A 57,671-nucleotide genomic window follows, 5' to 3' on the forward strand; every position below is an offset into this window, starting at 1 on the left:
TGATCATGGGGATGATCGTGTCGATGCGGGGATCGACACTCGCGGCGGCGAATTGAATGCCGCCGCCGTAGGAGCCGCCCGTCATGCCGACCCGCGGGTCGTTCGTCGACGGTGCACCCGAGTGGTCGACGGAGTCCTGTACCACCGCGGTTAGCGCCGGATAGGGCTGCGTCAGAGCCTGATCCGTGTAGGCAATCCCCTCTTGGCCGCCGAGGAAGCTGACCAACTGGGAAGCGGCGACGCCGTCGTACGCGGGAGAGTCGAGTGTGATCTTGCAACTCGTGCCGCCGAAACCCAATCCTGAATACGTCAGTCCGACATACCCGTTCTCGGCGAAGTTCTGCAGAGCCGGAATCTGATCCTTGTACGAACCGCCGAACCCGTTCGTGGTCAGGATCGCGGGCGCGGGGTTGTGCGCATCGACGCCGTCGGGAACGAAGAGCTCACCGACCACGGTGCACGGTGTCGAAAGATCCGGCCCCACGTCGACCGAGAAATACAGCAGCTGTGAAGAATACGAGCCGTTCGGTGAATCCGCGAGCGCCGGCGGCGAAAAGCCGAGGGCACAAACCACGAGCGTGACGACACTGATCGCTGTTCTCCGGCGCACCTGAAAACCGTACACCCGGATCTGTTCTCTACCAGTTCAATCGGATGCGTGCCGCCGAAATTATTTGAGCGAAAGCCAGGCCAGGCCCGGTCGACGTCTACTTGACCGTCAAGGTGCCGCGCATGCTCGGGTGGTAGGTGCAGTGGAACGTGTACGTTCCCGGCTCGTTCGGCACCGTGATGGTTTCCGTCTCACCAGCTTCGATGTCCTCGTTGAACAGCCCTGCGGTATCGGACGTGACCGAGTGCTCGACGGTGTCGTTGTTCTGAATGGTCAGTACCTGTCCGGGCATCACCGACTCCGGCGTCGAATATTCGAAGCCGCTGATCACGATTCCCATCGACGACGCTCCCGGCGTCGACATACCCAGAGGCATGCTCGGCATCGACATACTGGTCGGCTTGCTCGGCATCGACATACTGGTCATTGCCATGCCGTCGTGATCTGCCGAATCGTTGTCCGACGAATCACTGTTGTCACTGCACGCGGTCAGTGCGAACACCGCCAGGATCAGCGCTGCGAGCACCGCGAGAATCCGCTTCATTGCTTCGCCTCCTGCTCGTTCCCCCGCAGTCTGCTGATTACCCGCCGCCTAAAGGCCCAAACAGCTCCGATGTGGTGCCTGCGGCGCAGATAGTGCACGATTTCTGCACCAGCTCCACTCGCGGACCGACACTGAAGGAAACAGCACAGATGGCCAAGATCAAAACGTCTGAGGCGGCCCAGCCGAAGGCGTCGAAGGCAGCCCAGCCGAAGGCTCCGAAGACAGCCCAGCCGAAGGTAACCGAGAAGGCTCCTGCCGTTCTCTGGAAGGACCTGCCGGACGCGCACGACTACCCGGCGGCCCGCGACTACCTGCAGTTGGGCGCGACACCGGTCCAGGTCCAAGCTCTCGTCTACGCGCTCAAGACGGCGACGCTGGTCTCGAAGAAAGCCAAGGACATTCTGCGTGCTGCCGGGCTACCCCTGCTCCCGGTCGACAACCCGCACGTTGCTGCCGATCTGAAGAAGATCCGCAAGGGGATCGCACTATCACCGATCCTGCTGGTGCAGGGAGACTTCCGCGCCGGAGTACCGGCCCAGATCGCCGACGGCTACCACCGGGTCTGTGCGAGCTACCACGTGGACGAGAACACCGGCATCCCGGCAAAGATCGCTCCCTCGACAGTGACGTCGTAGGTCGTCGATGACCTTCGGCATACTTGCCCTCGTCGCACTGGCCGGAATCCTCGGTCCGCTGCTCGGCGCTCGTGTCAGCTGGCATGTCCCTGTGGTGGTCGGCGAGCTTGCCGCGGGCGTCGTCTTCGGTGTCACCGGTTTCGGGCTACTCGACTCGTCCGACCAGACTTTCAGGTTCCTGGCCGATATCGGGTTCGCGCTCACGATGATGGTGGCCGGCTCGCACGTCCCGGTCCGCGATCCGGCAGTTCGTGCGGCAATAGGTAAGGGTGCCTCTCGCTCGGTTGTGGTCGGACTCCTGTCGGTTGTTGCCGGCTACGGTGCGGCGACTGCATTCGGTACCGGTCACGCCGCGCTGTACGCGGTCCTGATCGCGTCGTCATCCGCGGCGTTGATTCTCCCTATCGTCGATTCGCTGGCGCTCGGTGGAACCTCGGTCCTGCAGATGACTGCCCAGGTCGCGATCGCAGACACCGTCTGCATTGTCGCGCTGCCGTTGGTGATCGATCCGGACAATGCCCCTCGTGCCGGTATCGGCGCACTGGCGGTGGCGGTGTCTGCAGTTGCCCTGTTCTTCGTGCTGCGGGCCTTCCACCGTTCCGGACATTGGCGAAAGCTCCACAAATTCTCCGAGAAACGAAAGTTCGCACTCGAACTCCGGATCAATCTGGTGATCCTGTTCTCGCTGGCGGCGCTGGCCTCGAGCACTCACGTGTCGATCATGCTCGCCGGCTTCGCCTTCGGACTTGTCCTGGCCGCGATCGGTGAACCCCGTCGCCTCGCCAAACAACTCTTCGCGATCACCGACGGCTTCTTCGCGCCCCTCTTCTTCGTCTGGCTGGGAGCGGCGATCAATCTGCGCGACCTCGTGACCCATCCGTCCGCCATCTGGCTCGGATTGGTCTTGGGCGGAGCAACTCTCGTGGTTCACGCCGCGATACGCTTCCTCGGTCTCCCGCTACCCCTCGGCGTGCTGTCCGCCGCGCAACTGGGTGTACCGGTTGCCGCAGTGACGGTGGGCACTCAATTGGGGGTGATGGGCGATGGTGAGCTCGCAGCCATCCTCCTCGCCGCCATGATCACGATCGGAGCGGCAACACTGGCCGGTGCTGCCGCGTCGAAAGCCGGTCTCACGAAGCCTGTTTGACCGCCGCCCGCTCCACCGTCAGCAAGCTCTCCTCCGAATGTTCGGCGTGATACGCCGCGCCGCCGCCGCGGACACCGAATAGCCGCTTGCTCCAGATCAGCCACACGACGGCAGCGATGTTCACCAGCAGCAGCCCGGCCCTCAACCACGTGATCTTCTCGGTCAATTCGTAGATTTCGAGGGGCAGGAACAAGCTGGTCGCCACCACCGCGAAGTACTCGCCCCAGCGTTTGACCATCCACAGCCCGACGGCCTCGATCACTTGAAGGCCGGCGTAAACCAACAGACCGACCGCGATCCAGGTGAGCGTCGTCGCGGACAAGGAGAAGGCCTGCTCGATGTGATGGACCAGTTTCGAGTCGTCGATGTTCCACCCCAGCTGACGGGCCAATGGTCTGATCAACGGCAATTCGTTCTCGAAGGCGTCCTCGACGCGCCCCTTCGACGATCTGAGTTTGAACACGCCGATCGCCAGAAGAACCAACCCCAGAGCGCGGAACATTCTCTCCGTGGCAAGAAGTCGCATGACCAATCGGTCGCGAAGCAGCCGTCCCCGCGGAACCTCGGGGGCGGCGTCCGCCGGCCCGGACGCTTGCGGCGCTCCCGGGACGAAGTTGCCGCAACGTAGGCACCGCCATGCCTGGCCCACCGCAGTGTCCACCTGTAGTCGATCCCGCAGCTCAGGTTCGTCCGGAGCGTAGGTCTCGTGACCATGCCAACTGCACGAGCGCAATGCGAAGTCCACGGGTGAACTCTATGCCGCAAATGCCCGGTAGCGTGGATACCCGCTGACCGTGCACTTCGAACGACGAGGATTCCGATGACAACTACCAAGATCGAAACCCGGCATGGCGTCATGGCAGTCGACGACAGTGCCACCGACGGTTTCCCGGTTGTCTTCATCCACGGAAACTCGGCCAGCCGCTCCATCTTCCGTCATCAGGTCGACGCCGACTGGGCCGGCGACTACCGCATGATCACTCTGGACCTACTCGGTCACGGCGACTCCGAGGACGCGAGAGATCCCGAAGCCGCGTACACGCAGAACGGGTACGCCGACGCCATCGTCGATGTTCTGACCGAACTCGGCGTCGAGCGAGCGGTTGTCGTCGGATGGTCTCTCGGTGGACACATCGCACTCGAGTTGATCGCGAAGTTCCCCGGGCTCACCGGAATCGTCGTCACCGGTACACCGCCGGCAAATCCCGAGACGCTCGGCGACGCATTCAATGCCGGCGACGGTTTGTCCATCGGCGGTACCGAGGTCATCACCGCGCAGGAAGCCGAACTCTACGCACGGATGACCGCCGTTCCCTTCGAGCAGTCTGCCCTCGACGCCGCGATACGCACGGACGGGCGCGCTCGCAAGATCATGTTCGACGCATTCGGCGCGGGCCGCGAATCCGATCAGAAGGCTTTGGTTGCAACGGCGTCGGTGCCGCTCGCGGTGATCGACGGCGCCGAGGACCCGTTCGTGAACACGTCGTATGTCGCGTCGTTGACCTTCGCGAACCTGTGGGAGGGCACGTATCACCTCATCCCCGGAGTCGGACATGCAGCGTTCTGGCAAGCCCCTGAGGTGTACAACCCACTGTTGCGACGATTCCTCGGCAATTTCGCGAAGTAACCCGCTGGACGCGACGTCCAATGAGGTAGAAGTCTATCGACGGTTCGGCCATGTCCGGGTTGTTTGTCGCCGTCCTACAGTTCGGAAAACGACTGGAGGCACTGCGATGACCATTCTCGAGCACGGCACGGAAACGTGCATCGGTGGACCGACCCTTCCCCAGGTACGACGCCTCGTCACCGAAGTGCCTGGCCCCAACTCGCGCGCTTTGGCCGAGCGCCGGAGCGCCGCACTGCCGGCCGGACTGACCAGCGGATCCAGCATCTACGTTGCGGCAGCGGGCGGAGGAGTAGTCGTCGACGTCGACGGCAACTCGTTCATCGACTTCGGCAGCGGCATCGCCGTGACCACCGTCGGAAACAGCGCGCCGCGCGTGGTCGAACGGACCACCCGTCAACTCGGTCAGTTCACCCACACGTGTTTCCTCGCAAACCCCTACGAGGGATACGTCGAGGTCTGCGAAGCGCTCAACCGCCTGACCCCGGGCGACCACGACAAACGAACAGCGCTGTTCAACACCGGAAGCGAGGCGCTCGAGAACGCCGTGAAATACGCACGTGCCGCCACCGGTCGCCCGGCAGTTGTCGTCTTCGACCACGCATTCCACGGTCGCACGTTGATGACCATGACGATGACCGCCAAGAACCAGCCGTACAAGGCCACATTCGGCCCGTTCGCTCCCGAGGTCTATCGGGTTCCGATGGCCTACTCCTACCGTTGGCCGAGCGGCCCCGATAACGCGGCCGACGAGGCATTCGCACAGTTCCGTCTTGCGATCGACACTCAGATCGGTGCCGAATCGGTAGCCGCCGTGGTCGTGGAACCGATTCAGGGCGAGGGAGGTTTCATCGTTCCGGCTCCGGGATTCTTGAAGCGCGTCGCCGAATTTTGCCGTGAGCGCGGCATTCTCGTCGTCGCGGACGAGGTCCAGACCGGTATCGCTCGAACCGGCGCCTGGTTCGCCAGCGAGAGTGAGAACTTCGTCCCCGACATCATCACAACTGCAAAAGGTCTCGCCGGTGGAATGCCACTCGCCGCCGTGACCGGCCGTGCCGACGTCATGGACACCGCGCATCCCGGTGGTATCGGCGGTACGTACAGCGGCAATCCCGTTGCCTGCGAGGCCGCCTTGGCAGTTTTCGAGACGATCGAGGCGGAAGGCCTCCTCGATCGCGCCAAGGACATCGGTGAGATCCTGACCGCAGGACTGTCCGAAATCGCTTCGAACACAACCATCATCGGCGATATCCGTGGACGCGGCGCCATGATTGCGATCGAACTCGTCCACCACGATGACAAGGCTCCGAATCGCGAGGCCGTCGCCCAGATCGTCAGCTACGCCCACGCGCACGGTCTCCTTCTCCTCACCGCCGGCACCTACGGAAACGTCGTCCGATTCCTCCCGCCGCTGAGCATCTCCGACGAATTGCTGGCCGAAGGCCTCGATATCCTTCGCGACGCTGTGGACGCAGTCCGATGAGCGTCGCAGTGCGCAGCTTGATCGGCGGAGCTTGGGTCACGGGATGCGAAGGCACACTGACAGACACCAACCCGGCGCGTCCCGACGAAGTTGTCGCCACCGGAGGCCGTGCCGGTGCCTCCGAAATGGCGACCGGCGTTCGCGTCGCCCGCATTGCCACGAGCGGCTGGGCGCGCCTGCCGATGTCCGCACGCGGCGCATTCCTCACTCGCGCAGCGGAAATAATCGAATCCAACGCCGAGGGCTGGGGTGAAGAACTTACCCGTGAAGAAGGGAAAACGCTGGCCGAGGGTATCGGAGAAGTACGCCGGGCTGCGCAGATTCTGCGTTACTACGGCAATGCCGCCGACCGCGAGTCCGGAACGGTGTATTCCTCCCCTCGCAGCGGCGAGCAGATTCTCGTCACTCGCAAGCCTCTCGGAGTGGTAGGCGTCGTCACGCCGTTCAACTTCCCGATCGCGATCCCGGCATGGAAGATTGCGCCTGCCTTGGTATACGGAAACACCGTCGTCTGGAAACCGGCTGCCGCGGTGCCTCTTCTGGCCTTCCGTCTCGCACAGGCATTGACGGAAGCAGGCCTACCCGACGGCGTCCTGAACATGATCCTCGCCGACAGCGCGGCCGGTGAAGCACTGGTGGATCACCCGGACCTCGACGCCGTCACCTTCACCGGTTCCACCGGCGTCGGCCGAAAGATCGCGGGATCTGCTGCGGCGCGCGGAGTTCCGGTCCAGGCGGAGATGGGCGGAAAGAACGCAGCAATCGTCCTTGCCGACGCAGATCTCGAGCTTGCAGTCGAGCAGGTCATGCTGGGCGCATTCCGGTCGACCGGCCAGAAATGCACGGCCACTTCCCGTCTGGTGCTCCACGAATCCATCGCCGAGGAGTTTCTGGCGAGGCTGACAGTCGAGGTCAAGGAACTGAGAGTCGGAGATCCACTCGATCCCGGCGTCACCACAGGTCCCGTGGTCAGCGCATCCGCACAGAAGTCGATCGTCAACGGGATCGATCGAGCCGTCGGCGGCGGCGCCAGAGTTGTAGCGACCGCCGAAGCGCCGGAGTCAGGCCACTACGTCCAGCCGACGGTGCTGGAACTACCGGCGAGCACCGAACTGTGGTTCGAGGAGCTTTTCGGCCCGGTGCTGGCGGTGCAGCGGGCAGCAACAACTGCAGACGCCTTCCGCTTGGCAAACGAGGGCGAATTCGGTTTGTCCGCAGCGTTGTTCACTCAGGACCTGACCAACGCCCTTGCCGGTATCGACGACCTGGACGTGGGGATCCTGCACGTCAATTCGGAATCGGCAGGCGCTGATCCTCACGTACCTTTCGGCGGCGCGAAGAAGAGTGGATACGGGCCCAAGGAACAAGGCGACGCAGCACGAGAGTTCTTCACTCACACCACCACCGTCTATCTCAGGGGCGGCCGAGCGTGATCTGAATTCGATTCCGCCTGCAGCAGTTCACGAGCTTTGAGCGCGATCCACAACTCGGATCGAGTGTGGGCGGAATCGAGATCTCGGCCGATCAACTCGGCAGCCTTGTCCATGCGATTGCGCAGCGTGTGCCGGTGAACACCCAACTGCGCTGCAGCGGACTCCCATTGACCATTGTGGTGCAGGAACGCTTCGATCGAGTCCACCAGATGGGAACCGTTCTCGGCGTCGTAGTCTTCCAACACACCGAGACCGCCGGCCGCGATCGACTGCAGAACATCGTTCGACTGCACGCTCAACAGGAGGCTGAAAGTCCCGAGTTCCGAGAACGAAACGAGCCTGTGACCGTCGACCTGTCCCACTTTGGCAGCAGAGACGGCCTCGCGCAGACTGGCCGCCACACCGCTCATCGGCCGGACGCTTCCGATTCCGCCGTTGATGCTCCGGCGTGAATTCTCCCGAACTCTCGCATACACACTGCGCGTGACCTTCTCCGCAACTTCACTTTTCACGACGAACCACACGCCGGTGCCGTCATTCAGCGGAGCCAAGAGGTACGGCACCGCCTCTTCTTCGAGGGCCGCTGACGTGATGTCGGTTGCCGCCAGTAATGGTCCGACATCGGTCAAGGCAGTTGCAACCACCGGTGATTCGGATTCGAATCCGAAGTACCGCAACAGACTTTCGTCGACGTCGCCGCCGGCCTGGCGCACCATCGTCGCGACCGCCAACCTCAGCCGCCGTTCGGCATCGACAACCCGTGACGGCTTGGCAAGCTCGATGGTCAACAGCGATACCGTGTGCCCGACCAACAGTCGTTCGGACTGATCCAAGGCGGCGTCGGACGCCACGGCGAGAGTGCCACTCACGGCAAGCCGGTGAATGGCCAGGTGGCCGTCGTCGTCCACCACGACCCGGCTGCGCTCCTTGCCTGATCGCTCCCTGATGCGTTCGGGCAGAGACGAACTCGCACCTTCCGTCAGAGCCAGCACCGCTCCGTCCCGATCGAGAACACACACTGCTGCATGTACGGCACGCCCTAGAGCAGTGATCAAGGCCGGCACCCCGTCGAGCAAGGCACGCGCCAACTTCTCCTGCGCGTCGACCACCGCCTGCACCGTTCGTATCTGGTCGGCGGTCAGCTCGTCGATCACGGCCCGCGAGATGGCGATGAACGGCGTCTCCTTGGCGACGGAAAGCACGGCAAAGCCCAGTTCGTCGCCGGCCCTGATGATCGCGTCCGGAACCTTCTCGTGCACGGTGCCGGTGTCGAATGCCAGTGCCACCGCACCGGTCCGCGCAATGCGCTCGACGTACTCGAACTGCTTTGTCGCCGAACGCGAAAGGTGCAGCCCCGTCGTCATGACAAGCTCGCCACCGGCGAGCCACCGACTCGGATCCTGTAATTCGATTGCGTGCGCCCAGCTGATCGGCAGGTCCACGTTGTCGTGACCTGCAACGATCGCGAGGCCGAGCGAGGTGGTGGCCGCCAGCCGCCGAACAGTCATCGGCATAACCGGAACCTCCGAAGGCAGTGGACAGAACTGACAGTTTCCGGTTGCGTTTTGTACATCAGGTCCATGTTCTGGATCACACGATGAGCTTAGCGTCTCTCCGAAAGAACTGATCGCGTCATGCAATAGGAGCTGAGCCCAGATGCCCGACAGCAGCACCGAAACAGCCGAAGCCGCCAGCGTCCACTCGACGCTCAAGACCGGCCTGAAGAAGCGCCACTTGACCATGCTTTCCATGGGCGGTGTCATCGGCGCCGGTTTCTTCGTCGGTCTGAGCGGAATCATCAACCAGGCCGGCCCCGGCGCCGTCATCACGTGTGCGATCTGCGGCATCATCGTGTTCCTGGTGATGCGCATGCTCGGTGAAATGGCGGTGGCCAAGCCGTGTACGGGATCGTTCACCGAGTACGCGCGAATGGCGTTGGGCGACTGGGCGGGCTTCACCACTGGCTGGCTCTACTGGTACTTCTGGGTGATCGTCGTCGGCATCGAATCCGTCGTCGGAGCTACCCTGCTCTCCCGGTGGATCCATGGCGTCCCGCTCTGGCTCATGTCAGCGGTACTCCTGTTGGTGATGACCGGAGTCAACCTTCTCTCCGTCAGCAACTTCGGCGAGGCCGAATACTGGTTTGCGGGTATCAAGGTCGCCGTCATCATCGGCTTCATCGTGCTCGGCAGTCTGTTCGTGTTCGGCATCTGGCCTGGCAGTGAAGTCGATTTCAGCAACCTGACCGGCCACGGAGGATTTCTGCCGAACGGCTTCACCCCCGTACTGGTGGGCGTCGTCGCCGTGATCTTCTCCATGACCGGAGCCGAGCTAGTCACGATCGCCGCAGCGGAATCCGCCGAACCGGCCGGAGCGATCAGACGAGCCACGAACACCGTCGTCTTCCGTATTCTCGCCTTCTTCGTTGTCGCCACCTTCCTCCTCGTGACGATGCTGCCGTGGGATTCGTTCGTCGTCGGCGATTCTCCGTTCATCTCCGCCCTCGACCTGCTCGGAATTCCCGGCGCTGCTGACATTCTGAACCTCGTAGTTCTGGTCGCAGTGCTGTCCTGCCTCAACTCCGGCCTGTACACGGCGTCGCGGATGCTCTTCGCGCTCTCGGTCTACAACGACGCGCCGGCCTGGATGACGCGGACCAACAGCCGCGGCGTGCCGGTGAAGGGTGTACTCGCGTGCACCGTGGCCGGCTACTTCTGTATCGCGGCCGGCTACATCTGGCCGGACACGATCTTCTTGTTCCTCGTGAATTCTTCCGGCGCAATCTGTTTGTTCGTTTACATCCTGATCTGTGTATCCGAACTACGCCTCCGTCGCCGATGGGAACGCGAAAGCCCCGAGATTCTGAAATTCCGTGTCTGGCTGTATCCCGGCCTACCGATAGTGGTCACCGGCCTGATTCTCGTGATCCTGGTGGGAATGGGTCTCAACGAACCCACGCGCGCGGAATTCGTCCAAAGCCTGGTCGCCCTCGGCGTCATCCTCGTCGCTTACGGCGTGAGAAAGTCTCGTACGCGAAAAACCGGATCGTTCGCCACTGCCTCGGAGAACGCGCACAGCGCTGCGGACACCGTCTGAAACAAGCATCGAGTGAACTCTCTGCTCGATCGGTTGCACTTTCTCCCCGAAAAAATTCAATACGGTGAAACCGATCGAGCAAAGATTTTCTCTTTGTTCGATTTCAAGGCAAAATGGACAGCATGCCGAGCCCTGTCATCGCCTCCGAAGGGCACAGTTCTTGGCAAACACTTCACGAATGGTTCAACGAACCGCACGACTACGAGTGGATAAAGCACCAGAGATCCGGACGAGCAATCATTCCGATCTTCCGAACCTTGCTCGGATTGATGACAGTCATCTTCGGGCTGTCCGCGTTCTACAAATTGATCGGGCCGGATACACCGCCGACGACACCCGGCAAAGCACTTTCGGTTTTCATGATCTGCATGTGTGTGGCAATCGCCGCATGTTGGTTCACACAACCGTTTCCCGGACGCCGGGGCCTGCTCGCATTCGGAATATTCGCAGATCTCGGGATCGCGGCCGCAGTCCTCCTGGTGCCGGATCGCTCGTCCGGGACGTTTGGTTGCATCGTTTTCGCGGTCACCGGAACCTTTGCGACGCTGTTTGTCAGCGCGCGATGGCTTGTCGCTCATGTCGTCTGGTCGACGACTGTCACGACAGTTGTATTTGTTCTTGCCTACTTTCAAGGCGAAGTCGATATCACGACGCTTCTCGCCCGGGGCACAGTTCTTTTCGGAGCTGTCACCCTTGTTCCCATTTTTGCGCACCTGACTTGGCGCACTCTGTACCGCGATGCCCAGTATTCGGATCGTGATCCACTTACCGGGCTGTTCAACCGTCGCGGACTCGAAGGCGCGGTCGGCGATCTCTTCGAGAGCGCCCGAGACGATTCTTCTTCTCTCGCTTTCATCGTCGTCGATATCGACAAATTCAAGACGGTGAATGATCTTCACGGCCACGCCGAAGGCGATCATGTCATCAGAAGAACAGCGAACCGATTGAGCACACATCTCGGCGAACGCGGAGTCATCGCTCGCACGGGCGGAGAAGAATATCTGGCCGTCATTGCCGGCGATCCCGAATCGACGACCCTGCTGATCGAAGGGATAAACGCGGCACTGTCGGATTGTTCCGATGCCATCCCAACAACGGTGAGCGTCGGAGCGGTGATGATGACCGCCGAATCGAAGGCGTGGAGCGGCGGTACTTCCGCGATCCTGGCAGCGACGAACGTCGCGGATTCGATGATGTATCAAGCGAAAGCGGCAGGCGGTAATACGATCCGCTCGGCTCAGATCTGATTCACAGCCAGGTCAGTGGGTGGACGCTACGCCCGGTTTCCGTGTCCGTCGCGGCAAGATACACATCGACGCGCTCAGCGGTCAGAGCCTTGCTGATGTGGTAACCCTGGACAAGGTCACACCCGACCCACTGAACGCGGCGGAACTGCTCGATGGTCTCGACGCCCTCGGCCAACGACTTCATACCCAGGGCCGCAGCCAATTCGACAATGGACTTCACGACGGACATCTTCGGATCATCCGAGTCGGTGACCAGCATGCGATCGATCTTGAGGACGTCGATCGGAAGTCTCTGGAGCGTTGCGAAAGACGAATAGCCGGTGCCGAAATCGTCGAGTGCGACGGTGACACCGAGTTCACGCAACTTGTAGAGATCGCGGATCGCGCGATCGTCCACAACCCCCGTCTCGGTGATTTCGAGTTGCAGCAGATGCGGAGGCAGGCCCGATTCAGTCAGAGCCTTCGTCACCATCGCACCGAACTCGCGCGACACCAACTGCACGGGCGAAACGTTGACCGAGACACCGATTCCGCTCGGCCATCTCGCGGCGGCAGCGGTCGCCATCGCCATTGCCTGCGCACCGAGGGGGATGATCATTCCGGTTTCCTCTGCCACCGAGATGAACTGACTCGGCCCGATGAGACCGCGACTCGGATGGTTCCACCGAAGAAGCGCTTCGAAGGCAACCACTTCACCGGTCTGAGTGTCGACCTGGGGTTGATAGTGGAGGTCGAACTGCCCTTCCTCGATGCCTCTGTCGAGTTCGTGCAGCGCCGTCGCACGCGCCGATGCCCGCGCTCGCAGCAGCGGCGAGAACTTGCCGACGCGATTGCGCCCCGTCGACTTCGCTTCGTAGAGAGCCAGATCCGCCAGCATCACCAATCCGTCGGCGTCGGTGGAATCCTCCGGCGCACTGGAGTAACCGATCGTGGCCCGCACTTCGATCCGATTACCTTCGATGAAGAACGGCTCATGCAGCACTTCAAGGTACCGATCGAAAATAGCGCCGGGATCGTCGCGCGACGACGTGCAGACGATCAGCCCGAATTCGTCGCCGCCCATCCGCGAGCACATGTCTGAACCCACGACCTCGCGCAGGCGTTTCGTGACTTCGAGAAGTAGTTGGTCCCCGATCGGATGTCCAAGGGTGTCGTTCACCGATTTGAAGTTGTCGAGGTCGAGAATCCCGACGAGGACCTGCTTCTCCGGCGCCCGAGAATTGATCGCTTCCTCGAGCGCCACACCGAACGCTCGACGGTTCGGTAATCCGGTCAACGAGTCGGTCGCGGCAAGCCGAAGGATCTCCTGTTCGTGGACATACCTCTCCGTGATGTCGGAACCGACACCGCGCCAACCCAGAATCACGCCGGATTCGAGGACCCGGGGATTACCGGAAAGGGACCACCAGCGCCGCTTACCGTCGACGTGCACCGGAACGACGGTGTCCCGGAAAGGGGCACTCGATTCGAGTTTGTCGATCATCTGGGCCGCGGCAGTACGACCCTCCGGACTCGATGCGATCTGGAGTCTGGTGAGGAGTTGCCCGAAGGTGAGTTGTTGCAACTCGTCCACCGTCATACCGGCGACCTCGGCGAGACGTGCCGAGGTGTGTGAGAACCGGCCGTTGGTGTCGCACTCCCACAGCCAGTCGCGGGAACCGCCCTCGAAACCGTCGAGCAACAATGCCACAGTCTGACGCTCGGATTCCGCTTGAAACTCTGCGAGACAACGTCTCTGGAACGAAGCCGACAGATAGACCGCCCCTACAGTGAGCGCAAACATGTAGATGCACAGCTGAATTGCGAGTATTCGAAAGTGCGGTTCGGAGTGGACCACGAGAACCGTGAACACGCCGAGTCCGTGAATGTAGATCCAGGTCAAGCTCACCGATCTCAGGCTCGAGAACGTCACTGTTCCGGCCCCCATGATCCCGGCCATCGTCGCGATCAGAACCAAGTCGCGGAAGACGTCCATGTCGTGAAAGAGCAGAGCGAACAATGTGACGTCGAGGCTCGCGACCACGATCACTTCGAGAAGCAGACCCACGTAGTCGTAGCGCGGTGTGTGCTTCGACGGTCGCCAGCGCAGCGGTATCCACACTCGAATCGAATTCGCGAGGACAAGAAAGATCAGGGCACCACCCAGCCACCTGAGGGTTTGACGTCCCGGTGGGACGGTGTAAGCCAAAATCACGACCAAACTCGCCATGTATGCGAGGTTGGCGAATGGTGCAACGGCCGCAGCTTCGTCGATCTGACGACGAAACAGGCTGTTACAGTCGGCCTCCGAAGCAGGATCCTGGCGACTCAATCGACTCAGACGACTCAAACGGTTCATCGGCGAGGCATCCCGGCATCTGCGCAGGCTCCATCAGCGGGCGTCGAATCCGCTCGCCTGGCCATCCGAACCTCCCCTGGCTCCCCACCGAACCCTTATCCGGTGAAACGTCAGTGTTTCAGACTCGCTGCTTGTTTCCTTCACAACGGTAGCCATCTGACGAATCGATTGTGCGCAGATCACTATATCCAGAGGTCGATCTCTCGATCCTCCAGGTCGATCTGCGATTGCTGATTCTTAGCTCGTCGCACGTTTGTCGCCGATGGCTACCCGGGGGATGCGAGCGGTCGGGAACAACGCGGCGATTGCGAGCAGCGCTGCCACTGCAAAGGCGACACGGAGAGCGTCCAGCCTGGCATCTTCGTTCACATTCACGATCGCATCCGCCGTGGATTCGTCGACGCCGGCATCACTGAGAGCAGATCGAAGTTGCGTCGTCGACAGGAACGGCACACCCGAAGCCATGTCGGTGCTCGCTTGCTGCTGCACCGATACCGGAACTGCCGGATTGTTCTCGATTCCGACAATCGCAGACGTCGTGAGGGTGGCGATGAGAACCGATCCGATGAGCGCGGTCCCCAAGGATGCGCCCAGGTTAGTTGCGGTGTTCTGCAACCCGCCGACCTCGGTGCTGCGATCGTCCGGAACCGCCGACACCGTGACCGCGCCGAGCTGTGAGGACAGACATCCCAAGCCGAATCCCATGAACAGCATGGGAATCATCACGACCGCCGCGTTCGCGCCGGGATCCATGCCCGCCACGAGCATCAAGATGCCGAAGATCATGACCAACAAACCGACTCGAACAACCCGCCGCGGGTTCGCTGTAGGCAGCAGCTTCGGAATACCGATCGCAGCCAACACGAGCGCCGCCGACAGCGGCAGGATGCGCACTCCTGTCTCGAGGGCGCTGAGCTCGAGAACGACGGACAAGAACAACGGGACCGCGAAGAACACGCCCGCCTGCACCAGAAACTGCGCGAAGAACATGGAAAGTCCGCCACTGAGCTCGCGGTTCCGCAGCATGGCCGGATCGAGCAACGGCTCCTTCCCCGCAGCGGCCAGGCGCCCCTCCCAGCGCAGGAACCCGTAGACGACCAGGAGACCGACGATCAGAAGCCACACCACCGGGGACAATCCGACCAACTGCGGTCCATCGGGTTTGGCCTGCACCCATCCCCACTCGCTCGAACGCAATACACCGAAAACGATCATGCCCAGTCCCACCACGGACAGGATCGATCCGACGTAATCGAGACGCGACTTCGACGGTGGGACGTCGACCACCTTGCTGAGCACCAGCAGGATGAGGACAACGATCACGACTTCGCCGACGAACACGTAACGCCAGGATGCGAATGTCGTCGCGGCGCCGCCGATCAGCGGTCCGACTGCCACAGCCATCGCGCCGGCTGCAGCAACGAGACCGTACGCGGCCGGCCGCTTCTGCGCCGGAAAGTTGGTGGCGACGAGCGCGACGATCGCCGGCATGATGAGCGCCGCGCCGACGCCTTCGAGGAACGACCATCCGATCAGCAGTACCGCGAGATTGGGGGCGAGCGCCGTTGTCAGAGAACCTGCGCCGTAGATGACCAAACCCAGTGCGAAGGCTCGGCGACGGCCCATCATCGAACCGACCTTGCTTCCCGTGATCATCAGCGTCGCCATGACGAGGGTGTACAGCGTGATCGCGGTTTGAATGCCGGTGATGCTCGTGCCGACGTCCTCGGCGACGGTTGCCATCGAAACGTTCATGACCGAGCTGTCCAGGGTCATCAGGAATTGGCTGGATGCCAACACCGTGAGAACCAGTCCCGAACCCGCCTGCGTAGTCGAACCAGCAACTTGTCCGTCACCCATCGTGCGGGTGTACCCGGTGCTCCGCTCTCCGAAGCAGACCGGTCAGTGCTGTTCGAGTCAGCGCTGTTCGAGCGTGAGTTGATCCGCCCAGGCCGACACGTCGCCGCGTTCGAGAGCCACGGCCAGCAGTTCCGGAAATTTGTCCGGCGTGCACGCAAACGCGGGAATCCCGAGGGCACTCAGCGCCGCCGCATTGTCGTGATCGAACGACGGCGCCCCTTCGTCCGAGAGCGCCAGCAGAACAACGACTTGCACACCGGAGTTCTTCATGGCGGCCATGCGGCGCAGCATCTCGTTGCGGATACCACCCTCGTAGAGGTCGGAGATGAGCACGAACATCGACTCGGTAGGCCGCGAGATCAGCGACTGGCTGTATGCGATCGCACGGTTGATGTCGGTGCCCCCACCAAGTTGGGTTCCGAACAGGACGTCGACGGGGTCGGACAGTTTGTCTGTCAGATCGACGACGGCGGTGTCGAAAACGACGAGCGAAGTCTTCAGTGCCTGCATCGACGCCAACACCGCGCCGAACACGGATGCGTAAACGACGCTCGACGCCATCGAACCCGATTGATCGATCGCCAGGACCACGTCGCGCTGCACGGATTTCGACTTACGGCCGTATCCGACGAGCCGCTCGGGGACGACCGTTCGATACTCCGGCAGGTAGTGCGACAGATTTGCTCGGATGGTTCGATCCCAGTCGATGTCACGCAACTTCGGATTCGACGTTCTGGCGGCGCGATTGAGTGCTCCGGTCACCGCGGCCTTCGTTTTCTGAGCGATCCGCTCTTCGACCTCACGAACCACCTTGCCGACGACCATTCGAGCAGTTGCCTTGCTGGCCTCCGGCATGACCTGGTTCAGGCTCAGAAGCGTCCCGACCAGATGCACATCGGGCTCGACGGCATCGAGCAGTTCCGGCTCGAGAAGCAACTGCGCCAAGCCCAGTCGGTCGATAGCGTCCTTCTGCATCACCTGCACCACCGTGCTGGGAAAGTACGTGCGGATATCACCGAGCCACCTGGCGACGGACGGCGCCGACGCCCCCAAACCGGCTGAGCGCCGACGCCCCTTGGTCGGGCCGGACGAGTCGTATAACGCTGCAAGAGCTGCATCCATTCGACTGTCGCCCGGTTGACCCAGCCCACCCGTCGACTCTTCGGCGGATTCGCCGAGCATCAATCTCCAGCGTCGCAGGCGCTGATCGTCGTCACTCATGCGCGCACTCCCAGTATCTGCGCAACGACCACCATTGCCGCGCTGCCACGTCGAGCATCGGTCTCCACCGTCGTTTCGACGCGTCGGCCGCCCCTGACAGCCTGACCGATCGCCCGACGTTCCCCGGATTCGAAAGCTCCGAACGTGCGCCGAAGCAACGGAAGCGTGTCGATGAAATCCTGCTCGCGAAGGTGACGGACCCAGGTGTCGATCAGTGTGAGCAACGCTCGGTCGTGAACGAGCACAAGCCCTCCTCCGCCGAGAAACCCGTCGACCCACCCGGCCTTGGCGGTCGGCACGCTGCCCACGGAAAGGGCCCGAGACAATCGCTGGGCTGCAGCGGTTTCCGTGATCGAACCGCTGTCGCGCAGAAGCCGCACCATCCGGCCGACGAGTAAACCGTTGACGTCGTCGCGGTCGATCACGCCGGCCATCGCCTGCAACCACCGTGCGCTCGCGTCGCGGTCGTCACGGACCATGACTGCCGCGTGCACCTTGTCGAGGTGATCGCGAAACTCCTCGGCACTGGGATCGTCCAGACCGGTGACAGCGACTGCGAGGCCGGTGCAAATGCGGATCAACAAGCTGTCGGCGACGTCGATCAAGGCCGACACGTCGGTACCGCGCACGTCGCCGTACCGCAGCGTTCGGGTCAGCGCGGGCAGCGCCGCCATCAAGTGCGACACGTCATGATCCAGTGCCGCAACCGTTTTCACACTTTCCAGCACAGCAGACAAGGCTGCCGGAAGGTTTGCCAGGAGCGAGTTCTCCAGTAGTCCGATCAGTGAGGCCAGAGTGATGTCCGGCTCGTGAATCTTCGACACGACCCGCGAGGCCGCCGCTTCGGCCACCGTCGTACCCCACAGCGACGCCTCGATCACCGAGACCGAGAATTCGGGCTTCCACTGCAAAGCCCATGTCTCTCGGAAAGTTCCGGTGGAACGGACCTCACTGTCGGCCGGCGTCCCCCAGTCGATCTCGAGGATCCCCAGTCGGTGCAGGAACTGGGAACGCTCGACGTCGATGTCGCGTCGCAGGTCCAGATCGAGGTTTTTGGCTCCCGCTTGTTGTTTGAGCCGCAGGGTCTTCGATCGTGCGCGCAAATCCGCTTCGAGTGGAACCGTCGGCGTCTCCTCGGGCACCGAACCCAGGGCTTCGCCCACGACGAGTCTTCGCGTGATCAGATCCAGAAGAACGTCGTTTCCATCGCACATCACCGACCTCGTAGCCTCGGTAACTTCCGACAATCCGGCCAGCGGGCGAGAACGCAGTGCCGCCAACGTATCTGCCAATCGGACAGCTTCGATGACGTGAGCACTCGAGATCGGGAGATCCTCGTCGCGCAGCACCCGGGCAACTTTGGTGAGCCACCGAGTGATCGTCTTGTCGTTCGCGGTGAACAGGTGGTGATACCAGCCCGGCGAGGTGATTCCGGCGCCGTAACCCGATGCCGACGAAAGGCGCGAATGCGTCCAGGGAACCCATGTCAGCGAGGTCTTGACCTTGGACATTCCTTTGAGGATGCGAGCATCGGGAGCCGCTGGCCCCAAGGCTCCGACCAACGCCGGCGCGTGCCACGCCCCGCAGACGACGGCAACCCGCTCAGCGCCTCCTTTCAACGTCTTTCGCAGCACCTGACGCATGTACGCTTCGCGATGCGCTGTCTCCTCGTCGATCGGCACTGTCTCACGCAGCGCCTCCATCGCCTCGGTGATCGCATCGAAAGAATCTGCGCCCGAGCTCGATTCGATCACCGAATCCCACCAGCGTTCGGTGTCGTCGAACCCCGCGGCCGACGCCAGTTCAGCCAGAGGATCACCCTCGCGTGTAGTACGAATCCCTTGATCCGCCAACACGTTGAACGCGGGCAGGTCGCAGAACCGTGCCTGGACACCGTTGCTCGCAGCCCACTTCAGCGCTTGCCATTCGGGCGAGAACACCGCAAACGGCCAGAATGCCGCCTTCGACGGTTCGCCAGTGGCATACGCCAGCAGCGCAATCGGCGGTTCCATCGACTCCGATGCCGCCAGCATCACCAACGGGTCTGCATCCGAAGGCCCTTCGATCAGGACTACGTCAGGCGAGAACTCTTCCAGGCCTTGCCGAACCGAACGAGCAGATCCCGGGCCGTGGTGACGGATTCCGAAGACCCGGACACGCAGGTCCGGAATGGCGATGGTCACCCGGTGACCTCGCGGCAAGCCCGATAGAAGTCGGACCACTCTCCGCGTTCACGCACTACTGCCTCGAGGTACTCGTTCCACACAACCTTGTCTGCGACCGGATCCTTGATCACCGAACCCAGGATTCCGGCAGCGACATCGGATGCCCGCAGTACGCCGTCCCCGAAATGCGCGGACAGCGCCAAACCGTTGGTGACCACCGAGATCGCCTCCGCCGTCGACAGAGTTCCGGACGGGGACTTCAACTTGGTGCGGCCGTCCGTGGTCGTGCCTGATCGAAGTTCCCGGAACACGGTGACAACCCGACGGATTTCCTCGGCTGCTGCGGGGGTTGTCGGCAATTCCAATGCTGCGCCCAGCTGTTCGACTCGGCGCGCCACGATAGCCACCTCGTCCTCCTCGCTTGCCGGCAGCGGGAGGACAACGGTATTGAACCGTCGACGCAATGCGGACGACAGATCGTTGACACCACGATCCCGATCGTTGGCGGTAGCGATCAGATTGAAGCCTTTGGCTGCCTGCACCTCGATGCCCAGTTCCGGCACCGGCAACGTCTTCTCGGAGAGAATGGTGATGAGCGCGTCCTGCACGTCGGCCGGAATACGCGTCAACTCTTCGACGCGAGCGATCTTCCCGGTTTCCATCGCCGTCATCACGGGAGAAGGCACCAGTGCACCGGCGGTCGGCCCCTCCGAGAGCAGGCGTGCGTAGTTCCAGCCGTAGCGGATAGCTTCCTCGGGCGTACCCGACGTGCCTTGGACCAGGAGCGTCGACGCACCCGAGATTGCAGCCGAAAGGTGTTCGGAGACCCAGGTCTTGGCTGTACCCGGCACGCCCAACAGCAGAAGCGCGCGGTCGGTGGCAAGAGTTGCGACGGCTACTTCCATCAACCGCCGTGGACCGACGTACTTCGGCGAAATGACCGTCCCGTCGTCGAGAGTGCCACCAAGCAGATACGTCACCACAGCCCAGGGCGACAAGTTCCACGACGGCGGGCGCGGGCGCGAATCTTGCGCGGCCAGCGCTTCGAGTTCGAGCGCGTACTCCTGCTCTGCGTGGGGACGCATCAGCTTTGCCGGTTCCGTGATGGGCACGGTGACGCTGTCAGTCATGTGAGCTCCTCGAGCAGGGTCTTACGGTAGGTGATGGCACTGGCAGTTCTGGCGAAGGTTTGCCGCCAGTCCGGGTCACGGGCGCGCTCGGCTGCCCGATCCAGCAAAGTTACTGCGCTGTAGGGGAATCGAGTCTCGGCAAGGCGCAAGGAGGCTACGTACTTGTAGCGCGAGAATTCGCCTGCCTTGGCGCCACCATCGGCACGTCTGGCCGCAGCTCGTTCCCATTGAGCCACGACTGCCCGGGTGATGTCCTCGGGCCATGGACCTCGCAGGGCGTCGTAGATCGCTGCCCGGCCCGGGTGCAGAACATTGGCATCACCGTTTCCGGCCCTCAGCAGATCTGCCAACGCCTTGGCGGGCACCAACGGGAGCAGTCGCCTATCGGTGACCACGCCGCGCGTGTGGAAGAGTTCCAGTGCCCATTCCGCATTGTTCTGTGCCGCTGCAGCGTTGGACCAAGCGTCGTGAAGTATCGGCTCCCAACCTTCGTCGACGCTCATCTCCAACGTCTTCTTGGCTCCACCGATCATGTTGTTCCACAAGGACAACGGAGTAGCACTGATCACTTGACGGACATACTCGGCCCGATAGTCGGTGTGCGGATTCGGCCGGTCTTCGATACCGTCGCGCCTCGCCGGTCCATCGAGTTCTTCAGGCGGCAGGACGACCATCGTGGATCGAAGCAGTTTCCGTTCCACCCGCACCCATTCCTGGACCCGGGCGGCCATTCGCTCCCCGAACTCCGATTCGGGAAGTCGTCCGAGCACGTCCGCTGCTGCGCGCCGCACGTCCTTGCGACGGTCGTCGAGGGCTTCCTCCAACAATGCTTGATCGTCCGTGCTCAATCCGATGGCCAGCGTCGAGACGAATGCGGCCTTCTGTTCGCCACGCTCGGTTCCCCAGGACTTTCGGAGTTCGGCCAGCGCCAACGTGGGATCTGTTCGGCGAGTGTCCATCAGCCACTGCGTGCGCTGGGCCGAACTTCCGTGGCGCCAGACATCCGGGTTTGCATCCCGGGTTCGGACGAGCTTGCTCCACTCGGGGTTTTGCGCGGCAAGCCAGCGCCCACGCTCGCCGACCAGCTGGAGAATACTCTCGCGGTGAGTCTCACTCGCCCGAGTGAAGGAAAGCAGCTCGGCAACAAGATGATCGGGCGCACGGTAGTTGCGCGACAACGCAACGGCAAACCATTCGTCGAGCAAGGTCGCCTTGGCCTCGAGCATCGACAGCAGATGTGCGGATGACGATTCCGGCAGGGTGAACCGCACATCGCCTGGGGCAAGTGTCGGCACCGTAGCCGTGATGGCGCCCGCACCGCCACGGCGGTACGCCTTCTCCAATGCTGCTGCTGCGAGCAGCAACTCGGCAGGATCGCCGTCGAGTTCGCGAGTGCTGGAACGCACCGTGGTCGGAAGTTCCTCGAACGTTATTGCTGTTCTGGCGGTCCCGAGAAGTGCCGCAGAAATCAATGTGCTCACAGCACGATCACCTGCCCTCCCGTGAAAACCGAGATCGGGGCAAGAGCCTGCGCATTCCACGTTCCGCAGACTGCGACCGGGTAACCGCCGGAAATGCCGAGCAACTTCCATAAAAGGTCCGAATCACCCTCTGCCCGAAGCGCTGTGCCCGATTCGTCGACGAGAAACCAGGCACCGTCGACGAACGACGGGACCACCGAACTGATCACTGCCGGCCACGACCGCAACCATGGATCTGCTGCGAGGGCATCGGTGAATTCTTGCAGCGCAGCATCGATGCTTCCGGACGGCAGGGTTGTGAACGGTTGAGGTTCTCTATGCGTTGCCCCCAGCCGCGCCCGTAACGCCGCCGCACCGGGGTAGAAATGAAGATCGGCGTCGACCAAAAACCCGACTGGCGGCGCTTCGGTGGAAAAGTTGGGTGCCCCATGGGAGAAGTCGAGCAGCATGGCCCAACGTCTCGACGTCCGACCGCGCATCCACACCGTTCGGGTGAACAGCCGATTCTCCTCGGTGATCCCGGAACCGAGCACCATCCAGTTCTCGTGCACCGGAGTCGATTCCATCACGCTGTCGGTGGTAACGGGATAGCCGACGTGCGCTTTCACCGAATGGACAAGATCTTCCGGCAGTTCGGACAGCTTCTGATGCGCAGTGACCAGCAGGTGCAACCGAGCTAACTCGTCGAGGAGTTTCTCGGGCCAGTTCTCGGTAGAGGCAACGGTTCCCGCCAATGCTCGAAGCGTGCCGGCGATACCGGGCGCCTGGGCATCCACCATGCGAGCGGCTATCGCATCGAAGCCCGCCCAGGACGTGTCCATCGCGGCAAGACCACTGCGGATCTGATCGGTGATCCACAGATCCAATTCGGCGAGTCCGCTCGCCACTCGGTCGGCGCGCTTCTGCGCTGTCGCCGGGTCGGGAGCCTTCTTGGGCGCCTCGTCGCCGCTTTCGCCGGTGCTCTCGGCCTTCTCCTCGCGGCGCAGTAACCATTCGGCAGCGAAGTCGGCCGGCTCGGCCGCCGACGGAACACGCCCCTCCGACCATTCCACCAACAGCCCCAGAGCGTGTTTGCACGGAAACTTTCGACTCGGGCACGAGCACTTGTAAGCAGGGCCCCGCAGGTCAACTACTGCTTGATACGGCTTCGAGCCGCTGCCCTGACACAGCCCCCAGAGCGCGAGACCCTTGTTGCCGGCGTGGCTCCACGAACCAGCCAACTTGCGCGCAGCGGCCAGCGATGCGGCGTCGGGTGCTACCGATGCCACTTGCCCAGCTGTCCACGGCGAAGTCACTCGAACACAGTATGACAACCCGCTGACATCGCAGAGTCAGGCCGATTCATTCTTGAATTAGCCCTTGACTCGAACGCATGTTCGAGTACTCTTTGTGTAGGGGATCGGGGGATTCAATGAGTGTCTATCTGTCGGACGTGGTGTCGGGTTCTGCGGTGGGGTTACGCGGACGTCTGTGGCAGTTGACGGCTTCTGAGTTGCGGGCTGCTGCTATCGAGGCGAGTGCGGAGATTCTGCGTCTGGAAGCTGTGCGGGTGGCGGTGGTCGACGAGTTGTCGGTGCGTCCGGATGATCAGGTGATCGCCAGCCGCGGGGTGGGTGCGTGGTTAGCGGCGAACACGATGCTCCAGGTCCGGGACGGGAAGAAGATCGCCGCCCTCGGTGCTGCGCTGCGGCCGTTTCCGGCAGTGGCAACTCGGTTCGATTGCGGGGATTGTTCGTTCGAGCACGCCGTGTTGATCGTGGCGTTTTGTGAATCGCCGCCGAAGGGGACGCCGGACGAGGCGATGCCTCGCTGCATCGATTTGTTGTTGGCTGCCGCTTCCGGTGTGGAGGCCACGACCACGAAGGTGCGGAACGTCATCGCGACGTTGGAGCGAATCTTCGAATCCGATGAAATTCCACCCGCCGAAGACGTCGACCGCAACGAACTCCGCATCGCCTCGACCTTGAATGGTCGGGTGGTGGTGCGCGGGGATTTCGATGCCCTCACCGGCGAAATGCTGCTGTCGGCGTTGTCGAATCTGACGATGCCGACCCCGGCACCGGACGGAACGCCGGATGCTCGGTCGGCGGCGAAGCGGACCGCGGACGGGTTCACCGAACTGATCCGCCGGTATCTGGACTGCGCCAACACCGGTACCGACGGCGGGCAGCGGCCGCACGTGAACGTGCACATCAACGCCCGTGATCTCGCCGAGCACCGGGACTGCGCCGCATCTTCCGCTGCCACTGATGTCGACGAGGAAGGCTCACCCGATCTAGATCTGTCGGATCTCGATGTCGGGCACATGCCCTGGCTCGGACCACTGTCGGTGTCACAGACCAGACTTCTCGGGTGTGATTGTTTCCTCTCCACTGTCCTGCTGGACGATCACGGAGCGCCGCTCGATGCGAAACCCGGAAAACGATTGGTCACCGCCGAACAACGCGTCGCCCTGATCGCGAGAGATAAAGGCTGCGCGTTCCCCGGCTGTACGTGTGTGCCGGCGTGGACGGATGCACACCACATCCGGCACTGGGCCAACGGCGGCCCGACCGTGATGAACAACCTGGTCCTGCTGTGCCGTTCACATCACCGGCTGATGCACCGAAAATCCGGGTTCGTCGGCAAATGGGAGATCCGGATCGGGGTCGACAACAAACCCTGGTTCATCCCACCACCCTCGATCGACCCGCAGCGGCACCCGCGGCCGGCGAACACCACCTTCACAACCTGAGGACGAACCTCAGGCACAACAGAACACGGCCAGGCTCCGCATCGGACATCAAAACCCGATACGGAGCCCAGAGTCCGTGGAGCGTCCACAACTCACGACGTTCGGGCGGGGCGCAAGACCGATCTGCCCAACAACTCACAAACCTGCAGGGCCAGAGCGAGATCCAACTTGTCTCGGCCCGCAGCGACCGGATCGCCGAGCGCCTTGTTGATGCGATACTTCACCGTATTCCGGTGCAGATTCATATGATTGGCAGTGTGCAGATGGCTTTCTCCGTGGGCGAAGTACACACTCAACGTCGTCCTCAAGGACGCAGCAGAAGGCGTATCGTCCGCCAACGGGCCTAGCACCTCCCAGACCCATGACTTCGTAGAATCGATGTTCTCCGACAGAAGCGAAACCACGGCGACGCCGCGGTCCCCGAAACTCACCACGGGTCGCTGTGGCGTATCCGGGACGGCAGCAACCGAATAGGCGGCAGTGGCTTGTTCGTGAGATCGTTTGAAACCGTCGACCCCCGACCCCGGCAGTCCGATGGCCACCCGTGCTCCGCCGTCCAACGGCACTGCGGCCGCGAGAACGTCCGCATCCGGTGCTGGAATCCGGCGACCGAAGGGCAGCCACGCCCACACCGTGCGTCGATCGATGGCGGTGATGATCGGCGGCTTGTCCGCTCCCGCCGCTGCGCCGAGATCACGTACGAGTCGATCCAGCGTGTTGATGCCCATGACGTCCGCATCCCACGTCGACCAGACCACCAGGGCGACGTGGTTTTGACCAAGGCGGTATCCGGTCTCCGCTTCGAAAGCAGCGGTATCTGCGTTGGTTCCGGACAGAAGGGCATGGATCGCGGCCGAATGGAGGTTTCCCTGCGCTGCCATCCATCGACTGCGCTCCCGCTCGTACGCGTCGAAGACGTAGAGCGTGATCCAGTCGATGTAGCTGTAGACCACGTCCGAAGTGTGTTTCAGGACAGCCAAAGTCAGTCGCGCCGGAATATCCAGTGTGCTGATCTCGTCGTGACAGATCCGCATCAGATCGCCTTGGCCCATGTGATAGGCCCGAACGAGAGAGTTGGACGGAACGTCCCGCTGCGCCAGACGCAAAGCGTATTCTACTGCGGCAGTAGTCGGTTGGAGATGATCGATCGGAATGTCGTTGGCCAATACGTGGATGATCGTCGTGATGTTTCCCTGCACGCTGGCCTCGAGCATTTCGAGCAATTTGGCGTCTGCATCCAATTGGTCGATTTCGTGAGCCATCATGAAGGCCATCTCATGCGCGATATCGGCGCTACGCTCGTCGAGTCGTCGCGCCAACTCGGCAACCACGGCAAGCACTTCCGGCTCTGCAGCTGCAGGCACTCTGGCGAGCCGCCGCATTGCTCCGGCGCCTCGCTCCTTGTGCGATGGACTACTCACAGAACCTCTGCACCCTTCCGCCGCAGGTACTTCAGTGCCGATTCTGCCGCGTTGTACCCGCACATTCCATGTGCTCCGGCACCCGGCGGGGTCGAGGCCGAGCACAGGTAGGTGCCCTCGATCCCCGTGCTGTACGGATCGACTGCGACGCGCGGACGCAAGACAACCTGCAGTTCGGTGTTGGCACCTCCGATGATGTCGCCGCCTACCTGATTCGGATTGTCTTGTGCCAGGTCAGCTGTACCACTGCTCGATGTCGCGACGATCTGATCCCGGAATCCTGGCGCAAACCTCTCGATCTGACGAATGATCGCCTCCGTCGCGTCGCCGCTGTAGCCGTGAGGCACGTGCGCATAGGCGTACAACGGATGGACGTTCCCGGCCGAGCGGGTGGGATCAGCCAGGTATTGCTGACCGAGGAGCACGAACGGCCGGTCCGGCATACGGCCTGAATTCGTCTCACGCTCAGCTGCCACGATTTCGTCGAAACCACCTGCCAGATGGACAGTTCCGGCCCGAGCGCAATCCTGATTGGTCCACGGTACATGACCTTCGATCGCAAAATCGACCTTGAATGCTCCGGGAGCCTGCTTGAACTTTCGATAGGCCTTCGCCACTCGGCCCGGGAGTCGATCGCCCAGGATTTCGAGCGCACCCCCCGGATTGACATCCAGCAGAACAACATCGGCGTCAGGAATCTCGGAGGCCGTACGTACCCGAACGCCGGTGTCGATCTTGCCGCCGTGATCGAGGAGCATCGCGGCCATGGCGTCGGTGATCGAACGCGAACCTCCCTCGGCAACCGGCCAACCGTAGCGGTGACCAGCCGCGGTGATCATCAATCCCACCGCCGATGTAGCCGGACGGTTGAGCGGATAGAAGGCGTGCGCGGCAACCCCGCCGAACAGCGCCTTTCCTTTGTCGGTCTTCCACAACTTCGCGGTCACCGTGGCCGGAAGCAGCGCTCGCGGACCGAAAGCCGCAAGCCGCAACGGATGGCGCGGAACGTTGACGATCGGACGCATCAGGTCGGACGCCAGAGCGTCGAACCCCGTCGACAAATCGCCGAACATGCGTTGCCATCGCGGCCCGTCCGCGCCGAGTCCCGCCGCCGTCTGCTCCAGCGAGCGGTACAGAACGCCGGCATCGCCGTTGTCGAGCGGATGCGCACAGTCCACCTCTGCCCAGCGCCAGATCAGCCCGTACCGCTCGAGGTCCAGTTTGGACAGGTACGGCGAGCCGATTCCCATCGGGTGAAACGCCGAGCAGTGATCGTGGATCAACCCCGGCACGTCGAGCGGACCGGATCGGGTGCCTCCGCCGATCTGGTCGGCGGCCTCGAGAACCTGCACGTCAACACCACTACGTGCAAGGTGTACCGCGGCAGCGAGCCCATTGGGCCCGCTGCCGACGACTACGGCCTTTGTCACTTACTCACCTCTTGCTCGCTACCGCTGGCCCTCGTACGCATCTTCGGCTCGGAGACGACCTGCGGATCTGTTGCCGCGCGGTCGGCCCGTACGTCCAGTGTCCACTGAACGTCGAACGGAATGGGCCCGTTCGGCAACCACGGCTGTTCGGCGACTGCGTCGGCGACCTTGAAAGTACCCCGTTCGATGACACCGAGAGCCGCATCGATCACCTGGTACTCCTGCGTTCCCTTGTGGATGGGCTGCGATTCGATCCAGGTCACCAGGAACTCGCCGGGCGCGAAATTGCAGCGACGCTGAATAGCGGCGATCAGTTTCGCGTCGTGCAAGTGGCCGTCACCGAAGTTGAAGGCGACGATGGAGTTGCACATGAACTCGGCTTCGCGAAGCGAATACGTGTTGATGTCGTCGCCGAGGTGCCTGATCATCAGAGAGAACAGCGCACGCCCTTGGCTGTGCATGGAACGCCAGCCCAACAGCTGATGCAGAACGACGTCGGACACGTCCTCGGGGTACATCGTCATCAACTGATTGCGCGTGTCCGGCGACGGACGCTTGATGTACTGGTCGATCTTGGCTTCGGCGCCCGGCGCGAATGCCCACGTCGCGGATGCCCAGTTGCCGGCGTACTGACGCATCGACGGCAGGAACGACACCAGATCTGGTCGGAGGTTTCCGAGAATCGGGAAGAAGGCAAGGGCTGCAATGATTCCCGCTGTGATCCAGGGTGAAGACATGGCGCCGAGGCCGTAGCCGTCCCACGCCGGGAAGCCCAGGAACAGGAAGACCGAGGCGTAAGCGAACAGTAGATTCCATTCCAGCGGAACGGCCAGCGGGAAGGTCGACGCGATGAAGAGATGGAATCCGACCATGAGGATCACGGCGAGGATGGTGAGTGTCTTGTTCGTCGAGAACAGCAGTATCAACGGGGTGACGATTTCGACCATGGTTCCGGCCACGTGTGCGACCCCGCCGCCGAGGTGCGAGGGCCGCAGATCCTCCGGGAAATTCCGGTAGTGCGCGCGCTTGATCTTCTTCGACGGGATCCACGGCGTATTGCTGAGCATCGGGGGGACCACCAGCGAGAAATGGCGACCGAACTTCGAGACACCGGCTCCGATCCACACCATGACGATCAGCAGTTTGAGCGCCAGGATCATGTCGACGAAAGGCAGGAACGTGAAGAAGAAGATTGCCGGCAGGTACTGCTCGCTACGTGCAGCGATGAAGGGCACCTTGTCACGCAACCCGAGAATCACCATGAGCACCAGGAAGGAGTACAAGACCGTCGGACGTACGAGTCCGGCACTGTCAGCGAAGGCCGAATCGAGTCCTGTGGTGTGAACTCCCGGAAGAACCGCTGCAACAAGTAGATTGGCGACTGCGGCGACATAGATGAAAACGTCGAACACCGAGCGGGAGTCACCCGAGGTGAGCGGCACTTTGCCCGGCCACGGTGGCAGGCGAATCGTGCCGGGGCGAATCCAGTAGAGAACTCCACCGGTCATCGGCTTGAAGTGGCCGGCGAGCGGTCCCCAGGATCCTGCCAAGCCCAGCATCTCGAGCATCATCGTCCAGATGATGAGTTTCTGGTAGACGATCGGCTGGTTCCACCACGAACCGACGTCGAACCACGAGAGGCCGGAAGTCAAAGTGGCAACGGCTGTTCCAGCTGCCAGGTAGAGGAACAACAATTTCACGATGTAGACGGTGTGGACCATTTTCGGCGTACCGAAGCCGTAATCCACCCAGTGCGTGGACATGTCACGCAGACGCTCGAGAAACGGCTTGTCCATGAACGTTGCCGGATCGACGGGAGGGAAGTTTCCTTCTTTGAATCCCATGATGTGCTCCTGAAATACGGAATGTGGGCATGACGGATCGACTCGACGGACGTCGTCGAGTTGTGCTGGTATTACGGGGAAGTGACTAGTGAGCGGGAGTTGCGCTCAACGCTCGTCTCATTCCGGGTTTGTCGATCTTGCCCACCGGGTTTCGGGGAAGCGCATCGACGACGTAGATCGCCACTGGCACCTTTACTCGGGTGAGCAAGGCCGTGACATGTTCGAGCAGTTCGTCTTCGGTGACGGGTGCATCGGGGTAGGCAACGACATAGGCAACTGGCACCTCTCCGTAGACCTGGTGCGGAGCGCCGATGACGGCGGCCTCGAGCACGGAAGGATGTGTAGCGAGCGAGTTTTCGATCTCCTTGGGGTAGATGTTCTCTCCCCCACGGATGATCATGTCCTTGATGCGGTCGACGAGGGTCAGGTAGCCGTCCTCGTCCAGGACTCCGACGTCACCGGTGTACAACCAACCGTCCCTGACCGTCTTCGCGGTCTCCTCCGGCTTGCCGAGGTAGCCACGCATCACGTTGTCGCCCTTGATGACCACCTCTCCGGCAGTACCGACGGGAGCAAAGGTTCCGTCCTCGGCAAGAATGGCAATCTGCTGGCCCGGCAACGCCGGTCCGACCGTACCGAGTTTGCGCACGCCGTCCACAGGATTGCAGGCCGACGCGCAAGTCCCCTCGGTAAGTCCGTAACCCTCCACGATCACGAACCCGAAGCGCTGCTCCGCGCGGTCGAGGAGTTCCTTGCTGATCGGCGCCGCACCGCACACGGCAAACCTCAAGGATGACGTGTCGATGGAGGAGTCTTCCGGCTGTGAGGTCAGCATCGCGTAGATTGCCGGCACTGCCGAGAAATAAGTGGGGCGAAGCCTCGCAACGTCGTCGAAGAATCTCGAAACCGAGAACTTCCCGGTGACACTGACCTGTCCGCCGACAAGCAAGGGCGTCAAGACGCTGACGCAGATCGCGTTGACGTGGAACAGCGGCAGAATCAACAGACAGTGATCCGCGCCCGTGACTCCGATGTTCTTGCCCATCGACGAAGCCATGAACTGCAGGTTGGCGTGCGTGAGCATCACTCCCTTGGGCCGTCCGGTGGAGCCGCTGGTGTAGATGAGTAGAGCCAGATCGTCTGCTGCAACATCGATTCCGGGCCGAGGGTCCGTCGGCGGCGCTGTCGCAAGATCGTCGACGACCAACACCGCACGGCCACCCGAGGGCGCGTCGGCAGTGGCGGTGATGACCAACTCGGCCCCGGAGTCCGCGATCTGGTAATCCGCTTCGTTCGCGGTGAACATCGGATTGATGGGGGTAGCGGCAGCACCGATACGCCAGGCAGCCATGATCGCGATCAGCAACTCGACGCGATTGGGCAGCATGACCGCCACCACGTCGCCGAGTCCGATTCCGAGTCCGGCCAATTGCGCAGCAACAGCTTCCGTGCGATCTGCGAACTCCTCATACGTGAGTTCGACGTGGTCGTCCCGCAGGCACGGCTTCTTCCCGTACTTCTCTGCAAGATCCCAAGCCAGATATCCGATGTCCGCCACGAGAGTCAGCACCTTTCATTCGTGTGTGACTCAAAACACTATCGGCGTCCTGTGGCCGAAGAAACGGTCCCAGGGGATCAACTTATCCAGGTTCTTTGTTCCCCGAGCACAACACGGCAGGTGCGGTGCTCATCAGCTCGAGGGCTGATGCAACACCTCGTGGGCGCGGCGGGTCACCACCTCGGAGATCCGGCGCAAGACCGGTGACGACAGTTTCCACTGCTGCCAGTACAGCGGAACGTCGTCCACGAAGTCCGGATCGAATCCGATCAGCACCCCGGATCGATCGTCGTCGCCGCGCTGCAGGTCCGGTATCAATCCCCAGCCGTATCCCCGCCTGACGGCGTCCGCGAAGTCTGCCGATGACGGAACAAGATGGCGAGGCGGATCTGCCGGGTGGCCGATCTTTTGATCGAGGTACCGATCCTGCAGCAGATCCTTGCGATTGAACACAACCAGCGGTGCCTCCGAAAGGGATTCGGCCGTAACACCATCTGCGAACCAACGACGGCAGAACTCTGCGCTCGCCATCGGCCGATACCGCATGATGCCCAACCGACTGGAGGTACACCCTTGAATCGGTGACGCAACAGACGTGACGGCAGCCATGACCGAACCGTCGCGTAGCAGTTCGGTGGTGTGGTCTTGATCGTCGAGATGAAAATCGAAACTGACTTCTTGCGTGAACTCCGCGAGGGCCCCGAGAACCCACGTGGACAGCGAATCGGCATTGACCGCGATCGAGACGCGGGCGAAGCTGTTCGAACCGTTTTCCAAACCGAGTTCTCGCACGGTGTCACGCGACAGGGCGTCTATCTGACGGGCAAGACGCAGGACTTCTCTCCCTGAATCTGTGACCTGGATGGGTTTGGTGCGCTGCACCAGGATCCGGCCAACCGAGGTCTCGAGAGCTTTGATTCGTTGACTGACCGCCGAAGGCGTGATGTGTAACTTCCGCGCCGCCGCCTCGAAGGTTCCCTCGTCGACCGCAGCGTGCAATGCCCTCAACTGCTCGAAATCCAACATAATCTGAAGCTACTCTGATGTATCCTAAGAATCATTAGCTGGACTGATTGAAATCTGAGCGGCAGGCTCGACACCATGCTCAGCACCAACGACCCTGCGTCGGCCCTCGTCGGTTTCGGGGTCGGACTGTCCTTGATCGTCGCAATCGGCGCCCAGAATGCGTTTGTTCTTCGCCAAGGCCTGACTCGATCGCATGTACTCCCGATCGTCGCAGTGTGCGCGTTGTCAGACGCAATTCTGATTCTTGCAGGCATCAGCGGAATCGGGACCCTCCTCGAACACGCACCGTCGCTGATCACGTTCGTTCGTATCGCCGGCGCCGTTTTCCTCCTGAGCTATGCGATCTTCGCCGCCAAACGGGCGCTTCGACCCCAGACGTTGTCACCGGATCAACATGGAAACGGGTCGAGGCTTACCGCCGTCACGATGGCATTGGCCCTCACCTGGCTCAATCCACACGTGTACCTTGACACCGTGGTGCTCATGGGTTCAATTGCCAACGGTCGCGGCGAAATCGGACGTTGGTGGTTTGCGGCCGGTGCCATCACGGCAAGTGTGGTCTGGTTCGGCGCCCTCGGTTACGGCGCACGTCTACTCACGCCGCTCTTTGCGAAACCCAACGCCTGGCGGATTCTCGATGCTCTGATCGCCGTGATGATGGCAGTTCTCGGAATCAGCCTGCTTATCGAATTGTGACTCGGCCGCACAACCTCGATCCGACACTGCGGGTAGCGGGATGGGTTACCGTCCAACGTGAGGGAGGCTCAATTCACCTGTCGAGAGTTGTGACCATCAGGTAGGGCTGATCACGATGACCGAGGACGATGTCGGCACCGAACCGCGCGACTCCAACCGCGGACTGGGATTGCTGTGTCTACTCGCTGCGGTCGCCGGTGTCGGGGTCGGATTTGTCGGCGGCGCGTTCCGTTGGTGCCTGATCAGGGCCGACGAACTCCGTCGGACGATCGTCGACTGGGCGCATCACGTTCCGTACGTGGGGTGGCTCGTGCCGGTACTCCTGGTGGCCCTGTGCACCGTACTTGCCGTACTGATCGTCAGACGAGTTCCCCTCGCGAAGGGAAGCGGTATCCAGCATGTCGAGGCGGTGTCCCGTGGCGAAGCGAAACCTCCGGGTATAAATCTCGTGCCTGCCAGATTCATCGGCGGTCTCTTGGCGATCGGCTCCGGTCTGGTTCTCGGCCGTGAAGGCCCCACCGTCCACATGGGCGCGGCGATCGGTGCAGAAGCGGGACGACGGGCCCGCCTTTCCGAACCGGATGTCGCCATGTTGCAAACATCCGCGGCCGGAGCCGGACTCGCTGTCGCATTCAACGCGCCGATCGCCGGCGCACTGTTCGTCTGCGAGGAAGTGACGCACTCGTTCCGGCTGCGCACCGTGCTGCCAACGCTTTTCGGTGTTTCGGTCGCGGTGGGCTGTGCACGAATCGTCATCGGCGATCAGCCTGATTTCGAGGTCGGCACCGTGCCCACACCTCAACTCGCACTATTGCCGCTGTTCGTCGTCTTCGGAATACTGACGGGATTGCTGGGTATCGCGTACAACCGCTTGATTCTGGGACTACTCGACGTCGTAGCGCGACTCGACAGGATCACGCCGACCGTCATCGCCGCAACGATCGGCGCGGTCATCGGCCTGACGCTGTTCCTCGACCCGCTGGCCAGTGGAGGCGGCGACGTCCTTGCACAGATGATCGTCGGTGGAAGGACCTTCGTTCTGCCGATTCTGCTGCTGTACTTGGTGGTTCGGTTCTTCACCGGCCCGCTGTCGTACGCCGCCGGGACTCCCGGTGGACTGTTCGCTCCTCTACTCGCACTCGGTGCACTCTGGGGGTCGATCTTCACCGGGCTGTCGAGCTTCGTGCCCGGAGTGGACGCCGGACTCACGATCACCATGGCTACCGTCGGCATGGCTGCCTTCTTCGGCGCCGTAGTACGCGCTCCGTTCACCGGAATCGTGATCGTGGTCGAGATGACAGCGGTGACGTCGACGCTGGTTCCGATGCTCGCGGCCACTGCAGCAGCGGTTTTCGTAGCCACCTTGGCAGGTTCGGCTCCCATCTACGACAGCCTTCGAGAACGAATGTTGGGAACTCGACGTCCACCTCTGCGATGATCACGATCGACATCGTCCCCGACATGTGTGTACGCAGAGGAGCATTCATGACCCCAGGAACCGACGTCGGGGAGGTCCTCGCCCTGGAGCGGGAATTGCAAACTGTCGAATGCAGGCGCAGCAGTGCACGTGTACTTGCATTGCTTGCCGAGGACTTCGTCGAGATAGGCGCGTCGGGTAGCGTCTGGAATGTCGCGTCCACAGTTGAATCACTGCGGAACGAACCCATAGACGAGGGCATCGAAGTTCATAATCTGACCGGTCGAATCATCGACGACGGCTACGTCCTCACCCAGTGGGATTCAGTCCGAGGTAGGCGTCGCGCGCGGCGAACATCTTTGTGGCGTCGAACACCGATCGGATGGCAATTGGTACATCATCAAGGCACCCCGCTCCCCTGATTTCATCCAACTCGACCTGCGAACACCCCTCTACGCCAAGGGCGTTCCGACGTAGTTCTCGGCGATCAACGTTCGCCCGGCGACCGAACGCGTGACCATGTCCAGTTCGGCCAGCTGACGGCGATGCCCGAAACCGGTGTCGTCTGGCAAGCGATGGAGCATCGACGACATCCACCACGAAAAGTGCTGCGTCCGCCACACGCGCGGCAACACCGTTTCGGTATACCCGTCCAACATCTTTCGGTCGGACGAGGTGAAGAATTTGTCCATGGCGTTCGACAGCGCGTAGACGTCGGCGATCGCGAGATTCATACCCTTCGCGCCGGTCGGCGGCACGGTGTGCGCCGCATCGCCTGCAAGAAACAGGTTGCCGTGCTGCATCGGCTCGCACACGAAGCTGCGGAACTGGAGGATCGACTTCTGAAAGATCTTGCCGTCCTTGATCTCCGCCCCCTCACCGTCGACGCGCATGTGCAGCTCGTCCCAGATCCGATCGTCGGACCAGTTGTCCACGGAGTCGTTCGGATCGACCTGGAGGTAGTGACGCTGCACCTGGGGTGTCCGCGTGCTGATCAGCGCAAAGCCACGCTCGTGGTTGGCGTAGATCAATTCTTCCGATGACGGCGGCGCCTCGGCCAGGATGCCGAACCACGCGAAGGGATACTGCCGGAAATGATCCGTACGGATCGACGGTTCGGGAATCAGCTTTCGCGTTTCGGTACGTGATCCGTCGCAACCGGCCACCAGGGCGCACTCGAGCTTCTGCTCGGCTCCGTCCGAGTCGACGAAAGTAATACTCGGGCGATCCGATTCATGATCGTGTACTTGTGCGCCGGACACTCCGAATCGAATGTCCCCGCCGTCAGCGAGGCGTCGCGCAATCAGATCCTTGAGCACCTCGTGTTGCGGATACACCGTGACTGCGCGCCCGTCGGTCAGTTCGTCGAAGGCGATGCGGTGCCCTCGCCCACCGAATCGCAACTCGATTCCGTGATGTTCGAGGCCCTCCCGCTTCAGTCGGTCACCGAGTCCTGTCTCGACCATGAGGTCAACGGTGTTCTGTTCGAGCACACCGGCACGAATGGTGCCCTCGACCTCTTCGCGAGTGCGGCATTCCAGGACTACCGAATCGATTCCCTTCAGATGCAACAGATGCGAGAGCATCAACCCGGCGGGACCACCACCGACGATTCCGACCTGGGTGCGCGAAGAAGACATACAGAGAACTCCTGAGGTGAGTGACGATTGAGACCACCCTCGACCACGACCACTCCTCTGAACAGCTGCAATTTCACTCAGTGAAAGACCGAATACGAGCTATCCAAGTCCGCCGCCACCAAGCCCGCGTGATATTCCACGGGCCGCCGCAACCAAGGCCGGCAGTAAAGGAGCTGGATCCTGCTCCACCGGAACAACTGTCGAGACCGCTGCAACGACATTGCCGCCGGATTCGCGAACCGGAGCGGCGACGGCAAGGGTCCCGACGTTCAGATACTCACGACAGACCACGAATCCGGTGCGTCTGATCTCGTCGAGGGTTGCTCGCAAGATTCGCTCGGAAGTAATGGTTTTGGGAGTGAACGACTCGAGACCGGCACGGAGGACGTCGTCGAGAAGCTCGGTCCCGCCGTGCGCAAGGAGAATCAATCCACCGCTCGACGCGTGCAGCGGCAATCTTCCGCCGGCGCGACCTACAACGGTGACAGCGCTACGCGAGGACAAGCGCTCGAGGTACAGAGCCTCGGTACCTTCACGAACGACCAACTGCACGTTCTCTCGGGTGACTTCGTAGAGGTCTTCGAGAAACGGCAACGCCACCTGCCTGAGCCCATGCGCCCCGGGCGCAAGAGCGCCGATCTCCCACAACCGCACTCCTACCTGGTACTTGCCGTCACTCCGACGCTCGAGTGCGCCCTCAGCCACCAACTGCCCACACAGTCGATGGACGGTGGGCAGTGGCAGATCGGTGCGACGACTGATCTCCGATTGCGTCAACCGCGGCGACGTCGCGTCGAAGGCACCGAGCACGATGAATGCCCGGCCGATCAACGAACGGTCGCCTGATGCCATTCACACAGTGTGACAGGGCAGTGCCACCAAGAATCCACTGTGACTGACATCAGGCGAAACGTGTTCAGGCGGTGCGGAGCTACGCGGAGTGCGCCAATTCCGGTTCGCGTTCGACCGCCGGCGGTGCGGCCTCGATCTTCATCGGCCCCTGTGCGTAGTGGAAGTGCGGACGACGGTGACCGATGAACGAACCGAACCACGACATCACAGCGACGTACCGGTTGCGGAAGCCCACCAGATACATCACGTGCACGGCCAACCACATGAACCAGGCGATCGTGCCCTTGAACTCGACCTTACGGACGCGACACACAGCGCTGAATCGGCTGATGATCGACATGCTGCCCTTGTCGAAGTACTTGAAAGGCGTTCCGGCCTTGACCTTTCCGTTCACGATCTTCGCGGCGTGACGGCCACCCTGCATCGCGACGGGCGACTGACCCGGCAGACCGTTCAGCGACGTCATGTCACCGATGGCAAAGACGTTGGCGAATCCGCCGACAGTCAAGTCCGGATTGATGAGCAGACGACCCGCGCGGTCGGTGTCACAACCGGTTGCCTCACCGAGCACTGCGGCGAAGTCGTTGGCGCGAACACCGGCCGACCAGATGACGGTCTCGGCGTCGATGCGCTTCTCTTCCTTGGTCTTTGCCGAGGACACGGTGACACCGTGCTCGTCGATGGCGGTGACCATAGTGTTGAGGACAACCTCGACACCCGACTTCTCGAGCGAAGCCTGCGTGTACTCACTGAGCTTTCCACCGAAGGCCGGAAGGGCGACGCCGGCGCCTTCGACCATGGTGACCGTGACCTCGTCGGCGCTGATGTTGTTGATGGACTTGGCGAAGTAGCGACGCGCCAGTTCCTTGATCTGTCCGGCGAGCTCGACGCCGGTTGCGCCGGCACCGACGACAACGAAGCTGAGCAGGTTGCGACGAACCAGCGCGTCGTTGGTGGTGTGGGCCTCTTCGAAGCAACGCAGGATCTGCTTACGCAGGACCTCGGCATCCTCGACGGTCTTGAGCTTGTAGGTGACCTTCTCGAACTCGTCATGACCGAAGTACGCCTGCGTGGCACCGGTGGCTGCGATGAGTGAGCGGTACCCGAGCGTATGGCGGGTACCCGAGGCTTCGTAGACGACGGTGTTCTCTTCGGCGTTGACCTCGACGACGCGGCCGAGCCGGACGTCGGCGTTGGGGTACTTCTGCAGGATCGTGCGGATAGGCGGAGCCACCTCGCCTGCCGACAGAACACCCGTCGCCACCTGGTAGAGCAGCGGCTGGAAGAGGTGCTCGGTGGTGGCGGAGATGAGAACGAACGGCGTCTTGGACTTCGCGAGAGTCTTGGCCGCGGCGAGGGCTCCGAAGCCCGAACCGACGATCACTACCTGAGTCTTCTCGTGTCCAGTCGCGTCGATGTCGGCGCGACCCGCAGCTGTTCTATCCACAACAAACTCCTCAACCAAATTGAAAGTATGACTATTACGGTATGGACTGATCATGGGTCGGGTCCAGTTAGCTGGAGTATTCGCAAGACTGTTATCTCGATTGCTCATAAGTAAGCTGTCTTCATGGACTTCCGCCAACTCAAGTACTTCCTCGTCGTGAGCGAGGAACTGAGCTTCAGTCGCGCCGCCGAGCGCTGCTTCATCTCGCAGTCGGCGATCAGCCATCAGGTTGCACGGCTGGAGAAGGAGCTCGGGGCGACGCTCTTCGAACGCTCGACCCGAGCCGTCCGCCTGGCCCCGGCAGGATCGCGTCTGGTGCCCATCGCGCAGCAAGTCCTCAGCCTCGAAACGATGGCGTACTCCGTCGCCCGCGACCCGCGCGCCCGGATCCGGATCACCGGAAACATGAGCTTCGCCGCTCAGACGCTGGACGCCATCGCACACGTGCGCGAACGTCACCCCGACCTGGACGTCGAGTTCGTCATCAAGAGTTTTGCCCACCGCATGGACGCCGTGGCCTCCGGCGACGCGGACATCGCACTGATTCGCGGCGGCGTCGACCGCCCGGGGCTCGAACCGCTGGACCTCGGCGTCGAGGACCTGCTGGTCGTCATGTCGAGCCGGCACCCCCTCGCCGGCCAGCAGAGCGTCGACCTCAACGACCTGGCTGCCTATCCCCTGCTCCTGCCGCCGCGCCAAAGCCAGGTGCTCATTCACAAGGTGGTCGAGGACGCGTTCCGCGAGATCGATCGACGCGTACAACTGGGCCCTGCAATTCCGAGCGATCACACCGCCACGCTGGACGTGATCACCAACCCTCGCGCCTGGACCCTGCTGTATTCGATCACCGCCGGCGAATCTCCACGCGCCGGAATCAGTTTCATGCGAGAGTCGCACGGCCGCTTGCGAATTCCCGTCTCGGGGGTGACCCGTAGCGGCGCTACTCACTCCACCGAGTTCGCCGATCTGATTCAAGCACTCAAGGACGCCATGAACCCGTCTTTCACTGAGTGAAAGTGTGATGGCGGTCAGCCTCCTCACCGAGCAACGTGGTGGGCAACCATGTGATGCGGCGCGCAGTTGCATCCCTTTATCGAGGAGCGGCCATGACGAGTTTGCTGAACGAACCGGTGTGGGAATCGAAGATCTTCGACGGCGAATGGGTCCCGGGCAGCGCCGAAGATCGTTTGGTCGTCGAGCCGGCCACCGGCAAGCAGTTGACGACGGTCGGCATGGCAACTCCCGAAGACGTGGCCGCCGCTGCAACAAAAGCTACTGCAGCTCAGAAGGGTTGGGCGGCACGCCCCTACACCGAACGGGCCGCCGTTCTACGCCGGGCCGGTCAACTGTTCGAGCAGTACTCCGACGAAATCGGCGAATGGGTGATCCGCGAGGCGGGCAGCATCCCCGCCAAGGCCGGGCTGGAAACACATACCGCTGCCGAAGAGTGCTACAACGCTGCGGCATTGGCCGCACACCCCGTCGGTGAGGTACTGCGCTCGGAGCAACCTCGGCTGAGCTTCTCTCGTCGCGTGCCGGTCGGAACCGTCGGCGTCATCGCACCGTTCAACTTCCCGATCATCCTGTCGATTCGTGCAGTCGCTCCCGCACTGGCGCTGGGCAATTCGGTAATCCTCAAGCCTGATCCGCGGACGGCGATCTGTGGCGGTGTGGTTCTTGCCCGCATCTTCGAAGAAGCCGGCTTGCCCGCCGGAGTGTTCAGCATGCTCCCGGGTGGCGCTGACGCCGGTGAGGCGCTCGTGGTTCATCCGAGCGTTCGCGTCATCGCATTCACCGGGTCGACACGCGCAGGACGCGCTGTCGGCGAACTGGCAGGTCGCCACCTCAAGCGCGCGCACCTGGAACTCGGCGGCAACAACGCGCTGATCGTCATGGATGACGTCGACCTCGAAAAAGCCGCATCTGTCGGCGCTTTCGGCTCGTTCATGCACCAGGGGCAGATCTGCATGACCACCGGCCGTCAACTGGTGCACGAAAGTATTGCCGCCGACTACACCGCACTCCTTGCCGAACACGCCGACAAGCTTCCGGTAGGTGACCCGTTCACCGGTCAGGTGGCACTCGGTCCCATCATCGACGCCAAGCAACGCGACCACATCCACTCGCTGGTCACCGGAAGCATCGCGGCCGGAGCGAAACTGGCTGCCGGTGGCACCTACGAGGATCTCTTCTACCGGCCCACCGTGCTGGCCGACACCCCGCTCACCGCGCCGGCCTTCGCCGACGAGGTCTTCGGGCCGGTCGCGCCGGTGACCTCGTTCGCCACCGTCGAACAAGCCGTCGCCATAGCCAACGATTCCGAGTACGGATTGTCGCTGGGCATTCTCACCTCCGATGCCATGCGCGGACTCGAGCTCGCTCAACAGATCCCCACCGGCCTGGTACACATCAACGACCAGACTGTCGGCGACGAAGCCGTCATCCCGTTCGGCGGCATGGCGTCTTCCGGTAACGGTGGCCGCGTCGGCGGCATCGGCGCAAACCTCGATGCCTTCACCGAAACACAGTGGGTGACCGCGCAGAGCGCACTCCCGGTCTACCCCTTCTAGTCCGAGACTCACCGAACTGGCCCGAACTACACCAAGCACGCTTCAGGGGCTCACTGACCAGCATTGACGGGATCGATCTCGCGGACTTACCATCCAGAGAAAATTACTTCGCCACATTAAGCATTTTCTCTTGTAATTCCCGAGAAGGACCCCCTTGACGAATTCAGTGACGACCGACAGTGCTGCGCAGCCAACCGTCTGCGACACCCCGGATACATCAGTCGTAGTATCACCGCGCCGCGAGGCCGTCATCATCGCGGCCCTCAGCCTGGCCGCGATGATCGTCTCGATGATGCAGACGTTGCCCGTTCCGATTTTGGGACGCATTCAGTCCGATCTGGGCGCATCCTCGGCCGGTATCAGCTGGGTGACCACGGCGACCCTGCTGTCGGCGGCCGTCTTCACTCCCCTGCTCGGCCGCTACGGTGATCAGCACGGCAAGAAGCGCACGCTGGTGGGCGTTCTGATCGTCATGGTGATCGGTTCTGTCGTGGCCGCACTGGCACACAATCTGCCGCTACTCGTTCTCGGACGCGTCCTGCAAGGAACGGCCACCGCCATCTTCCCGCTGGCTCTGTCGGTACTGCGCGAAGAGGTCCGCCCACACAAGCTTCCCGGCGCGATGGCCTTGGTCAGCGGAACCCTTGCCTTCGGCAGCGGCCTCGCCCTCGTGGCCACCGGGCTGCTCACATCGGCTCCGGATGCCGACTACCGCAACGCCTTCTGGATGGCGACCGGATTCGCGTTGCTTGCCCTCGTCGCGGTCATCACGCTGGTGCCCGCAACCAAACACAAGAGCGGCGGCCGCGTCGACGTCATAGGTGCACTGAGCCTGGGCGCTGCACTCCTTCTACTCCTGTTGTCGATTTCTCAAGGCCACCAATGGGGTTGGTTCTCACCCTTGACCATCGGTGTTTTCCTTGCCTCGATCGTGATGTTCGCAGTGTGGGTCTGGATCGAGAAGATCGTCGACGAACCGCTGGTCGACATGCGGATGTTCGTCCACCGGCCCGTGATGATGGCGAACCTGGCCGGTGTCATGGTGGGCTTCGGGATGTTCGCCAACTTTCTCGGCATCTCCTACCTCGTGCAACTTCCGCGCTCTCTCACGGGATACGGATTCGACGCGAGCATTCTGCGCGCGTCGGTGGAATTCCTTCTGCCGGGAGCGATTGCCTCGCTGATCGCCGCACCGATCGCTGGGCGCCTCATCAGAGTGCGCGGACCACGCTTCGTTCTGGGACTCACTGCGATCTGTGGTGCGGTCCCGTTCGCCTGGCTCGCATACGACCACACGCATACCGCGTCCGTCATCGGTGCGGGCATCGTGATCGGCGCCGCCGTCAGCCTGGGTTACGCGGCCATGCCCGCCATCATCATGTCGAGTGTTCCGCATCGCCAGAGTGGAATAGCCAACGGAATCAACTCGATCTCCCGTTCCACCGGTAGCGCCATGGGCAGTGCCGTGGTGACCACGATTCTCGCCTCGATGACCATCGCCAACCTGCCCGAAGGCACACCCACGTTGCCCAGCGAGTCCGCCTTCACCGTCACGTTCGTCACCGCCGCAGTGGCCTTCGCCCTCGTCGGTTTGGTCGGCTGGCTGGGTCTGCGCCCCGTACCGTCCCCGGCCACCTCGGAACAATCTCCCGCTGCGTGAGATCGAAAGTACCGCAGAGACTTAAGCGCACCGTAGCCTGCGCAGATGGCAGGTGAGACGCTCTACGTGGTCGATCGGATAGTCACGAAACCCGGGTGCGGGAAGAAGTTCGTCGACGAATGGCGCACGGGCTACCTGCCCAACGCCGGCGGTCGAAACCTGACTCTCGACAATGTACTTGTCAGTCCGCCGCTGTGGTCCGAGGACGAGTCGAACGTCGTGACGATCACGTGGGCCGTCGAGGGTACCGCCGGTTGGTGGGCGATGACTCGTTCCAGTCGGGGCGACTCCGCCCTCGGACAATGGTGGGACGCAATGAATCCGCTCATTGCCGAACGAACGCGCACCATGGCTGCCACTGCCGATGACGTCGAGAGTCTTGCCGATGTATAACGTCACACGGGTGGTCTTCACTGCCGATGACACAGAATCGGACGGCTGGGCCGATGCGATGAACACCATTGCAGCAGCGGCGGAATCGTCGGGCGCAGTTCGCCATCTCGTCACCGCCACACTGCCCGGCGTCATCAACGGCGGAGATCTGATCGTGCATCTCCAGTTCGAGGACGAAGCTGCGTGGCAGGCCTCTCGAGGTGCCGTTGACGCCGGGCTTCACCACGCCGCCGTCGGGCAAGTTCACGGCGCCGAGTACACGTCCGGGACCGCAGGTCGCTCGCGCGCCACCGGGCCGAACGGGGTGTACCGGGCGCTGCTGATCCGCGTCGCGCCCGATACTCCCGAGGACACGATCGAACGCTTCGAAAGCGACTTGCTGAAGATGCCCGGTCATATCTCCTCGATCGCGGCCTGGCGACTCAGTCGAGTGAGTGCGGCGACGGACGAGTGCCACGCATCCGACGAAGCACCGTGGACCCACGTGTGGGAGCAGGAATTCACCGACCTCGCGTCACTGCAGACCCAGTACCTCGACCATCCGATCCACTGGGGCGTCGTTGATCGATGGTTCGACCCCGAATGCACCGAAGTCATTGTGCGGGAGAGGGTCTGCCACACCTTCGGCAAACTGGGCGACGAAGTCCTACCGAGCGGCGGCTGACGCCTCACGGATCATCGCCCAGGCTTTCCGGCGTGCCGGTTCTGTGAGTGACAACGACGGAATGGTGAGGAATCCGTGAAACAGCCCGTCGAAGCGATGATGCTGCACGGGGACGCCGGCCGAGGCAAGCAGTTTCGCGTACTCGTCGCCGGACGAGCACGGCGGATCCAGCTCGGCTGTCAGAACGACGGCCGCTGGTAGATCGGCGAATGACTCTGCCCGAGTGGGTATTACCCGCACGTCATCTCGGCGTTCGGGGGCATACTGGTCCCAGTACCACTTCATGGCCGTAGTCGTGTTGTAGTGATCGGTCCCGTAGCGGCGGTAGGACTCGGTGTCGAAATCGTCGTCGATCACGGGATAGATGAGAACTTGCGCCGCGACCGCCGGGCCTCCACGATCGCGGGCTGCGATCGCAACTGTCGCAGCAAGATTGCCGCCCGCACTGTCGCCGGCAAGCACGATCCGGTTCGGGTCTGCGCCGTAGTCTTGCGCGTGCTTCGCCGCCCACTCCAATGCGACATAGACGTCGTCGTGTGCTGCCGGCGCGGGATGCTCAGGGGCCAGACGATAGTCGACGGAGACCACCACGGCGCCGACACCTTCCGCCATGGATCGGCAGAATTCGTCATGGCTGTCCAGGTCACAGAACACGAAGCCTCCGCCATGAGCGAAGACGACCAGCGGCACAGCGTCGGAGGACGTGTGCGGGCGGTAGACGCGGATCGACAGATCTCCCCCGGGTCCGTCGATTGCGAGATCTTCGACCGCACGCATATCGGGAAGCCGTTCCAGCGGGGCTCGTCGATTTCGAAGCAGAGCGCGCAGCTCCGACGGCTCGAAGCTGGTGACGTCCGGGAAAGCAGCGTTGAGCGTGGCCAGCATCGTGATGACTTCCGCGTGAATTGTCATGTGCACTCCTGATCTCGGACGTCGGGCATCCGCCAAGGTAGATCGCCTGCGGTCGAGTGAGAACACACCTTCCCGATCAGTGGTCTGTTCGGTCGTGAGAAGTCGCGAGAAGTCGCGAGAAACGAAAAGGGAGACCACACCTCGTTGTGTGGTCTCCCTTTCGATTCGGTTCAGCCGATCAGGCGTCAGCCCCTAGTGCGAGCATCGACCTTGTCGTCATCGTCGTCGCGCTCACCGGCCGCGAGCTCGATTCCCGATTTCTCGCCGTCGGCGTCAGTGCCCGCCTTCTCGAGTTCCACCGGTGTGTCACCGGACGCAACCTCTTCGGCGTCAGGTTCCTCCGGTAGTGGTTTCTTGAGGCTCAGGATGATCGAGCCCGCCAACACCACGATGATCACTGCGAGGCTGACCAGCGAGGGGATCTCGGGGATCGACGTGCTGATCACCTTGTGGCTGGCCTGCATGATCAGCTTCACGCCGATGAAGGCGAGAATGATCGACAGACCCTTGGACAGGTAGTGGAACTTCTCGAGCAGACCCGAGAGCAGGAAGTACAGGGCACGCAGACCCAGGATCGCAAACGCGTTGCTGGAGTACACGATGAACGGATCGTCACTCACTGCGAGCACTGCCGGGACACTGTCGACTGCGAACACGAGGTCGGCGGCCTCGATGGCGACGACGACGGCGAACAGCGGTGTTGCGACGCGCTTTCCGGCTTCCTTGACGAAGAACTTGGTTCCTGCGTATTCCTCGCGGACCGGCATGATCTTGCGCAGCAGGCGAACTGCCAGCGAGGTTCCCGGATCGAAGCTCTCGTCGTCGTCCTTGAGCAGCTTGTAAGCGCTGTAGAGCAGGATGGCGGCGAAGACGAACAGTACGGCCGTGAACTTGCTGACCACTGCAACGCCCGCGGCGAGGAAGATACCGCGGAAGATCAGGGCGCCGATGACACCGAAGAACAACACGCGGTGCTGGTACTCACGGGGCACCTTGAAGTATCCGAAGATCAGGGCGAACACGAAGAGGTTGTCGACGGACAGACTCTTCTCCAACAGCCAGGCTGTTGTGAATTCGACGCCCGAGTTCACCCCCAAGGTCAGGGTGACGACCACCGCGAACACGAGAGACAAACCGACCCAGAGCGCACTCCACCAGGCCGCTTCCTTGAAGCCGATGACGTGCGCGCCGCGGTGGGCGAGCAGGTCGATGAGCAACATGACGACGATGACTGCGGCGAACGCGGCCCACGCCCACATGGGAACGTTCATCGCTGACCACCTACCCGAATGGCACTGATGACTGCGGTCACGGGGAGCTCCTTCACTGAGTTCGGACGGCCGTCTCGCCGTCTTCTCCAGTGTTCCTTGCCGACTTATCTCCATCCCGGTCGAAATATCGACGACTTTTGACCATAAAGTTGCCGAAACCCGGCAGTTTGGGCGGTTTGCAGCCGAAACCACTCTTGGAGGGCATCTTGTTCTAGCCTGGCAAGCATGAGCACCTCGTTGTACTACTCCGCCGTCCGCACCACACCGCTGACCGACGACGAGAAGGCCGAAGTCGACCGACTCATCGCCGTTCACAACGACGAATTTCCGTTCGACGCCGAGGTCCTCGACCTCTACCCGTCGGATATCCCCGACACTCTGCTCAACGGTTCGACGAAGATCTCGAGCGATCCGACCGAGGTGATCCCTTCGCTCGTCTACTGGTTCAACGCTCTGACCGAACTCCGGCGAGCGGTGCCAGACGCCGACTGGGACGTTTCACTCGACGACACCCCCGCCGATTGGGATGACAACTCCGGCTACTCGCTCCCCGGACTCGACGACATGCAGTAGCGAGTCAGGGGTTCGGTAGGACGGCGGCTCCGTAGCTCTCCAGCGCGATGAGGGCCAACTCCGTCGGCAGTCGACGCTGGTCCACGCTGCGGCCTCGTAGCGTTTCGGCCTGATCGAGTCGATACCGCACGGTGTTCTTGTGCAGACCGAGGGCTGCGGCCGTAGCGGCTGCGGTGCAATTGTTCTCGTAGTAGACCCGGACCGTGTTCCGGATCCGCGACGTGACGCCGTCCGTGCCGGCCAAGCCCTTCAGTTCCCGAGCCACCAGCGCACGGAGTTCGTCCAGATCGTCGGTGAGCAGACAGGGAACCTGAACGTCCTCGTAGACGGTGACGCCCGGCGAACCCGTGGAACGGACCGCGACGCGCTGGGCGGCGAGCGCCTCGCGATGACTGCGAGCGAATCCCTCCATCCCGTACCCGCCGGCCCCCACTGCGACACGAAGGTCCGAAATCCGAGCACGATCGAGCGACGCCCACTCACGGCTGTCGAAATGCGCGACCCACGACCACAGCTCGCGTGCGCCCGAAGGCAGAGTGAGAACACGCTCCCCTTTGGATTCGTCCACGAAGGAACGTGCGTACGAGTCCAACCTGGCCAATACGTCCGCGGCCGGGTCGGTGTCGTCCGTCCAGAGAACAAACGCGGTGTGGTGGCGCCGCATCGGGTAGTCCAGAATCCGGGAGGCTTCGTCGGAGTGAAGTGCTTCGCCGGCGACAATCGCGTGCACCGTCTCGGACCGACGTGCAAAAGCGCCGCGCGCCAGGCTCTCCCGCTCCTGCGCATACGTCGCCACCAACAGTTCGGTGGTCACTTCCAGCCACCTCATCGCCGAGCCCCAGACCCGAACCAGAAGGGCACGTTTGAGTTCGGGACCGATCGGCAGCGCCTCGATCGACTCGTCGACGAAACCCAGCATCGCGAGGCGTCCGGCACCGTAGATCTTGAGAAGGACCCGTAGATCCATACCGCGTCGAGCGACGGTGAGTGCAAGCGCAATCGACTCCGCCGGCGGAGTGACCTCCTCGGAACCGCCCGCGATCGCGGCCACGATGACGCGGAGCTGCGCCGTGGTGCTTGCATCCACATCGCGTCGTAGCTCCCGATCAGCCGCCACCTCGGGATTTGCCGCGGCAATGGCGTCGTCGATGCGTTGGACGAAACCGTCGATCACCTCGGGTTGGAGATAGATGGGCGCGAGATTCGCAATCCAACCATCCAACTCCGAGGTATCCATGGGCGCCTTCCGACTGGGATCCAATTTGTGACTTTGTCACAAATCTACCGCTTCGTTTCAGCCAAGGAGCCCTAGCAACCCAGTTTCGGCTGGTCCACAATCACATCTCACCGCAGTTTCGTCACCGCAGTTTCACGTCACTGCAATCCCATCCCCCTAGTTCTGGAGACCTTCGCGACATGAACAAGCCTTTCGACGGTCAGGTAGTGGTCATCACCGGCGGCGCCCGGGGCATCGGATTCGCCACCGCGAAACGGCTCGTCAGCCTGGGCGCGACAGTCGCGATCGGCGATATCGATGAAGCCACTCTCGCGCAGGCGGCGAAGGATTTGGGCATCCGGACGTTCGGGCGTCTCGACGTCACCGACCCTGCCTCGTTCTTCGACTTCCTCGACACCGTCGAAGGTGAACTCGGCCCGATCGACGTACTGGTCAACAATGCAGGCATCATGCCGGTGGGCCGGATCGTCGACGAGGACGACACCGTCACCAGACGCATCATCGAGATCGACGTCCTCGGCGTGATCACGGGAACCAAGCTCGCACTGCGCCGGATGCTGCCGCGGGGGCGCGGGCACGTCATCAACATCGCTTCGCTTGCAGGCGAACTCCCGTGCCCCGGTTTGTCGACGTACTGCGGCGCCAAGCATGCGGTCTTGGGATTCACCGATTCGGTTCGCAAGGAAGTTCGTGGCACCGGTGTACACGTGTCGTCCGTACTGCCGACGCTCACCAACACTCAACTCACCTCGGGCACTTCGGGAATGAAGGGATTCCGCGAGGTTCAGCCGGAGGAAATCGCCGAAGCCATAGTCGGTTTGATGACCAAACCCCGACCACGCGTGCGCATTACGCGAGTGTCCGGGCTACTGGTGCAGGCCCAGGGGTTCTTCCCCCGGCGGCCGTACGAGGCATTGAGTCGACTGTTCGGCGTCGAGACACAGTTTCTCGGTGACGTCGACACTGCAGCCCGCGCTGCCTACGAGGAACGGGCCCGCGCCAGCTGATCAGGTCAGCTCGGTGGCGGGCCAGTCGAGCAGCTTGGCGCCCAGTACAGCCGCGTGGAGGGCAAAGCTGTCATTGGGGTCGTTGACGTTCTGGCCGGTGAGTTCACGGATACGGTCCAAGCGGTACGTCACCGCGCGGACCGACAGATGCAGATCACGGGCGGTCTTCGCGGTATTGCCGCCGGCGGAGAAGTACGCGAGCAATGTGTCGATCATCGGCCCTGCGCCGCCGCGCGCCTCGAGCAGCGGTGTGAGCAGGGTGTGGATCAGATCGGTGACCGCCGGCCTGTCGTTGACCAGAACCCGGTAGACCAGCAGGTCACGAGCATCGATGACCCGCGCGTCCAACGACAGGCGTTGCGCCAGGTCGAGTGCGTCGAGCGCTTCCCGGTACGACGCCACCACGCCGGAAGCAGTGGCGCGCGGACGCCCGACCGCGATCTGCCAGGTGCCGTTCAGCGCGCGTCGCTGCAACTGCACGCGGCCGTCGTCGTCGGTTCCGGGTCCGAGAGCCGATCGAATGCCCGCCAGCACGTGATCGACGGCATCGCGATCCGGCGCCGCGAAAACGACGACAAGCTTTCCGCTCTTGCTCGCAACCAACGCGTCGGCATCGCCTTTGCTGCCCAGGACGGCACGTTCGACGGCCCGCACCAAGGGGTTGTCGTCGGTGAACTCGCGGGCAGCGGTCACCACGGCCACAGCATGCGGCCCGCTGAGGTGAAGTCCGAATCCTGAAGCACGACCCAACAATCCGACGACGTCAGCGCCGCCGGTCAACAGGTCGTCGACGAACTCGCGGCGTGCCGATACCTGCGAGCGGACCAGTGATCGCCTGGCCAACTGAAATCCTTCGGCCAGTTCGGCCACAGCATCGTCGACGGCGCGCAGCATGACTTCACCGGCAGCGACTACGGCAGTCGGATCCGATTGCGCCGCAACAACAGCGGGGAGTTCACGCCACAGGCGCCAGGCCGACGAGAGATACAGATCGAGCAGGGCTCGCAGGGCGACACCCTGCTGCGCTGCTTCTTCACCGCGGGCGCGGAAACGATGCAGCTGACGACGCTGCAGCGGTTTTCCTTCACAAACCGCGTCGCTGAGCACGTCGAGGAAGTCCCCCAGCAGTTCGACGGGTAGGCCACCGGCGTCGTCCGCACCTGCCGCGGCTACCCGGGAAAGCACTTCTGTGGGCACTCCGGTTGCGTTCACCCCCGCATTCTTCCACCACGTGCCGAAAGTGGGCGGACTGTCGTGCCGGAACCGCTAGTCTTCGCCGACCAGGATATGCGCGTAACTCACTCCGCCGGCTCCGATCATCTGCGCGAATCCGACCCGCGCACCGTCGTGCTGACGGACCCCGGACTGCCCACGAATCTGTTGCGTGATCTCGACGAACTGGGAAAGACCGGTAGCTCCACCGGGATGTCCACGGCCGATAAGTCCACCACTGGGACTGACCGCGACACGGCCTCCGATGTGGAAGTCGCCGTCTGCCATCGCGGACGAGGCCTTCCCTTCTGCCGCCAACCCGAGATCCTCGATGTACTGCAGTTCTTCGACGCTGAAGGCCTCGTGAACCTCTACGACGTCGACGCTGTCGGGGCGAATGTCGGCTTGCTCGTAGGCACGGGCGGAGACCCGCTTGGTCACACCGAGATCAGGCATGAACGCGGCAGCCCCGTGCCACTTGTCGGTCTCCGCTACGGCGGCAGCCACTCGGACGACCCGACTGACGTTCGCGAGTCTTCTGCTGGTGATGACGACTGCCGCTGCGCCGTCACCGATCGGGCAGGATTCGACGCGCCGGAGCGGATCCACCAGCATCGGTGCAGCTTTCAACTCGTCCATCGTCAACGCTTTGTTGCGCTGCGCCATGGGATTTCGACTTGCATTGAAAAGGTTCTTCTCCACCACCAGGAGGCTGGTATCGGCCGATTCGCCGTGTCGATGCATGCGGGCCTGCTTCATCAACGCAAACGGAACGGCAGGAACTGCCATTCCGGATACAGAAATCAAGTCCGGTGCACGTTCCCCCTCGGCAGCGCGGCTCATCAAGAGAGCACCGAGGCTTCCGATTCCGACCACCGCAGCGGTTTCCACCTGCCCCGAGGCCACAGCAGCGCGGGCCTGCTCGAAAGCCGCTGTGCCAGTTGCTGATGCGTTCTCCACCGCAACAGCTGGAATGCCGGTCCACGCCATTTCGTGCAGAACCAGCGGAGCGGACGACATTCCGGTACCGACTGCACCGACCACGAGCAGGCCGATTTCAGCCCAGTCCAAACCGGAATCCTCGAGGGCCGCGTTCAACGCCTGTCCCCCCTGAACGTGCGGCAGTGTCGTCGTTTTGGAGACGAACGGCGTCATTCCGACACCCGAGATGTATACCTCACGCATCGCGCGACTCCTTTTCGAAACCGTATGTCGTGAACAGTGCGTCTTCCGTGCTCGCAGTGCGGGGAACAACGGAAACCACATCGCCGATCCGAACGGGACCTGTACTGACTCCCAGAATTTCGATGTCGGCGTCACCGATACGCACCTGCGCGATGGTCACGGGAGGTTGCACTCCGGCAATCGGAAACGCTGCAGTGCAATGCGATAAGACGGTCCCGGACTCTGCCAGTTCGATCTGCGACGCAGGGGCGTAGCACTTGGCGCAACGCTCACGGCAGGGGAAGCTGATGTTCTCGCACCGACTGCACTGCGAAGCCAGCAGTCTGATGCTCGTGCCTTCACACCGCAGGGCGGCATTGTCGAATGAAGGGTGCATTATTCGTCTGTCCTTTCGTCAGACTCGTCGAGCCTGATCAGCCCAGTAGAGTTCCCGGAGATCCTTCTTGAGGACCTTCCCGTTGACGCTGCGCGGGAGTCGTTCGACGAAGTCGATTCGCTTCGGAGCGCGGACGCCTCCGAGCTTGTTGCGACACAGGGCAATCAGTTCGTCGGCGCCTACTTCTGCGCCTTCGTTGAGCTCGACGACAGCGGTGACGGCCTCGCCCCATTCCGGGTCCGGGATGCCGATGACGGCGCAGTCCTGAACAGCAGGGTGCGACCAGATCACCTGCTCGACCTCTGCCGGGAAGACGTTGAATCCGCCCGAGATGATCATGTCTTTCTTGCGGTCGGTGAGCGTCAGGAAGCCTTCGTTGTCGAGGTATCCGATGTCGCCGGTGTGGAGCCAACCGTCACGTATGGTGTCGGCAGTCGCCTCGGGGTTGTCGTAGTACCCCTTCATGACCAAGTCGCCGCGTACGCAGATTTCGCCACGCTCACCATTCGGAAGCGCATTGTCTTCGTCGTCGCGGATTTCGACTCTGATCAACGGCGACGGCCGACCGCAAGACAGCAATCGGGCGTCGTCAGCGATCTCGCCGTCGACAAAGTGCTGCTCGGGGCGCAGGAAGCTGATGGAGCCGGGGGCTTCTGTCTGGCCGAAGCATTCGATCATCACCGGACCCAGAACCTTCAAGCACTTGCGCAGCTTCTCGGCCGACATCGGGGCAGAACCGTAAAGGAAGTAGCGCAGCGACGTGAGGTCGTACTTCGCAAGGTCGGGGTGTTCGATCAACCGGTAGATCACGGTGGGCGGCAGGAATAGGTCGGTGACGTTGTATCGGTCGATCGAATCGAGCAGGGTCTCCGGATCCGGCCGCTTCAGCACGACGACGGCGCCGCCGCGGGCAGTTGCCGGCAGGGTCAGCATTCCGGCGGAGTGCGTCATGGGAGCGGCCGCCAGGTTGACCACCTTCTCGTCGGCGCGATAGTGCATGGCAAGCATCAGCTGCGCAACACACATCGAGAAGCTGCGGTGGGTGTTCATCACACCCTTGGGAGCCCCCGTCGTGCCACCGGTCGGTGAAATCATCGCAACGGAATCCTGTGGAACGTCCACCGTCGGCCTCGTCGCCGGTACGACGCCGAGCCAGTCCGCCAACGCAACGGCGTACCCACTAGTGCCTTCGACAGAGCCACCCTCGAGACAGATGTACTGGATGCGGTCACCGACTGCACCGTGAATCTCGTCTACAGCTGCGGCGAGCGCAGGGTGATAGAAGAGAATCTCGCAATCGAACTGGTTGATGAATCCGATGCTGTCCGTGATCGGACTGTTCGGATTGAGAGGCACCCAGGTTCCACCGGCACGCCAGGCAGCGATGACGCACAACCACGCTGCGGGATCATTGGGCGCGAGAACGCCGATCTTGGTTTCCGGCTTCATTCCGTCTCGCAGCAACGCGTTAGCGACACGACAGGACAGCGAACCCGCTTCTTCGAACGTCCAGTCGACGTCACCGTGACGATATGCGATGGCGGCGGGATCGACGCTCCACCCTTGGTCGAAGAAATCGGAGAGGGCCATGGGAAACCATTCCTTCCCTCCTGCGGGCCGCAGCGTCCCAGGAAGTTGTCAGTAACTGTTTACATCTCGGTGAAACGTAAGCTCCCCCAGCCAACCTGTCAACCATCAATGATGGCAAAACCGTTGCACAACAACACAATCCAGCCAACAGCCAAACAGGCTCAGCAGATCACTCCGTCTCGTACGCTAAACCATACGCCATTAGTTTTACCGACGGCGTACGCATTGACCATTTAACCGAACTGCGTTAGATTAACCAATGTGACTTGAGGCACACCGATTCAGTTCCCACACGAAAACTGCTGCTGGTGAACAACATCCGAGCGCACATTCCAAGCCACACCCGCAACCACCCCTTCCGACTAAGGAGCACGATGGCTTCAGCACGCGAACTGATCGATGCGTCTCCGCTCAGCAGACTCCAAATACGGGTAATCCTTCTGTGCACGCTGGTCAACATGGCCGAGGGATACGACATCCTTTCGATGTCACTCGCCATACTGCCGATCACGGACGACTGGGGGATATCCGGCACCCAGTCCGGCATGCTTTTCAGCGCCGGCCTCATCGGCATGGCAGTCGGCTCGATCGCCTTGGGACCGGTCGGAGACCGATACGGGCGCCGCCCCCTCCTGATCGGTTCGCTGGTAGTCATCACAGTCGGTCTTCTACTATCCGCAGCCAGCCGGGACGTCACACAACTTGCGCTTGCGCGCCTGCTGGCCGGCGTCGGTATGGGCGGCATCATCCCGAGTTCGCCGATCATCGTCGGCGAGTACGCACCTGCACGCAAGCGCTCGACGCTCATCGCACTGTTCGCGATCGGCATTCCCCTCGGGGGTGTACTCGGCGGCGCCGGAGCAGCGGTGCTGATGTCGACCTACGGCTGGCACTCCGCATTCCTGCTCGGCGCGGTCGTCACGGCGATAATGGCGGGTGTGGCCTATTTCGGAATCCCCGAATCACCGGACTTCCTCGCAGCCAAGGGAACCGAGTCGTCGCGAAAGAAGCTGGACGAACTGATCTCCAAGATGAAACTGACCGGAGTCCCGGCTACGGGTAGTCACACGACACCCGCGCGGCGGTCACCGAACGTCTCCGGATCTGCGCACCTGAAGTCCTGGGCCCTGGCGACGACATGCATCGTCTTCGGCCTGGTCAACATCGCATACTTCTTCGGCAATACCTGGACACCGAAGCTTCTCAAGCTTGCCGGCATGTCCAACAACGCCGGAATCAGTGGTGGACTGATGTTCTCGCTCGGAGGCGCGCTCGGAACTCTGGTCTTCGCCGGGCTGGCCCTTCGATTCGCCTCGATGTGGATCACGATGGGCTTCATCCTCGCCGGATCGCTACTGTTCGGCGTCCTCGCTCTGGTCTCGACTCAACTCAGCCCCGCGCTGGTGGCGTCAGCTCTGCTCGGGCTGTGTATGACCGCGGCCTACACCGGGCTGTACGTCATGGTGCCGATCCTCTTCCGCCCCGAAGCACGTGTCTCCGCTCTCGGAATCGCAGCGGGACTCGGCCGCATCGGAAGTATCGTGACGCCGTTGGGGATCGGTCTACTCGTCGACCGTTCGTGGACGACGGAATCCATCTTCTTCCTCTTCGTCGTACCGACCCTGCTCGCCGCCGCAACGATCGCGTACGCACAGATTCGCAATACCAGGGAATCAGTCGCCCTTGCCGTCGACGGCGAAAAGGCATCTGTACCTGCCGCTTGATCAGATCGAGTTGTCCACTTGGTCGGCGTGAAGAACCCCGTAGAGGAAACTTCGCATCATCTGTTCGTACAACTGCCTGGGCGTACGTTGATTCGACTTCAGTGCGGCGTCGAGGACCGGGTGGGCAATTCGATCTACGTTGGCAAAAACGGCGGAACGCTTGGCCTCGGGCCTCATCGCCTCCGTGAGGGTGACACCCAAGGTCAGCTTCTCGAGGCCGTCGAGGATCTGAACATGCAGCCGCACAGGAACTCCCGAACTCTCGAGGTAGTCTGCTGCCGCCTCGAACATGTCAGTCACGAGGTCTCTCGGAAGAAACTGCAACATCACCGGCGCGGCATTACGGTGTCGCAGAATCACATCCCGAAAGTTCAAGCCGTACGCGACAACCCAATCTTGCCAATCGCCCGACGCGGGTTGACGCGGAATCCTGGTCTCGAACACGATTGCTCGCGCAACCTCCGTCAAAATCTCGTTCTTGTCGGAGAAATGGTGATACAACGACGGAGCTTTGACGTCGAGGTACTTGGCCAGACGCGGAAGACTGAAAGCGTCCAAGCCCTCGGCATCGATAATCGAGATTGCCGCAGCAACTGCGGCGGTTCGGCTGATCAACGGTTTCGACGGTCGAGCCATGTCGCTCTTCACTCCTGATTTGCTCGGCGTCCGAAGATCGTACAAGCACCGATCGAAAGGTCAGGAAAGGCGCATCGAACCCGTGTCGATGTACCGCTGATGGAACGAGAATGCCTCGCCCAGGAGGTGCGGAGTCTGCCCCGCACCCGGCTGAGCGTCGGCGCGAGCGATGTAATCGTGGAGCAGCGGCCGGAACTCCGGGTGAGCACAGTTGTCGACGATCAGGCGTGCGCGTCGCCGCGGAGACAGACCTCGCAGATCCGCCAATCCCTGCTCGGTGACAAGCACCTGGGTGTCGTGCTCGGTGTGATCGACGTGCGGGACCATCGGCACGATCGCCGAGATCTCACCGCCGCGGGCCGTCGACGGGCTCAGGAACATGGACACGTAGCCGTTGCGGGCGAAGTCTCCCGAGCCGCCGATTCCGTTCATGATCTTCGTCCCCATGACGTGCGTCGAGTTCACATTGCCGTAGATGTCGGCCTCGAGCATGCCGTTCATGGCGATGATTCCGAGTCTGCGCACCACCTCGGGGTGGTTGCTGATCTCCTGCGGTCGCAGCGTGATGTGATTGCGATAGAAGTCGATGTTCGCAGTCAGTTCCTCGATGCCTTCTTCGGTGAGCGCCAGAGCCGTCGACGACGCATGCGCGACGGTTCCGTCTTTGATGAGCTTCAGCATCCCGTCCTGGATGACCTCGGAGTAGCAGGTCAACCCTCGGTACGGCCCGCGATCGAGACCTCCGAGCACCGCGTTGGCGACATTGCCGATGCCCGCCTGCAGCGGAAGCAACGTATCGGCAGGCATCCGTCCGGCACGAACCTCGAAGTCGAAGAATTCCAGGACGTGGCCGGCGATCGCCTCGCTGACGGCGTCAGGCGCGGTGAGTGGGCTCGCACTGTCACGGCAGTTGGTCTCGACAACGGCCACAACCTTCGCGGGATCCACCCGGAACGTGGTCTGGCCGATCCGGTCCTCGACACGAATAATCTCGAGCGGCTTGCGATGCGGCGGCAACGCGGTGCCGTAATAGACGTCGTGAATACCTTCCATCGCCTCGGGGACCCATGAGTTGACTTCGAGGATGACCCTGTCGGCTACGTCGAGCCACGTCTTGTTGTTGCCGATCGACGCGGAGGGAATCAGTTCACCCGATTCGGTGATACCCGCGACCTCGACCACAGCGACGTCGACATTGCCGTAGTAGCCCTCCCACACCTGCTGAGCCACGTGGGAGAGATGGATGTCCACGTAGTCCATGCGCCCGTCGTTGATCCGGCGACGTGCGGTGGCCTCGGACTGATACGGCATGCGCAGCGCGATTCCGTCGACCTCCGCGAGCAGTCTCTCGGTCTCGGTGGACACCGAAGCGCCGGTGAGGAGATTGATCGTGAAGTTCGATCCGTTGCCGCGGGTCTGGTGAATGCGCTCGGCGAGAGCCGGGATCACAACCTTGGGTGTACCGGCACTGGCGAAACCACTGATCGCGACGGTGTCACCCGGATGAATGAACTTCACCGCGTCGGCCGCGGACATCACCTTCGACGCAAAGGCTGTGGCGCGAATGCGGTTGGAGTTGGCTTTGTGTCCGGTCTCACCGAGGGATGAACTCACGCCACCAGGATAAACAGGGCACGTCGAAGCGATTTACGGGGATAAGCCAGACAGAATCGCTTCGACGTGCTATGCGCTGAGATCAGCTGACGACCCCGTAAGCGCCTTCGCCTACCAAGCTCGCGATCCGATACTTCTGGATCTTGCCCGACCCTGTCAGTGGAAACGCCTCCGCACTGAACCACTCCTTGGGTGCCTTGTGGCGAGCCAGTCGTTCGGTGCAGAATTCGACCAGTTCAGCGGCGGTCGGTTGGTCGGACTCGTCCTTCCACCGGATCACGGCGACGACCCGCTCACCCCACACCTCGTCGGGGACACCGACAACCGCGACGTCCAGAATCTTCGGGTGCGTGAAGATCACGGACTCGACCTCACGCGGATAGATGTTCTCCCCGCCGCGGATGATCATGTCCTTGAGGCGGCCGGTCACCCGGACGTATCCACGTTGATCCATCGTTCCCAGGTCACCGGTATGCAACCAACCGTCCTCGTCGACGGTGGCGGCCGAGGCCTCCGGATTGCGGAAGTACTCGGTCATGACGAGGTACCCGCGAGCACAGATCTCGCCTTGTTCGCCGAGCGGGACGCTGTCCCCGGTCACGACGTCGGAGATCTTCACCTCGACCTGAGGCAACGCGAGGCCGACCGTCTCCGACTTGTCTTCGGGCGTGTCCGCCGGACTGGTTTGTGTGATCACGGGGCTGGCCTCGGTTTGTCCGTAGACGATGCTGAATCCCGCACCGAAGGCCGACTCCACCGTGCTGACGAGTTCGGGCGGCACCGACGATCCACCGGATACGACCACCGAGCAGGCCGAGAAATCGCGGCCGGCGAAGGAGGCGTCGTTGATCATGGCGATCAGCATCGTCGGCACTCCACTGACCACGTCGGCGTGAAAGCGTTCCGCCGCATCGAGAACCGCAGTCGGATCGAAGTACTGGATCAGGCCGATGGACATTCTTCGCTGT

Annotated in this window: 48 protein-coding genes (2 of these 48 cut by a window edge); 19 read left to right on the plus strand and 29 right to left on the minus strand. The window is 62.2% G+C overall.

Going from position 1 to position 57,671, the window contains the following annotated elements; genetic code table 11:
- Together I7X09_RS17655 and I7X09_RS17660 are read right to left on the minus strand one after the other, a co-directional pair.
- Positions 1 to 625, minus strand: the beginning of a protein-coding gene (locus I7X09_RS17655; RefSeq protein ID WP_200313148.1) for a CocE/NonD family hydrolase. 1,166 nt of this gene lie to the left of the window's left edge; only the first 625 of its 1,791 coding nucleotides appear in the window; the start codon lies at positions 623 to 625; its stop codon lies beyond the left edge, outside the window.
- An 82-nt stretch (positions 626 to 707) separates the two neighbouring features.
- Positions 708 to 1,154: a cupredoxin domain-containing protein gene (locus I7X09_RS17660; RefSeq protein WP_124568070.1), complete on the minus strand. Its 447-nt coding sequence runs from the start codon at positions 1,152 to 1,154 to the stop codon at positions 708 to 710.
- 272 nt (positions 1,155 to 1,426) lie between these two features.
- Here I7X09_RS17660 and I7X09_RS17665 point away from each other — a divergent pair, with 272 nt between their 5' ends.
- The gene (locus tag I7X09_RS17665) at positions 1,427 to 1,789 is read left to right on the plus strand and encodes a hypothetical protein (protein ID WP_200317899.1); all 363 of its coding nucleotides are present in this window, start codon (positions 1,427 to 1,429) and stop codon (positions 1,787 to 1,789) included.
- Positions 1,790 to 1,796: 7 nt separating this feature from the next.
- Complete coding sequence (locus I7X09_RS17670) at positions 1,797 to 2,936, plus strand: cation:proton antiporter (RefSeq protein WP_200313149.1); 1,140 nt, start codon at positions 1,797 to 1,799, stop codon at positions 2,934 to 2,936.
- On the opposite strand, the gene I7X09_RS17675 is transcribed toward I7X09_RS17670, so the two are convergent.
- On the minus strand, positions 2,920 to 3,681 hold the full coding sequence (locus tag I7X09_RS17675; RefSeq protein WP_200313150.1) for a DUF2127 domain-containing protein: 762 nt from the start codon (positions 3,679 to 3,681) through the stop codon (positions 2,920 to 2,922). The two genes, I7X09_RS17670 and I7X09_RS17675, sit on opposite strands and share 17 nt — an antisense overlap.
- A gap of 75 nt (positions 3,682 to 3,756) precedes the next feature.
- Here I7X09_RS17675 and I7X09_RS17680 point away from each other — a divergent pair, with 75 nt between their 5' ends.
- From I7X09_RS17680 to I7X09_RS17690, 3 genes are all read left to right on the plus strand, one after another.
- The gene (locus I7X09_RS17680) at positions 3,757 to 4,563 is read left to right on the plus strand and encodes an alpha/beta fold hydrolase (RefSeq protein ID WP_200313151.1); all 807 of its coding nucleotides are present in this window, start codon (positions 3,757 to 3,759) and stop codon (positions 4,561 to 4,563) included.
- Between the two features lie 106 nt (positions 4,564 to 4,669).
- Positions 4,670 to 6,043: a 4-aminobutyrate--2-oxoglutarate transaminase gene (gabT, locus tag I7X09_RS17685; protein WP_124568067.1), complete on the plus strand. Its 1,374-nt coding sequence runs from the start codon at positions 4,670 to 4,672 to the stop codon at positions 6,041 to 6,043.
- On the plus strand, positions 6,040 to 7,476 hold the full coding sequence (locus tag I7X09_RS17690; protein WP_200313152.1) for an aldehyde dehydrogenase family protein: 1,437 nt from the start codon (positions 6,040 to 6,042) through the stop codon (positions 7,474 to 7,476). The genes gabT and I7X09_RS17690 overlap by 4 nt, the downstream gene beginning before the upstream one ends.
- On the opposite strand, the gene I7X09_RS17695 is transcribed toward I7X09_RS17690, so the two are convergent.
- Positions 7,452 to 8,984, minus strand: a complete 1,533-nt coding sequence (locus tag I7X09_RS17695; RefSeq protein ID WP_234036615.1) for a PucR family transcriptional regulator — start codon at positions 8,982 to 8,984, stop codon at positions 7,452 to 7,454. The genes I7X09_RS17690 and I7X09_RS17695 overlap by 25 nt on opposite strands.
- A 148-nt stretch (positions 8,985 to 9,132) precedes the next feature.
- Here I7X09_RS17695 and I7X09_RS17700 point away from each other — a divergent pair, with 148 nt between their 5' ends.
- The gene (locus I7X09_RS17700; RefSeq protein ID WP_124568064.1) at positions 9,133 to 10,572 is read left to right on the plus strand and encodes an amino acid permease; all 1,440 of its coding nucleotides are present in this window, start codon (positions 9,133 to 9,135) and stop codon (positions 10,570 to 10,572) included.
- A 122-nt stretch (positions 10,573 to 10,694) separates the two neighbouring features.
- Positions 10,695 to 11,819, plus strand: a complete 1,125-nt coding sequence (locus I7X09_RS17705; RefSeq protein WP_234036616.1) for a GGDEF domain-containing protein — start codon at positions 10,695 to 10,697, stop codon at positions 11,817 to 11,819.
- A gap of 1 nt (position 11,820) precedes the next feature.
- Here the strand turns inward: I7X09_RS17705 and I7X09_RS17710 are convergent, their stop codons facing one another.
- The 7 genes from I7X09_RS17710 to I7X09_RS17740 all read right to left on the minus strand — a co-directional run bounded on the left by I7X09_RS17710 (position 11,821) and on the right by I7X09_RS17740 (position 23,309).
- The gene (locus tag I7X09_RS17710; RefSeq protein ID WP_234036617.1) at positions 11,821 to 14,157 is read right to left on the minus strand and encodes a putative bifunctional diguanylate cyclase/phosphodiesterase; all 2,337 of its coding nucleotides are present in this window, start codon (positions 14,155 to 14,157) and stop codon (positions 11,821 to 11,823) included.
- 237 nt (positions 14,158 to 14,394) lie between these two features.
- On the minus strand, positions 14,395 to 16,017 hold the full coding sequence (locus tag I7X09_RS17715; RefSeq protein WP_200313155.1) for an MFS transporter: 1,623 nt from the start codon (positions 16,015 to 16,017) through the stop codon (positions 14,395 to 14,397).
- Positions 16,018 to 16,074: 57 nt separating this feature from the next.
- Entirely contained in the window at positions 16,075 to 17,238 is a 1,164-nt protein-coding gene (locus I7X09_RS17720) for a VWA domain-containing protein (RefSeq protein ID WP_200313156.1), read from the minus strand.
- The gene (locus tag I7X09_RS17725) at positions 17,235 to 19,421 is read right to left on the minus strand and encodes a DUF5682 family protein (RefSeq protein WP_200313157.1); all 2,187 of its coding nucleotides are present in this window, start codon (positions 19,419 to 19,421) and stop codon (positions 17,235 to 17,237) included. The genes I7X09_RS17720 and I7X09_RS17725 overlap by 4 nt, the downstream gene beginning before the upstream one ends.
- The gene (locus I7X09_RS17730; RefSeq protein ID WP_095973722.1) at positions 19,418 to 20,533 is read right to left on the minus strand and encodes an ATP-binding protein; all 1,116 of its coding nucleotides are present in this window, start codon (positions 20,531 to 20,533) and stop codon (positions 19,418 to 19,420) included. The genes I7X09_RS17725 and I7X09_RS17730 overlap by 4 nt, the downstream gene beginning before the upstream one ends.
- A complete protein-coding gene (locus I7X09_RS17735) occupies positions 20,530 to 22,014 on the minus strand; it encodes a DUF5691 domain-containing protein (protein ID WP_200313158.1) in 1,485 nt (494 codons plus the stop codon). The genes I7X09_RS17730 and I7X09_RS17735 overlap by 4 nt, the downstream gene beginning before the upstream one ends.
- Positions 22,011 to 23,309, minus strand: a complete 1,299-nt coding sequence (locus I7X09_RS17740) for an SWIM zinc finger family protein (protein WP_234036618.1) — start codon at positions 23,307 to 23,309, stop codon at positions 22,011 to 22,013. The genes I7X09_RS17735 and I7X09_RS17740 overlap by 4 nt, the downstream gene beginning before the upstream one ends.
- A gap of 116 nt (positions 23,310 to 23,425) precedes the next feature.
- On the opposite strand from I7X09_RS17740, the gene I7X09_RS17745 reads away from it, so the two are divergent.
- A complete protein-coding gene (locus I7X09_RS17745; protein ID WP_200313159.1) occupies positions 23,426 to 24,748 on the plus strand; it encodes an HNH endonuclease signature motif containing protein in 1,323 nt (440 codons plus the stop codon).
- A gap of 92 nt (positions 24,749 to 24,840) precedes the next feature.
- On the opposite strand, the gene I7X09_RS17750 is transcribed toward I7X09_RS17745, so the two are convergent.
- From I7X09_RS17750 to I7X09_RS17770, 5 genes are all read right to left on the minus strand, one after another.
- Entirely contained in the window at positions 24,841 to 26,130 is a 1,290-nt protein-coding gene (locus tag I7X09_RS17750) for a PucR family transcriptional regulator (protein ID WP_200317905.1), read from the minus strand.
- Between the two features lie 35 nt (positions 26,131 to 26,165).
- Positions 26,166 to 27,599: a phytoene desaturase family protein gene (locus I7X09_RS17755; RefSeq protein ID WP_200313160.1), complete on the minus strand. Its 1,434-nt coding sequence runs from the start codon at positions 27,597 to 27,599 to the stop codon at positions 26,166 to 26,168.
- Positions 27,596 to 29,443 carry a DUF3556 domain-containing protein gene (locus I7X09_RS17760; RefSeq protein WP_200313161.1) on the minus strand — a complete coding sequence of 616 codons (1,848 nt, stop codon included), beginning with the start codon at positions 29,441 to 29,443 and terminating at the stop codon, positions 27,596 to 27,598. Before I7X09_RS17760 ends, I7X09_RS17755 begins: the two co-directional genes overlap by 4 nt.
- An 85-nt stretch (positions 29,444 to 29,528) precedes the next feature.
- On the minus strand, positions 29,529 to 31,001 hold the full coding sequence (locus tag I7X09_RS17765) for a class I adenylate-forming enzyme family protein (RefSeq protein ID WP_095972392.1): 1,473 nt from the start codon (positions 30,999 to 31,001) through the stop codon (positions 29,529 to 29,531).
- Between the two features lie 132 nt (positions 31,002 to 31,133).
- On the minus strand, positions 31,134 to 32,027 hold the full coding sequence (locus I7X09_RS17770) for a LysR family transcriptional regulator ArgP (RefSeq protein WP_095972377.1): 894 nt from the start codon (positions 32,025 to 32,027) through the stop codon (positions 31,134 to 31,136).
- A gap of 75 nt (positions 32,028 to 32,102) precedes the next feature.
- Here I7X09_RS17770 and I7X09_RS17775 point away from each other — a divergent pair, with 75 nt between their 5' ends.
- The 3 genes from I7X09_RS17775 (at position 32,103) to I7X09_RS17785 (ending at position 34,562) form a co-directional block, all read left to right on the plus strand.
- Positions 32,103 to 32,723, plus strand: a complete 621-nt coding sequence (locus I7X09_RS17775) for a LysE/ArgO family amino acid transporter (RefSeq protein ID WP_200313162.1) — start codon at positions 32,103 to 32,105, stop codon at positions 32,721 to 32,723.
- Between the two features lie 115 nt (positions 32,724 to 32,838).
- Entirely contained in the window at positions 32,839 to 34,161 is a 1,323-nt protein-coding gene (locus tag I7X09_RS17780; RefSeq protein WP_200313163.1) for a ClC family H(+)/Cl(-) exchange transporter, read from the plus strand.
- A 47-nt stretch (positions 34,162 to 34,208) separates the two neighbouring features.
- Complete coding sequence (locus tag I7X09_RS17785) at positions 34,209 to 34,562, plus strand: nuclear transport factor 2 family protein (protein ID WP_124568051.1); 354 nt, start codon at positions 34,209 to 34,211, stop codon at positions 34,560 to 34,562.
- Between the two features lie 30 nt (positions 34,563 to 34,592).
- On the opposite strand, the gene I7X09_RS17790 is transcribed toward I7X09_RS17785, so the two are convergent.
- The 3 genes from I7X09_RS17790 to I7X09_RS17800 all read right to left on the minus strand — a co-directional run bounded on the left by I7X09_RS17790 (position 34,593) and on the right by I7X09_RS17800 (position 38,079).
- Entirely contained in the window at positions 34,593 to 35,780 is a 1,188-nt protein-coding gene (locus tag I7X09_RS17790) for a 4-hydroxybenzoate 3-monooxygenase (RefSeq protein WP_200313164.1), read from the minus strand.
- A gap of 99 nt (positions 35,781 to 35,879) precedes the next feature.
- Positions 35,880 to 36,632, minus strand: coding sequence for an IclR family transcriptional regulator (locus I7X09_RS17795; RefSeq protein WP_095972373.1), 753 nt, complete (start codon positions 36,630 to 36,632; stop codon positions 35,880 to 35,882).
- A 79-nt stretch (positions 36,633 to 36,711) separates the two neighbouring features.
- Positions 36,712 to 38,079: an NAD(P)/FAD-dependent oxidoreductase gene (locus I7X09_RS17800; protein WP_200313165.1), complete on the minus strand. Its 1,368-nt coding sequence runs from the start codon at positions 38,077 to 38,079 to the stop codon at positions 36,712 to 36,714.
- 123 nt (positions 38,080 to 38,202) lie between these two features.
- Here I7X09_RS17800 and I7X09_RS17805 point away from each other — a divergent pair, with 123 nt between their 5' ends.
- The 5 genes from I7X09_RS17805 to I7X09_RS17825 all read left to right on the plus strand — a co-directional run bounded on the left by I7X09_RS17805 (position 38,203) and on the right by I7X09_RS17825 (position 43,366).
- Positions 38,203 to 39,093 carry a LysR family transcriptional regulator gene (locus I7X09_RS17805; protein WP_095972371.1) on the plus strand — a complete coding sequence of 297 codons (891 nt, stop codon included), beginning with the start codon at positions 38,203 to 38,205 and terminating at the stop codon, positions 39,091 to 39,093.
- A 92-nt stretch (positions 39,094 to 39,185) separates the two neighbouring features.
- On the plus strand, positions 39,186 to 40,649 hold the full coding sequence (locus I7X09_RS17810; RefSeq protein WP_200313166.1) for a benzaldehyde dehydrogenase: 1,464 nt from the start codon (positions 39,186 to 39,188) through the stop codon (positions 40,647 to 40,649).
- Between the two features lie 166 nt (positions 40,650 to 40,815).
- A complete protein-coding gene (locus I7X09_RS17815) occupies positions 40,816 to 42,309 on the plus strand; it encodes an MFS transporter (RefSeq protein ID WP_095972369.1) in 1,494 nt (497 codons plus the stop codon).
- 45 nt (positions 42,310 to 42,354) lie between these two features.
- Positions 42,355 to 42,702 (plus strand): hypothetical protein, encoded by a 348-nt coding sequence (locus I7X09_RS17820; protein ID WP_124568047.1) that lies wholly within the window; start codon positions 42,355 to 42,357, stop codon positions 42,700 to 42,702.
- The gene (locus I7X09_RS17825; RefSeq protein ID WP_200313167.1) at positions 42,695 to 43,366 is read left to right on the plus strand and encodes a Dabb family protein; all 672 of its coding nucleotides are present in this window, start codon (positions 42,695 to 42,697) and stop codon (positions 43,364 to 43,366) included. Before I7X09_RS17820 ends, I7X09_RS17825 begins: the two co-directional genes overlap by 8 nt.
- On the opposite strand, the gene I7X09_RS17830 is transcribed toward I7X09_RS17825, so the two are convergent.
- Both I7X09_RS17830 and I7X09_RS17835 read right to left on the minus strand, forming a co-directional pair.
- Positions 43,349 to 44,278, minus strand: a complete 930-nt coding sequence (locus tag I7X09_RS17830; protein ID WP_200313168.1) for an alpha/beta hydrolase — start codon at positions 44,276 to 44,278, stop codon at positions 43,349 to 43,351. The genes I7X09_RS17825 and I7X09_RS17830 overlap by 18 nt on opposite strands.
- Positions 44,279 to 44,463: 185 nt before the next feature.
- Positions 44,464 to 45,549 carry a TerC family protein gene (locus I7X09_RS17835; RefSeq protein WP_166809843.1) on the minus strand — a complete coding sequence of 362 codons (1,086 nt, stop codon included), beginning with the start codon at positions 45,547 to 45,549 and terminating at the stop codon, positions 44,464 to 44,466.
- 225 nt (positions 45,550 to 45,774) lie between these two features.
- Between I7X09_RS17835 and I7X09_RS17840 the strand changes: the two genes are divergently transcribed.
- Entirely contained in the window at positions 45,775 to 46,122 is a 348-nt protein-coding gene (locus I7X09_RS17840) for a hypothetical protein (protein ID WP_095972365.1), read from the plus strand.
- Positions 46,123 to 46,126: 4 nt separating this feature from the next.
- Here I7X09_RS17840 and I7X09_RS17845 read toward each other — a convergent pair whose 3' ends face one another.
- Complete coding sequence (locus I7X09_RS17845) at positions 46,127 to 47,359, minus strand: PucR family transcriptional regulator (RefSeq protein WP_200313169.1); 1,233 nt, start codon at positions 47,357 to 47,359, stop codon at positions 46,127 to 46,129.
- Positions 47,360 to 47,538: 179 nt separating this feature from the next.
- Between I7X09_RS17845 and I7X09_RS17850 the strand changes: the two genes are divergently transcribed.
- A complete protein-coding gene (locus tag I7X09_RS17850) occupies positions 47,539 to 48,366 on the plus strand; it encodes an SDR family oxidoreductase (RefSeq protein ID WP_200313170.1) in 828 nt (275 codons plus the stop codon).
- On the opposite strand, the gene I7X09_RS17855 is transcribed toward I7X09_RS17850, so the two are convergent.
- From I7X09_RS17855 to I7X09_RS17870, 4 genes are all read right to left on the minus strand, one after another.
- A complete protein-coding gene (locus I7X09_RS17855) occupies positions 48,367 to 49,578 on the minus strand; it encodes a PucR family transcriptional regulator (RefSeq protein ID WP_124568043.1) in 1,212 nt (403 codons plus the stop codon).
- Positions 49,579 to 49,632: 54 nt separating this feature from the next.
- Positions 49,633 to 50,763, minus strand: a complete 1,131-nt coding sequence (locus tag I7X09_RS17860; protein ID WP_200313171.1) for a thiolase family protein — start codon at positions 50,761 to 50,763, stop codon at positions 49,633 to 49,635.
- Complete coding sequence (locus I7X09_RS17865) at positions 50,756 to 50,923, minus strand: hypothetical protein (protein ID WP_166809845.1); 168 nt, start codon at positions 50,921 to 50,923, stop codon at positions 50,756 to 50,758. Before I7X09_RS17865 ends, I7X09_RS17860 begins: the two co-directional genes overlap by 8 nt.
- Before the next feature lie 234 nt (positions 50,924 to 51,157).
- Positions 51,158 to 52,729, minus strand: coding sequence for an AMP-binding protein (locus I7X09_RS17870; protein ID WP_166809846.1), 1,572 nt, complete (start codon positions 52,727 to 52,729; stop codon positions 51,158 to 51,160).
- Positions 52,730 to 53,103: 374 nt separating this feature from the next.
- Here I7X09_RS17870 and I7X09_RS17875 point away from each other — a divergent pair, with 374 nt between their 5' ends.
- Positions 53,104 to 54,453 carry an MFS transporter gene (locus I7X09_RS17875; RefSeq protein WP_200313172.1) on the plus strand — a complete coding sequence of 450 codons (1,350 nt, stop codon included), beginning with the start codon at positions 53,104 to 53,106 and terminating at the stop codon, positions 54,451 to 54,453.
- Here I7X09_RS17875 and I7X09_RS17880 read toward each other — a convergent pair whose 3' ends face one another.
- The 3 genes from I7X09_RS17880 to I7X09_RS17890 all read right to left on the minus strand — a co-directional run.
- Positions 54,454 to 55,089 (minus strand): TetR family transcriptional regulator, encoded by a 636-nt coding sequence (locus I7X09_RS17880; RefSeq protein ID WP_095972388.1) that lies wholly within the window; start codon positions 55,087 to 55,089, stop codon positions 54,454 to 54,456. It lies immediately after the preceding gene.
- Positions 55,090 to 55,149: 60 nt separating this feature from the next.
- The gene (locus I7X09_RS17885; protein WP_206029147.1) at positions 55,150 to 56,625 is read right to left on the minus strand and encodes an acetyl-CoA hydrolase/transferase family protein; all 1,476 of its coding nucleotides are present in this window, start codon (positions 56,623 to 56,625) and stop codon (positions 55,150 to 55,152) included.
- 160 nt (positions 56,626 to 56,785) lie between these two features.
- Positions 56,786 to 57,671, minus strand: partial view of an AMP-binding protein gene (locus I7X09_RS17890; RefSeq protein ID WP_200313173.1) — the 3' portion only. 758 nt of this gene lie beyond the right edge of the window; 886 of the gene's 1,644 nt are visible here — the last part of the coding sequence; the start codon falls outside the window, past its right edge — the gene reads right to left on this strand; it ends in the stop codon at positions 56,786 to 56,788.

Origin of the sequence: Rhodococcus sp. P-2, assembly GCF_016598535.1 — a bacterium.
GTDB lineage: Bacteria > Actinomycetota > Actinomycetes > Mycobacteriales > Mycobacteriaceae > Rhodococcus_F > Rhodococcus_F baikonurensis.

What these genes read in the sequence shown, in the direction of transcription:
- I7X09_RS17660 (WP_124568070.1), bottom strand. Translation starts at nt 1,154, where the DNA reads ATGAAGCGGATTCTCGCGGTGCTCGCAGCGCTGATCCTGGCGGTGTTC.
- I7X09_RS17670 (WP_200313149.1), top strand. Translation starts at nt 1,797, where the DNA reads ATGACCTTCGGCATACTTGCCCTCGTCGCACTGGCCGGAATCCTCGGT.
- I7X09_RS17680 (WP_200313151.1), top strand. Translation starts at nt 3,757, where the DNA reads ATGACAACTACCAAGATCGAAACCCGGCATGGCGTCATGGCAGTCGAC.
- gabT (WP_124568067.1), top strand. Translation starts at nt 4,670, where the DNA reads ATGACCATTCTCGAGCACGGCACGGAAACGTGCATCGGTGGACCGACC.
- I7X09_RS17690 (WP_200313152.1), top strand. Translation starts at nt 6,040, where the DNA reads ATGAGCGTCGCAGTGCGCAGCTTGATCGGCGGAGCTTGGGTCACGGGA.
- I7X09_RS17695 (WP_234036615.1), bottom strand. Translation starts at nt 8,984, where the DNA reads ATGACTGTTCGGCGGCTGGCGGCCACCACCTCGCTCGGCCTCGCGATC.
- I7X09_RS17700 (WP_124568064.1), top strand. Translation starts at nt 9,133, where the DNA reads ATGCCCGACAGCAGCACCGAAACAGCCGAAGCCGCCAGCGTCCACTCG.
- I7X09_RS17705 (WP_234036616.1), top strand. Translation starts at nt 10,695, where the DNA reads ATGCCGAGCCCTGTCATCGCCTCCGAAGGGCACAGTTCTTGGCAAACA.
- I7X09_RS17710 (WP_234036617.1), bottom strand. Translation starts at nt 14,157, where the DNA reads ATGAACCGTTTGAGTCGTCTGAGTCGATTGAGTCGCCAGGATCCTGCT.
- I7X09_RS17715 (WP_200313155.1), bottom strand. Translation starts at nt 16,017, where the DNA reads ATGGGTGACGGACAAGTTGCTGGTTCGACTACGCAGGCGGGTTCGGGA.
- I7X09_RS17720 (WP_200313156.1), bottom strand. Translation starts at nt 17,238, where the DNA reads ATGAGTGACGACGATCAGCGCCTGCGACGCTGGAGATTGATGCTCGGC.
- I7X09_RS17730 (WP_095973722.1), bottom strand. Translation starts at nt 20,533, where the DNA reads ATGACTGACAGCGTCACCGTGCCCATCACGGAACCGGCAAAGCTGATG.
- I7X09_RS17745 (WP_200313159.1), top strand. Translation starts at nt 23,426, where the DNA reads ATGAGTGTCTATCTGTCGGACGTGGTGTCGGGTTCTGCGGTGGGGTTA.
- I7X09_RS17750 (WP_200317905.1), bottom strand. Translation starts at nt 26,130, where the DNA reads ATGCGGCGGCTCGCCAGAGTGCCTGCAGCTGCAGAGCCGGAAGTGCTT.
- I7X09_RS17760 (WP_200313161.1), bottom strand. Translation starts at nt 29,443, where the DNA reads ATGGGATTCAAAGAAGGAAACTTCCCTCCCGTCGATCCGGCAACGTTC.
- I7X09_RS17770 (WP_095972377.1), bottom strand. Translation starts at nt 32,027, where the DNA reads ATGTTGGATTTCGAGCAGTTGAGGGCATTGCACGCTGCGGTCGACGAG.
- I7X09_RS17775 (WP_200313162.1), top strand. Translation starts at nt 32,103, where the DNA reads ATGCTCAGCACCAACGACCCTGCGTCGGCCCTCGTCGGTTTCGGGGTC.
- I7X09_RS17780 (WP_200313163.1), top strand. Translation starts at nt 32,839, where the DNA reads ATGACCGAGGACGATGTCGGCACCGAACCGCGCGACTCCAACCGCGGA.
- I7X09_RS17785 (WP_124568051.1), top strand. Translation starts at nt 34,209, where the DNA reads ATGACCCCAGGAACCGACGTCGGGGAGGTCCTCGCCCTGGAGCGGGAA.
- I7X09_RS17790 (WP_200313164.1), bottom strand. Translation starts at nt 35,780, where the DNA reads ATGTCTTCTTCGCGCACCCAGGTCGGAATCGTCGGTGGTGGTCCCGCC.
- I7X09_RS17795 (WP_095972373.1), bottom strand. Translation starts at nt 36,632, where the DNA reads ATGGCATCAGGCGACCGTTCGTTGATCGGCCGGGCATTCATCGTGCTC.
- I7X09_RS17805 (WP_095972371.1), top strand. Translation starts at nt 38,203, where the DNA reads ATGGACTTCCGCCAACTCAAGTACTTCCTCGTCGTGAGCGAGGAACTG.
- I7X09_RS17810 (WP_200313166.1), top strand. Translation starts at nt 39,186, where the DNA reads ATGACGAGTTTGCTGAACGAACCGGTGTGGGAATCGAAGATCTTCGAC.
- I7X09_RS17820 (WP_124568047.1), top strand. Translation starts at nt 42,355, where the DNA reads ATGGCAGGTGAGACGCTCTACGTGGTCGATCGGATAGTCACGAAACCC.
- I7X09_RS17825 (WP_200313167.1), top strand. Translation starts at nt 42,695, where the DNA reads ATGTATAACGTCACACGGGTGGTCTTCACTGCCGATGACACAGAATCG.
- I7X09_RS17830 (WP_200313168.1), bottom strand. Translation starts at nt 44,278, where the DNA reads ATGACAATTCACGCGGAAGTCATCACGATGCTGGCCACGCTCAACGCT.
- I7X09_RS17835 (WP_166809843.1), bottom strand. Translation starts at nt 45,549, where the DNA reads ATGAACGTTCCCATGTGGGCGTGGGCCGCGTTCGCCGCAGTCATCGTC.
- I7X09_RS17840 (WP_095972365.1), top strand. Translation starts at nt 45,775, where the DNA reads ATGAGCACCTCGTTGTACTACTCCGCCGTCCGCACCACACCGCTGACC.
- I7X09_RS17845 (WP_200313169.1), bottom strand. Translation starts at nt 47,359, where the DNA reads ATGGATACCTCGGAGTTGGATGGTTGGATTGCGAATCTCGCGCCCATC.
- I7X09_RS17850 (WP_200313170.1), top strand. Translation starts at nt 47,539, where the DNA reads ATGAACAAGCCTTTCGACGGTCAGGTAGTGGTCATCACCGGCGGCGCC.
- I7X09_RS17860 (WP_200313171.1), bottom strand. Translation starts at nt 50,763, where the DNA reads ATGCGTGAGGTATACATCTCGGGTGTCGGAATGACGCCGTTCGTCTCC.
- I7X09_RS17870 (WP_166809846.1), bottom strand. Translation starts at nt 52,729, where the DNA reads ATGGCCCTCTCCGATTTCTTCGACCAAGGGTGGAGCGTCGATCCCGCC.
- I7X09_RS17875 (WP_200313172.1), top strand. Translation starts at nt 53,104, where the DNA reads ATGGCTTCAGCACGCGAACTGATCGATGCGTCTCCGCTCAGCAGACTC.
- I7X09_RS17880 (WP_095972388.1), bottom strand. Translation starts at nt 55,089, where the DNA reads ATGGCTCGACCGTCGAAACCGTTGATCAGCCGAACCGCCGCAGTTGCT.
- I7X09_RS17885 (WP_206029147.1), bottom strand. Translation starts at nt 56,625, where the DNA reads ATGTCCGCGGCCGACGCGGTGAAGTTCATTCATCCGGGTGACACCGTC.